The 57,671-nt window shown below is 70.8% G+C and carries 44 protein-coding genes, 1 tRNA gene and 1 pseudogene (1 of these 46 only partly in view); 11 read left to right on the forward strand and 35 right to left on the reverse strand.

Translation table 11 applies throughout. The features are described 5' to 3' along the window. The 11 genes from ABTX78_RS12605 to ABTX78_RS12655 all read right to left on the reverse strand — a co-directional run. A protein-coding gene (locus tag ABTX78_RS12605; RefSeq protein ID WP_352206776.1) for an aromatic ring-hydroxylating oxygenase subunit alpha crosses the window boundary here: on the reverse strand, positions 1-747 show its 5' portion. 420 nt of this gene lie to the left of the window's left edge; the window shows 747 of its 1,167 coding nt (coding positions 1-747); the start codon lies at positions 745-747; its stop codon lies beyond the left edge, outside the window. Positions 748-760: 13 nt separating this feature from the next. After that, positions 761-1,915, reverse strand: a complete 1,155-nt coding sequence (gene solA, locus ABTX78_RS12610; RefSeq protein ID WP_352206777.1) for an N-methyl-L-tryptophan oxidase — start codon at positions 1,913-1,915, stop codon at positions 761-763. An 11-nt stretch (positions 1,916-1,926) separates the two neighbouring features. After that, positions 1,927-4,326, reverse strand: a complete 2,400-nt coding sequence (locus tag ABTX78_RS12615) for a GcvT family protein (protein ID WP_352206778.1) — start codon at positions 4,324-4,326, stop codon at positions 1,927-1,929. A gap of 605 nt (positions 4,327-4,931) precedes the next feature. Next, positions 4,932-5,696 (reverse strand): IclR family transcriptional regulator, encoded by a 765-nt coding sequence (locus tag ABTX78_RS12620; protein ID WP_352206779.1) that lies wholly within the window; start codon positions 5,694-5,696, stop codon positions 4,932-4,934. Between the two features lie 84 nt (positions 5,697-5,780). After that, a complete protein-coding gene (locus tag ABTX78_RS12625; RefSeq protein WP_352206780.1) occupies positions 5,781-6,461 on the reverse strand; it encodes a DUF8010 domain-containing protein in 681 nt (226 codons plus the stop codon). Next, complete coding sequence (locus tag ABTX78_RS12630; protein ID WP_352206781.1) at positions 6,458-6,922, reverse strand: acyl-CoA thioesterase; 465 nt, start codon at positions 6,920-6,922, stop codon at positions 6,458-6,460. The genes ABTX78_RS12625 and ABTX78_RS12630 overlap by 4 nt, the downstream gene beginning before the upstream one ends. A gap of 8 nt (positions 6,923-6,930) precedes the next feature. Beyond that, the gene (gene ettA / locus ABTX78_RS12635) at positions 6,931-8,595 is read right to left on the reverse strand and encodes an energy-dependent translational throttle protein EttA (protein WP_352206782.1); all 1,665 of its coding nucleotides are present in this window, start codon (positions 8,593-8,595) and stop codon (positions 6,931-6,933) included. 378 nt (positions 8,596-8,973) lie between these two features. Then, entirely contained in the window at positions 8,974-10,452 is a 1,479-nt protein-coding gene (locus ABTX78_RS12640; RefSeq protein WP_502993855.1) for a Cys-Gln thioester bond-forming surface protein, read from the reverse strand. Positions 10,453-10,686: 234 nt separating this feature from the next. After that, complete coding sequence (locus ABTX78_RS12645) at positions 10,687-11,241, reverse strand: single-stranded DNA-binding protein (RefSeq protein ID WP_352206783.1); 555 nt, start codon at positions 11,239-11,241, stop codon at positions 10,687-10,689. A gap of 92 nt (positions 11,242-11,333) precedes the next feature. Further along, positions 11,334-13,247 carry a YfjP family GTPase gene (locus ABTX78_RS12650; protein ID WP_502993856.1) on the reverse strand — a complete coding sequence of 638 codons (1,914 nt, stop codon included), beginning with the start codon at positions 13,245-13,247 and terminating at the stop codon, positions 11,334-11,336. Further along, positions 13,247-14,851 carry a dynamin family protein gene (locus ABTX78_RS12655; protein ID WP_352206784.1) on the reverse strand — a complete coding sequence of 535 codons (1,605 nt, stop codon included), beginning with the start codon at positions 14,849-14,851 and terminating at the stop codon, positions 13,247-13,249. The genes ABTX78_RS12650 and ABTX78_RS12655 overlap by 1 nt, the downstream gene beginning before the upstream one ends. A gap of 309 nt (positions 14,852-15,160) precedes the next feature. On the opposite strand from ABTX78_RS12655, the gene ABTX78_RS12660 reads away from it, so the two are divergent. From ABTX78_RS12660 to ABTX78_RS12670, 3 genes are all read left to right on the forward strand, one after another. Further along, a tRNA-Arg gene (locus tag ABTX78_RS12660) sits at positions 15,161-15,233 on the forward strand. A 446-nt stretch (positions 15,234-15,679) separates the two neighbouring features. After that, the gene (locus ABTX78_RS12665) at positions 15,680-17,365 is read left to right on the forward strand and encodes an FAD-dependent monooxygenase (RefSeq protein ID WP_352206785.1); all 1,686 of its coding nucleotides are present in this window, start codon (positions 15,680-15,682) and stop codon (positions 17,363-17,365) included. Positions 17,366-17,514: 149 nt separating this feature from the next. Then, positions 17,515-18,390 (forward strand): LLM class flavin-dependent oxidoreductase, encoded by an 876-nt coding sequence (locus ABTX78_RS12670; RefSeq protein WP_352206786.1) that lies wholly within the window; start codon positions 17,515-17,517, stop codon positions 18,388-18,390. A gap of 43 nt (positions 18,391-18,433) precedes the next feature. Here ABTX78_RS12670 and ABTX78_RS12675 read toward each other — a convergent pair whose 3' ends face one another. From ABTX78_RS12675 to ABTX78_RS12690, 4 genes are all read right to left on the reverse strand, one after another. Then, a complete protein-coding gene (locus tag ABTX78_RS12675) occupies positions 18,434-19,015 on the reverse strand; it encodes a flavoprotein (RefSeq protein ID WP_352206787.1) in 582 nt (193 codons plus the stop codon). Positions 19,016-19,178: 163 nt separating this feature from the next. Beyond that, a complete protein-coding gene (locus ABTX78_RS12680) occupies positions 19,179-20,402 on the reverse strand; it encodes a lysylphosphatidylglycerol synthase transmembrane domain-containing protein (RefSeq protein WP_352206855.1) in 1,224 nt (407 codons plus the stop codon). Between the two features lie 365 nt (positions 20,403-20,767). After that, positions 20,768-21,238 (reverse strand): anthrone oxygenase family protein, encoded by a 471-nt coding sequence (locus ABTX78_RS12685; protein WP_352206788.1) that lies wholly within the window; start codon positions 21,236-21,238, stop codon positions 20,768-20,770. A gap of 158 nt (positions 21,239-21,396) precedes the next feature. Continuing rightward, positions 21,397-23,016: a vWA domain-containing protein gene (locus ABTX78_RS12690; protein WP_352206789.1), complete on the reverse strand. Its 1,620-nt coding sequence runs from the start codon at positions 23,014-23,016 to the stop codon at positions 21,397-21,399. Positions 23,017-23,698: 682 nt separating this feature from the next. On the opposite strand from ABTX78_RS12690, the gene ABTX78_RS12695 reads away from it, so the two are divergent. Next, the gene (locus ABTX78_RS12695; RefSeq protein WP_352206790.1) at positions 23,699-24,076 is read left to right on the forward strand and encodes a helix-turn-helix domain-containing protein; all 378 of its coding nucleotides are present in this window, start codon (positions 23,699-23,701) and stop codon (positions 24,074-24,076) included. 317 nt (positions 24,077-24,393) lie between these two features. Here the strand turns inward: ABTX78_RS12695 and ABTX78_RS12700 are convergent, their stop codons facing one another. The 3 genes from ABTX78_RS12700 to ABTX78_RS12710 all read right to left on the reverse strand — a co-directional run bounded on the left by ABTX78_RS12700 (position 24,394) and on the right by ABTX78_RS12710 (position 29,224). Then, positions 24,394-25,251, reverse strand: a complete 858-nt coding sequence (locus ABTX78_RS12700; RefSeq protein ID WP_352206791.1) for an ABC transporter permease — start codon at positions 25,249-25,251, stop codon at positions 24,394-24,396. Continuing rightward, positions 25,248-28,019 (reverse strand): alpha/beta fold hydrolase, encoded by a 2,772-nt coding sequence (locus ABTX78_RS12705; RefSeq protein WP_352206792.1) that lies wholly within the window; start codon positions 28,017-28,019, stop codon positions 25,248-25,250. Before ABTX78_RS12705 ends, ABTX78_RS12700 begins: the two co-directional genes overlap by 4 nt. 224 nt (positions 28,020-28,243) lie before the next feature. Beyond that, positions 28,244-29,224 (reverse strand): class I SAM-dependent methyltransferase, encoded by a 981-nt coding sequence (locus ABTX78_RS12710; RefSeq protein WP_352206793.1) that lies wholly within the window; start codon positions 29,222-29,224, stop codon positions 28,244-28,246. Between the two features lie 122 nt (positions 29,225-29,346). Here ABTX78_RS12710 and ABTX78_RS12715 point away from each other — a divergent pair, with 122 nt between their 5' ends. Beyond that, positions 29,347-30,534: a S8 family peptidase gene (locus ABTX78_RS12715; protein WP_352206794.1), complete on the forward strand. Its 1,188-nt coding sequence runs from the start codon at positions 29,347-29,349 to the stop codon at positions 30,532-30,534. A gap of 71 nt (positions 30,535-30,605) precedes the next feature. Here ABTX78_RS12715 and ABTX78_RS12720 read toward each other — a convergent pair whose 3' ends face one another. From ABTX78_RS12720 to iolC, 6 genes are all read right to left on the reverse strand, one after another. After that, positions 30,606-31,184, reverse strand: coding sequence for a DUF4291 domain-containing protein (locus ABTX78_RS12720; protein ID WP_352206795.1), 579 nt, complete (start codon positions 31,182-31,184; stop codon positions 30,606-30,608). A 219-nt stretch (positions 31,185-31,403) separates the two neighbouring features. Then, positions 31,404-32,903, reverse strand: a complete 1,500-nt coding sequence (mmsA, locus tag ABTX78_RS12725; RefSeq protein WP_352206796.1) for a CoA-acylating methylmalonate-semialdehyde dehydrogenase — start codon at positions 32,901-32,903, stop codon at positions 31,404-31,406. Positions 32,904-32,914: 11 nt separating this feature from the next. Next, positions 32,915-34,789, reverse strand: coding sequence for a 3D-(3,5/4)-trihydroxycyclohexane-1,2-dione acylhydrolase (decyclizing) (gene iolD, locus ABTX78_RS12730; RefSeq protein ID WP_352206797.1), 1,875 nt, complete (start codon positions 34,787-34,789; stop codon positions 32,915-32,917). Further along, positions 34,786-35,823, reverse strand: coding sequence for a 5-deoxy-glucuronate isomerase (iolB, locus tag ABTX78_RS12735; RefSeq protein WP_352206798.1), 1,038 nt, complete (start codon positions 35,821-35,823; stop codon positions 34,786-34,788). The genes iolD and iolB overlap by 4 nt, the downstream gene beginning before the upstream one ends. Before the next feature lie 16 nt (positions 35,824-35,839). After that, positions 35,840-36,724 carry a Cgl0159 family (beta/alpha)8-fold protein gene (locus ABTX78_RS12740; protein WP_352206799.1) on the reverse strand — a complete coding sequence of 295 codons (885 nt, stop codon included), beginning with the start codon at positions 36,722-36,724 and terminating at the stop codon, positions 35,840-35,842. Further along, positions 36,721-37,806 (reverse strand): 5-dehydro-2-deoxygluconokinase, encoded by a 1,086-nt coding sequence (gene iolC, locus ABTX78_RS12745; RefSeq protein WP_352206800.1) that lies wholly within the window; start codon positions 37,804-37,806, stop codon positions 36,721-36,723. The genes ABTX78_RS12740 and iolC overlap by 4 nt, the downstream gene beginning before the upstream one ends. Before the next feature lie 129 nt (positions 37,807-37,935). Between iolC and ABTX78_RS12750 the strand changes: the two genes are divergently transcribed. The 4 genes from ABTX78_RS12750 (at position 37,936) to ABTX78_RS12765 (ending at position 42,228) form a co-directional block, all read left to right on the forward strand. Beyond that, entirely contained in the window at positions 37,936-38,847 is a 912-nt protein-coding gene (locus ABTX78_RS12750) for a sugar phosphate isomerase/epimerase family protein (RefSeq protein WP_352206801.1), read from the forward strand. Between the two features lie 259 nt (positions 38,848-39,106). Beyond that, a complete protein-coding gene (locus ABTX78_RS12755) occupies positions 39,107-39,307 on the forward strand; it encodes a helix-turn-helix transcriptional regulator (RefSeq protein ID WP_340473180.1) in 201 nt (66 codons plus the stop codon). Positions 39,308-39,561: 254 nt separating this feature from the next. Next, positions 39,562-39,870 carry a heavy-metal-associated domain-containing protein gene (locus tag ABTX78_RS12760; RefSeq protein WP_352206802.1) on the forward strand — a complete coding sequence of 103 codons (309 nt, stop codon included), beginning with the start codon at positions 39,562-39,564 and terminating at the stop codon, positions 39,868-39,870. A 144-nt stretch (positions 39,871-40,014) separates the two neighbouring features. Continuing rightward, complete coding sequence (locus ABTX78_RS12765; RefSeq protein WP_352206856.1) at positions 40,015-42,228, forward strand: heavy metal translocating P-type ATPase; 2,214 nt, start codon at positions 40,015-40,017, stop codon at positions 42,226-42,228. A gap of 417 nt (positions 42,229-42,645) precedes the next feature. Here the strand turns inward: ABTX78_RS12765 and ABTX78_RS12770 are convergent, their stop codons facing one another. The 8 genes from ABTX78_RS12770 to ABTX78_RS12805 all read right to left on the reverse strand — a co-directional run bounded on the left by ABTX78_RS12770 (position 42,646) and on the right by ABTX78_RS12805 (position 51,869). Then, entirely contained in the window at positions 42,646-43,935 is a 1,290-nt protein-coding gene (locus ABTX78_RS12770) for a citrate synthase (RefSeq protein WP_352206803.1), read from the reverse strand. Between the two features lie 230 nt (positions 43,936-44,165). Further along, entirely contained in the window at positions 44,166-46,370 is a 2,205-nt protein-coding gene (gene recD2 / locus ABTX78_RS12775) for an SF1B family DNA helicase RecD2 (RefSeq protein WP_352206804.1), read from the reverse strand. A 296-nt stretch (positions 46,371-46,666) separates the two neighbouring features. Further along, a complete protein-coding gene (locus ABTX78_RS12780) occupies positions 46,667-47,341 on the reverse strand; it encodes a hypothetical protein (protein ID WP_352206805.1) in 675 nt (224 codons plus the stop codon). After that, complete coding sequence (locus tag ABTX78_RS12785; protein ID WP_352206806.1) at positions 47,338-47,892, reverse strand: SigE family RNA polymerase sigma factor; 555 nt, start codon at positions 47,890-47,892, stop codon at positions 47,338-47,340. Before ABTX78_RS12785 ends, ABTX78_RS12780 begins: the two co-directional genes overlap by 4 nt. Positions 47,893-47,982: 90 nt before the next feature. Continuing rightward, entirely contained in the window at positions 47,983-48,609 is a 627-nt protein-coding gene (locus ABTX78_RS12790; RefSeq protein ID WP_352206807.1) for a hypothetical protein, read from the reverse strand. 115 nt (positions 48,610-48,724) lie between these two features. Further along, positions 48,725-49,555, reverse strand: coding sequence for a sugar phosphate isomerase/epimerase family protein (locus ABTX78_RS12795; protein ID WP_352206808.1), 831 nt, complete (start codon positions 49,553-49,555; stop codon positions 48,725-48,727). Continuing rightward, a complete protein-coding gene (locus tag ABTX78_RS12800) occupies positions 49,552-50,721 on the reverse strand; it encodes a dihydrodipicolinate synthase family protein (RefSeq protein ID WP_352206809.1) in 1,170 nt (389 codons plus the stop codon). Before ABTX78_RS12800 ends, ABTX78_RS12795 begins: the two co-directional genes overlap by 4 nt. Continuing rightward, positions 50,718-51,869 (reverse strand): Gfo/Idh/MocA family protein, encoded by a 1,152-nt coding sequence (locus ABTX78_RS12805; RefSeq protein ID WP_352206810.1) that lies wholly within the window; start codon positions 51,867-51,869, stop codon positions 50,718-50,720. The genes ABTX78_RS12800 and ABTX78_RS12805 overlap by 4 nt, the downstream gene beginning before the upstream one ends. Before the next feature lie 157 nt (positions 51,870-52,026). Between ABTX78_RS12805 and ABTX78_RS12810 the strand changes: the two genes are divergently transcribed. Then, the gene (locus ABTX78_RS12810) at positions 52,027-53,088 is read left to right on the forward strand and encodes a LacI family DNA-binding transcriptional regulator (protein ID WP_352206811.1); all 1,062 of its coding nucleotides are present in this window, start codon (positions 52,027-52,029) and stop codon (positions 53,086-53,088) included. 762 nt (positions 53,089-53,850) lie between these two features. On the opposite strand, the gene ABTX78_RS12815 is transcribed toward ABTX78_RS12810, so the two are convergent. Continuing rightward, on the reverse strand, positions 53,851-54,744 hold the full coding sequence (locus ABTX78_RS12815) for a LysR family transcriptional regulator (RefSeq protein WP_352206812.1): 894 nt from the start codon (positions 54,742-54,744) through the stop codon (positions 53,851-53,853). A 90-nt stretch (positions 54,745-54,834) separates the two neighbouring features. On the opposite strand from ABTX78_RS12815, the gene ABTX78_RS12820 reads away from it, so the two are divergent. Next, on the forward strand, positions 54,835-55,791 hold the full coding sequence (locus ABTX78_RS12820; protein WP_352206813.1) for an EamA family transporter: 957 nt from the start codon (positions 54,835-54,837) through the stop codon (positions 55,789-55,791). Here the strand turns inward: ABTX78_RS12820 and ABTX78_RS12825 are convergent. Together ABTX78_RS12825 and ABTX78_RS12830 are read right to left on the reverse strand one after the other, a co-directional pair. Beyond that, positions 55,679-56,455 (reverse strand): annotated as a pseudogene (locus ABTX78_RS12825) (sugar phosphate isomerase/epimerase family protein); the annotation flags it as partial. The gene ABTX78_RS12820 and the pseudogene ABTX78_RS12825 sit on opposite strands and share 113 nt — an antisense overlap. Continuing rightward, the gene (locus tag ABTX78_RS12830) at positions 56,452-57,387 is read right to left on the reverse strand and encodes a bifunctional helix-turn-helix transcriptional regulator/GNAT family N-acetyltransferase (RefSeq protein WP_352206814.1); all 936 of its coding nucleotides are present in this window, start codon (positions 57,385-57,387) and stop codon (positions 56,452-56,454) included. The gene ABTX78_RS12830 and the pseudogene ABTX78_RS12825, both read right to left, overlap by 4 nt. Positions 57,388-57,671: the final 284 nt, after the last annotated feature.

Genomic DNA, 57,671 nt, shown 5'->3' on the forward strand with positions numbered 1-57,671 from the left:
GTGGCCGACGTAGTACTGGGCCGCGTAGCCGCGTGCGAACTCCGGCAGGACGTAGGTCAGTTCGGGATGGATGGTCGCGCAGTGGTAGCACTCCATGAAGTTCTCGACGATCAGCTTCCAGTTGGCCTTCACGTCGTAACGGACGCGCTTGCCGAGGGCGAGCTCGCCGGTGCGGTAGCGCTCGATGGCGGCGACCTCACCGAGGCGTTCGACGGCCGCGCCGACCACGCTGTCCTCGAACGACGGCGGCTCGTCGGCCAGACAGACCCAGGCGTAGCCGAGCCATTCCCGCAGGGCGACCGGACGCAGCCCGTACGCGCCGCGGTCCACGTCGGGCATCTTCACGAGGTTGGGTGCGGCGACGAGCGCGCCGTCGAGGTCGTAGCTCCATGCGTGGTACGGACAGCGCAGCGTACGCCGCACCTCGCCGGACTCCTCGGTGCACAGGCGTGCCCCGCGGTGCCGGCAGACGTTGAGGAACGCCCGTAGCTCACCTGCCCTGTTGCGGGTGACCAGGACGTTCTCGCGGCCGACCTGAGCCGTGCGGAAGGCGCCGGGGCGTGCGAGGTCCGCGGAGCGCACCGCGCAGAACCAGAGCGATTCGAAGATCCTCTCCTGCTCCCGGGCGAAGATCTCGGGGCTGGTGTAGTGGTGGCCGGGCAGGGTGGCGAGCAGGCTCGGCGGCTGCGATGCCCCGGTCTGCGGGTGCGGGGTGTGCGAGAGCGGCGTGGCCGGCGTCGTGGTCATCAGGTCGTCTCCATCAGGCGGGCGCGGTCGCGATGCGGCCGGGGTCGAAGAGCTCGATGGGGTGGTGCGTGGTGCCGTCCAGTGCCAGATCGGCCAGGATCTCGCCGACCACGGGCACGAACTTGAAGCCGTGCCCGGAGAATCCGCAGGCGACGGTGACGGCATCGGCGTGGGACGGATGCCGGGCGATGACGAAGTGCTCGTCGGGCGTGGTGGAGTACATGCACGTGACGCCCTTGAGGAAGGTGCCGGGCAGCGTCGGCAGCCGGGGTGCCAACTGGTCTGCCATGGCTCGTACTTCATGGTCGTGGACGGTGCGGTCGATGGTCTCGGGGGTGCACGGGGTGCCTTTGCGGAAGAAGGCGACCTTGGCCCCGCCGTCGGGTCCGTCGATGGCGGGGAAGCCGTAGACCTGGACCCCGGCGGTGTCCTCCCAGATGTAGACGGGATGGCGTTCGGGAGAAAAGGGGCCGGTGCCGCCGTCCGGCCGGAACCAGTACATGATCTGCCGCTCGATGCTGAACGGCACCCGCAGATCGGTGAGCAGTTGCGGTGCCCAGGCTCCCGGGCAGATGACGAGGTGGCCCGCGGTGTAGGTGTCCTCGGCGGTGTGGACGCGTACTCCGTCGCGGTACGGCTCCCAGCGGGTGACCGGCTCCTCGTACCGCAGCTCGGCGCCGTCGCGGGCGGCCAGCTGGAGGTGGGCCGCGACGGTGTTCTCGGGCCGCAGCAGTCCGGCGCGCACCTCGTACAAGGCGACCTCGTCGTCGGCGGGGGTCAGCGTCGGGAAACGGCGGTGCAGTTCCTTCGCGTCCAGCATCTCGTGCGGCAGGTCCCACTGCTGGGCCGAGCGCAGCGATCCGGCGACCGTACGCGACTCGGGCCGACCGACCATCACGCCGCCGCACAGCGTCGCCACGTCGCGGCCCGTGTCCCGTTCCAGTCGCTCGTAGAGCTCGTAGGCGCGCAGCAGCAGCGGGACATAGGCCGGGTCCTCGAAGTAGGACTGTCGGGTGACGCGGGATCCGCCGTGGCTGGACCCCCGGCTGTGCACCGGACCGAACTTCTCCAGTCCGAGAACACGGACCCCCCGGGCGGCGAGATGGGCGGCGGCCGCGCTGCCCATTCCTCCGAGGCCGAGGACGATCACGTCGTACGCGGGTGCCATGCGTGTCCCTTCTACCGGCGGATGCGGGTCATCTTGGGGTCGAACAGGGGCTCTTCGGCGACGGTGGCGGCGACCTTCTCACCGAAGTACTCCACATGGACCGCTGTGCCGGGTTCGAGAGGCGGCAGCCAGGCGTACGCGATGCAGCGGCCGACGGTGCAGCCGTAGCCGGCGCTGGTGACATGGCCGGCCGGGGCGCTTGGCGCCCCGTCGGTGTACACGGGCTCGCTGCCGAGGACGACCGCTGTCGGGTCGTCGAGCGTGAGGCAGGTGAGCCTGCGGCGGATCCGCTCCGGGGAGAGGGCGTCGCGGCCCGTGAAGTCGCCCTTGTCGGGGCGGACGGCGAAGTCGAGACCCGCTTCGTAGGGGGTGTCCTCGTCGGTCATGTCCTGGCCCCAGGCGCGGTATCCCTTCTCCAGCCGCAGGGAGTTGAAGGCGCTGCGGCCCGCGGCGACGACGCCGAGGTCCTGCCCCGCCGCCCACAGGGTGTCCCAGAGCCTGAGGCCGAGGTCGGCGGTCGTGTACAGCTCCCAGCCCAGCTCTCCGACGTAGCTCAGCCGCATCGCGGTGACCGGGACATGGCCGATGAAGGTCTGCCGGGCCTTGAAGTAGCCGAAGGCGCGGTGCGAGAAGTCGTCGCGGGTGAGCGGCTGTACGAGGTCGCGGGCGAGCGGCCCCCAGACCCCGACGCAGCAGGTGCCGGAGGTGATGTCGCGGATCTGTACGGTGGCGGGCGCGTGCCGCAGCAGCCAGTCCAGGTCGGCCGGCGAGTTGGCGCCGACCTGGAAACTCTCGTCGGCGAGGCGCGCCACGGTCAGATCGGAGCGGATGCCGCCCGTCGCGTCCAGCAGCAGGGTGTACGTGACCGAACCGACGGGCTTCGCCAGCTGGTTGGTGGTCATCCGCTGGAGGAACGCGAGCGAGCCGGGGCCGCTGACCTCCAGCCTGCGCAGCGGAGTCATGTCGTACAGCGCGACCCTCTCGCGGGTGGCCCGTGCCTCGGCCGCCGCGATGGGCGACCAGTAGCGGACCGCCCACGGGTCCCGCCCGGGAAGCTGCGTCCCTTCGGCGAGCGGTGCGTTGGCCTCGTACCAGTGCGGCCGCTCCCAGCCTCCGCCCTCCAGGAAGAATGCGCCGAGTTCCTGCTGACGGGCGTGGAAGGGGCTGGTCCGCAGTGGACGCGGCTGCTCCATGGGCTGGAGGGGGTGGATGACGTCGTACACCTCGACGAAGTTCTGCGCGCTCCGCTCCGCGATGTAGGCGGGTGAGCGCTGGACCTCCTCGAAGCGGGCGATGTCGCACTCGTGGACGTCGAGAGCGGGCCGGCCGTCGGTCATCCACTCGGCGACCGCTTGGGCGACACCGGCGCTGTGGGTGACCCAGACGGCTTCGGCGAGCCAGAAGCCGCGCAGTTCGCGGGATTCGCCGAGGACGGGCATGCCGTCCGGGGTGAAGGAGAAGACGCCGTTGAAGCCCTCCTCGACGGCGCTGTCCGCGAGGGCGGGCAGCAGGCGCGTGGCGTCGTTCCAGCTGGGGGCGAAGTCGTCGGCGGTGAAGTCGAGCCAGGACGGCATGACCGGCGCGTCGTCGTACGCGGGCACGGTGAACGGGTCGACCGGTATGACGCGGTGCGCGTACGAGCCAATGCCGATCCGGTCACCGTGCTGCCGGACGTACAGATCGCGGTCCTGGTGCCGCAGGACCGGCAGGTCCTCGCGCGGGATCCCGGGCAGCGGCGCGGTTTTCACGTACTGGTGGGCGAGCGGCAGCAGTGGTACCTGCACCCCGGCCATGGCGCCGATCACCGGGCCCCAGAAACCTGCGGCGGAGACGACGTGTTCGGCGGGGAAGGTGCCGCGGTCGGTGACGACCGCGGTCACCCGGCCGCCGTCGCGCTCGATGCCGGTGACGGTGTGCCGGTCGAGAAAGCGCGCGCCGCGGGCCACCGCCCGCTCCATCTGAAGGCGCCCGGCGTCCACGGCGCGGGCCAGACCGTCGTCCGGCGTGTGCAGGCCGCCGAGCACGAACTCCTCGTCCAGCAGCGGCCACAGCTCCTTGCAACGGCGCGGGCTGAGCACCTCGGCCCGTACTCCCCAGGAGGCGGCGAGACCGGCCTTGCGGTGCAGGTCGGCCAACCGGGCCGAGGTGGTGGCGACTTCCAGGCCGCCGACCGCGTCGAACGCGCCGAGCGCGCCGAACTTCTCGACGGTGCGGGCGGCGAAACGGGTCATCGTCCGCGACGGATTGGTCTGGAAGACGAGCCCGGGTGCGTGCGAGGTGGAACCACCGGGAGCGGGGAGCGGGCCCTGCTCGAGGACGGTCACATCGCTCCAGCCACGGGCGGTGAGTTCGTCGGCGAGCGAGCACCCGACGATGCCGGCCCCGATGATGACGACGGATGGACTGGGCATGCCTCAACCCCCAGCTGTTGCGCTGTGCACGACGGGTTGCGCGATGAGAGACATAGTGGGAACGCGCGGGGGCCACCGTCAAGGGCCCACGGGCACGGAACGCCGATGTAACACAGGGCCGCGGCGGAGCGTGGCCGGTGTGACGGGGTGTACTGGTCGGCCGGTCGGTCGGGAGAAGTCCTGGACAGGGGCGGGGCGACACGGGGTGCCGAGGGGCGGGTGGGGGTAGCGGGGCGTGTGGGGTGGCCGGGGATTGCGGGCCGGGGCCCGAGGAGGCGAGCTGGGGCAGCGGGGCCCCGGGGGGCCAGTGGGGCGAATGGGGCAGGGCCCGGCGGGCGGCCGGGGTTCGGGCGATGGGGCCCGTGACGCGGACGGGTCCGGGCGACGAGATCCGTGACGCGGGCGGGGCCCGCGTTGGGACCCGTGACGCGGACGGGCCCGGGCGACGAGATCCGTGACGCGGGCGGGTCCGGCGTTGGGACCCGTGACGCGGACGGGCCCGGGCGACGAGATCCGTGACACGGGTGGGGCCGGCGTTGGGACCCGTGACACGGGTGGGGCGGGCGAGGCAGGTCGGCGGTGGCCGGAAGCCGTCCGCCGGAAAGTCAGCCGCCGTAGCCCATCCGCCGGGAGAGCTCCTCCGCGACCGCCATCGTGCGCTTGGCCAACTTCGGCAACAGCTCCTCGCCGAGCCGGTAGGCCGGCCCGGAGGCGCTGATCGCGCCGATCACGGTTCCGTCGTGGGTGTACACGGGCGCCGCCACCGCGTTCAGGCCGATCTCCAACTCCTCGGCGGCGATGGCGAACCCCTGCTCGGCGGCCTCCGCCAGCTGGCTGTCGAGATCGGCGGGCAAGGTGACCGTGCGCTCGGTGTACCGCTCCAGACCGGCGGCGAACAGCCGCTCCCGCACCGCGCTCGGGGCGTGCGCCAGCAGCACCTTTCCGCTGGAGGTGGCGTGCAGCGGGGTCCGGCGGCCGAGCCAGTTGTACGTCGTCACGGAGGCCGCGCCACGGGCCTGCGCGACATTGACGGCCGCGTCGTCGTCGAGGATCGCGATGTTGACGGTCTCGCCCACCTCGTCGGCGAGTTCACGACACAGCGGTGTGCCCTCCTGCGAGATGTCGAGCCGTACGGCGGCCGCTCCCGCGAGCCGGAGCATGCCCGCGCCGAGGCAGTACTTGCCACGCTCCTTGGCCTGGGTGACCAGCCCCCGGTTCTCCAGCGCACCGAGCAGCCGGAACGCGGTGGACTTGTGCACACCCAGTTCGTCGGCGATCTCCGTGACGCCCGCTTCACCGTGCCTGGCAAGGCTTTCGAGCACGCTCACGGCACGGTCCACCGACTGTACGGCGCTGGCCTTTTCGGTCATCCGTCGAACCCCCGTGCTGCTGTGCGCGTTGCGCATCGCGCTACACGATGCATCGTGCGGCGCCCCTGCCCACTTGCGTGAACGTTAACCGGTTCTCGTAGGGATGACGCTCAGGCCGCCGAGACCGTTCGTCCGTACGGCGATCGACCCGAAAGGGGTACGCAGTCTGAGCCATGCGCCCGTGGACAGCAGCGCCACCGGGACGGCGGGGCGCAGAAATCCGAGCGAGTGGGCCGCATGTACCGCGCGCAGGGGCAGGGGGGTGTCGGCGAAGGTCCGCGACCAGATGTCCCGGCCGATCCGGTCCCGCTCGGTGCGGGTGCGGTGCTGGGCCGGCAGCCGCTCGTCGCGGGCGCGGAACTCGGCGATCGCGGCGGTGACCGCGGCGCGCATCTCGGCCACCGGCGGCAGCCCGGGCACCTCGCGCCAGCCGCCGCGCGGCGGGAGCACGCCGGTCCACGGGGGCCCGGTGACGGGGGCGGGCACGGTGAACCTCTCGCTCCCGAGGCTCTCCAGCAACTCACCGGCGGAGACGGTGACATCCAGCTCGGCGGGCTCACCGAGGCGGGCCGCACGGACCGCCAGCACCTCGAAGGACGGCGGACGTCCGAAGACCGCGAGGCTGGACAGCGGTCCGTCGGCGCCGCCGGCCTGGAGCCTGACGGCCGCGGCGCGGTCGTAGTGGATCAGCCGGGAGAGGAAGGCGGAGAGATCCTCCGCCTCCCTCTCATCGGCCAGGTGCAGGCTCTGCACGGGTACCGTCATGCCGCGAGAGCATCCTCGTCGGCGCCGTCGGCCGCGTTGCCGTCGGCACCGTCCAGATACTTCTGGAGGTAGGACTTCTCCTCGGCGGTGATCCGCCGCGGACGCTCGGCCTCCAGGTTGTACGGCACCACGACGGTCGAGGCCCGCACATACACCTGCGAGGCGCCCTCGGCGTCCTTGACCTCGTACGCGATGGTGAGCGAAGCCGCGCTGATCTTCGTCACCCACGACTCGACGACCACCGGCTCGTGCCGGTGGACGAGCGGCCGTACGTAGTCGATCTCGTGCCGTGCCACGACCGAACCGCCGGAGAACGACGGCGAGCCGTCCCCCGGCGCCAGCCGGAACATGAAGTCGATCCGCGCCTCTTCCAGATACCGGAGGAAGACGACGTTGTTGACGTGCCCGAAGGCGTCCATGTCCGACCAGCGGAGGGGGCAGCTGTAGATGTGCCGGGCCATCGTGAACCTCAGCCCCGGGTGAGCTTCTTGTAGGTGGCACGGTGCGGCCGGGCCGCGTCCGGGCCGAGGCGCTCGACCTTGTTCTTCTCGTACGACTCGAAGTTGCCCTCGAACCAGAACCACTTGGACTCACCCTCGTAGGCGAGGATGTGCGTCGCGACCCGGTCCAGGAACCAGCGGTCGTGGGAGACGACCACAGCCGCACCGGGGAACTCGAGCAGGGCGTTCTCCAGCGAGGAGAGGGTCTCGACGTCGAGGTCGTTGGTGGGCTCGTCGAGGAGCAGGAGGTTGCCACCCTGCTTGAGGGTGAGCGCGAGGTTCAGCCGGTTGCGCTCACCGCCGGACAGGACGCCCGCCGGCTTCTGCTGGTCCGGGCCCTTGAATCCGAAGGCGGAGACATAGGCGCGGGACGGCATCTCGACGTGGCCGACGTTGATGTAGTCGAGCTCGTCGGAGACCACGGCCCACAGGGTCTTCTTCGGGTCGATGTTGCCGCGGGTCTGGTCGACGTAGGAGATCTTGACGGTCTCGCCGACCTTGATCTCGCCGGCGTCGGGGGTCTCCAGGCCCTGGATCATCTTGAACAGCGTGGTCTTGCCCGCGCCGTTCGGACCGATGACACCGACGATGCCGTTGCGCGGCAGCGTGAAGCTCAGGTCGTCGATGAGGAGCTTCTCACCGAAGCCCTTGGAGAGGTTCGCGACCTCGACGACGACGCTGCCCAGACGCGGGCCCGGCGGGATCTGGATCTCCTCGAAGTCCAGCTTCCGCATCTTGTCGGCCTCGGCCGCCATCTCCTCGTAACGGGCCAGCCGGGCCTTGGACTTGGCCTGCCGCCCCTTCGCGTTGGAGCGGACCCACTCGAGCTCTTCCTTGAGCCGCTTGGCGCGCTTGGCGTCCTTCTGGCCCTCGACCTTCAGACGGGTCTGCTTGGTCTCGAGGTACGTCGAGTAGTTGCCCTCGTAGCCGATCGCGCGGCCGCGGTCGAGCTCCAGGATCCAGCCGGCGACGTTGTCCAGGAAGTACCGGTCGTGGGTCACGGCGACGACGGTGCCGGGGTACTTGGCGAGGTGCTGCTCCAGCCACTGCACGGACTCGGCGTCCAGGTGGTTGGTGGGCTCGTCGAGGAGGAGCAGGTCCGGGGCCTCGAGCAGCAGCTTGCACAGGGCCACGCGACGCTTCTCACCACCGGAGAGGTTGGTGACGGGCCAGTCACCGGGCGGGCAGCCCAGCGCGTCCATGGCCTGCTCCAGCTGGGCGTCGAGGTCCCAGGCGTTGGCGTGGTCCAGGTCCTCCTGGAGCTTGCCCATCTCATCCATCAGCGCTTCGGAGTAGTCGGTCGCCATCAGCTCGGCGACCTCGTTGAAGCGCTTCAGCTTGCCCATGGTCTCGGCGGCGCCGTCCTGGACGTTCTCCAGCACGGTCTTGGACTCGTCGAGCGGGGGCTCCTGGAGGAGCATGCCGACGGTGTACCCGGGCGAGAGGAACGCGTCGCCGTTGGACGGCTGCTCCAGACCGGCCATGATCTTCAGCACGGTGGACTTACCGGCGCCGTTGGGGCCGACCACACCGATCTTCGCACCGGGCAGGAAGCTCAGCGTCACGTCATCGAGGATGACCTTGTCGCCGTGCGCCTTGCGCGTCTTGCGCATCGTGTAGATGTACTCAGCCAAGAGAAACCGTCCGGCAAGAAGTGGGTGGGCAGAGGTACACCCCATCTTGCCGTACCGCCACCCCTGGGCGAAAACGGATAGGTGAGGGTGCCTGCCGGCCCCTTGTCCGCCCGCCTCCGCGGCGTCGGCCGAGCGGGGCAGCACGCGACCCGCGGGGCGCCTCCCGCCTCACCGTGCGCACACAGCTGCGCACGGCGGGTGTGACTCCTGGGTGGAATCTCCGGAATCGGACGGCGCCTCCCGATCCCGGTGTCCCGATTCCCCGCGTCCCGGCCTCCCGGCGTCCCGGCGTCCCGCGTCCCGGTGCCCCACGTCCCGGCGTTCCGGTGACGGGCGGGCTCGGGGGTGCCCAATCCGCACCCCCGACCCGGAGCGTCGTCACTCCGCGGTGGGGATCTTCTTCTTCCGGAGGAAGAAGATCGCGCCGCCGCCGATGACCACGAGCACGACCGCGACGCCCGCGATCTTCGGAGTGGCACTGGATCCGCCGGTCGCGGCGAGGTCGCCCTCCAGTCCGGCCGAGACGCCGCCCGCGGCGGCCGGGCTGGGCTCGGAGCCCAGGGTCTGGGTCTCCGGCGCCGACGCACCCTTGATCTTGCAGTCCAGGACGCCTCTGAAGTTCTTGCTGAAGCCGCCCGGCCCCGTGATCGTGAAGTCGTACGTCTGGTCCTCGGCGACCGGAATGGTGACCGTCCGCGACTCCCCCGCCGCGATCGTGTGGCTGAAGCCGGCCAGATCGAAGGTGAACGGGGCGTCCCCCTTGTTGGCCGCCGTGATGTCGACGCCGCCCTTTGCGCAGTTCTTCTTGGCCGAGAGCGCAGGGATCGCCCCCGCCGTGGCCCAGGTGGCCGCCGCGTTCGCCGAGACCGTGGACTCGCTGGACCCGGCGAGGATCTGCGTCTGGCTCCTGGTCGTACCGGCGAAGGCCCGGCCCACCGGGACCGAGGTTGTCGCCTGCGCGCTGAGCGTCGCCGAGCCGTCCACGGCGCCCGCCGGCACGTCGAAGAAGACCTTGGCGCCGTTCACGGCGGACGTAACCGGCTTTCCGGCCGCGTCCGTGATCCTGATACCGCTGGCCGCTGCGTCCACCGGCGGGGTCAGAGTGACCTGGGCCGCGTCCGTGCGCACGGTGACGGGCCCGAGCCGCCCGCCCGCCTTGCCGGAGACCGCGCTCGGTTCGAGGCTGAGCGAGGCCTTCGGCTCGGTGACGTTGCGCGCCTTGGCCTGGAGCCAGTCCGCGAGCTTCTCCGCCGCCGGGTCGCGGGCGTCGACGTCGGCGTTGTCGGAGTAGCGCCAGATGGCCACCTGCGTGCCGGCGGCGGCGGTCTTCTGGCTGAGCGGACCGGTACCGGCCGACGCGGCCAGCGCGGCCAGGTCGTCCACCTGCGGGTAGGAGTGCTGAAGGATCCAGCGGATCTTGCCCGCGTTCCTGTTGGTCGCCAGCGAGGTCTGGCTCCAGGGCGTCTCCAGGTACTTGGCCTGGTCCTGAGTCGGGTTGTGTATGTCGATGCAATAGGTCTTGAGGCGGCCGCCGCCGTCCACGGTCATCTCGAAGACACCGGCGGGTATTTCGTGGCTCTCGCCGTTCGCCCGGAGTACGGCGGTATCGAATGTCTTCAGTCCGTCGAGAGTGGCGACGGCGCCGCCCTGGTGCTGAACGTCGTCGTCTGCGACGGCGGAACCCGCGCCTGCCACGGATCCTGCGGTGATGAGCCCCGACATCACGACCGCGGCGGTAAGACGGCGGACAGCGTCCCGCCCGCGGGCGACCGACGCAGAGAACGTGCCGAACACAGAATTCCCCTCCGGGCGAGGCCTATTCGCGTGTGACACGTGGGGGGAGTGCCTCGCCAGCATGCTCAAGTGCCCCGTGAGTACTGGGAAATCCTAGGGAGGCCGCGGACCGCAGGTCCCCGTCATACCGTCAGACAAGCATTCCGACTCGCAATCGTTATCGCCGACCGTCCAACCCTCACCGCCCTGCGCTTCTCAATCGGCAAATCTCCACAACTCCCGGTCAGGGTGCGGGCACTGGCGGTCAGAGGACCCGCGCGCACGGTCGAGGCACAGGCACCGGCACGGCACCGGCCCTCAGGCCAGAGCCGCTGCGACCTGCGGCTGCACCCCCTCCCCCGCCTCCGCCCGGGGTGGACCCGCCGGCTCCGGCCGTGCCAAGCCCGCCGGAAGAACCTCGCGCTGCGCCGGCCCCTCCCGCATCGGTTCCGTCACTTTCGGTGCCGCTTTCACCACACGCCGGAATGCCGACGTACCCCGCGTCAGGTCATGACCGACGGCCACCGCCTCGATGTCCACGAATGTCCTGCGCTGCCCCTCTCGCTGCCCGTTCCGCGAACCGCCGGGATCGGTCGCCCGGTATCCCTCCCGGTCCTCCTCGCGGACCCGCAACCGGCCATGGACAAGAAGCGGGTCGCCGACAGAAACGGAACCGGCCAGATTTATGGCGAGAGTGCGCCAGGCGATAACCGTGTAGAAGCTGGTGTATCCATCCGTCCAACTCGCACTCTGCCGGTCCCAGCGCCGGGGTGTGACCGCGATACGGAATCGCGCCACACCGCCCGAGGCCGTTTCCCGGTAGTCCACATTCGTGGCGACATTGCCCACCACCGTCACCATGGTGTCGTTCACGGCGACCACCCTCCCCGTCCGGTTCACGGTCGGCTTTTGCCGACCGGTTTCCATGCTGAACCGGCCCGGAGTATCCCGCTGCGCCCTGTGGACTAACGCCCCGCTGTGGAAAACCCCGTCACCCCGGAGCCCCGCCCGCCGCCGAGCCCCGTGCCCGGCCGCGAACCTCCCCCGTGCCCGGCCATCCCCGTCCTGCCGGACACCTCGGAGTACTGCTCCCGCACCTCCCGGTACCGCATCAGCTCGCCCGCGATCGGATCCAGCACCTTCGCCCGCCCGCACCCGGCCGCCGCCTCGTGCAGCCGGCGCCGAGCGTCCTGCCCGTACCGCCGCGCCGGCCCCCGCACCGCCGCCGTGCACGCCCACTCCACCAGTGGTCCACCCACGATCCCCGCCACCATCAGCAGCGCGGGGACGATCAGGCCGGGCTCGAAGATCCCGATGATCTGACCCACCAGCCACAGCCCGCCGTAGACCTGAAGGAGCGTCATCGACGCCTGCGCCAGTACCGCGGCGGGCCACCACGCCGGCCGCAGCGGCTTCTTGCTCGTCGTCACCGCCTCACGCGCCGCGAGTTCGTCCAGCGCCTCCGGCAGCCCGTCCGCCCCGCGGACAGCCGCCTCACGCACCGCCTGCGCCCAGGGGACCGGCAGCCCGGCGGCCGCCTCGTCGGCGACCGTACGCACCGCCTGCTCGACCCGCTGACGCGCCGTGAGCTCCTCCTCCACCGGCGTCGTGGCCTGCGGCGCGGCGCCCCCCGGCGTACGCGAACGCTCGTACCAGCGCCACAGTCGCAGCCAGGGCGTACCGCACGCCCGCCCGGCATGCCTGCGCCACTCGCGCTCCGCCGCCTCGCCCGCGGCGTTCGCACCCACGGCCTCCGCGAGCCGTGCCGCGAAGTCCTCACGCGCCCGCTCGTTCAGACCGGTGCGCCCGACCGCGACGTACACCGAACGCAGCTTCCCGGCCGCCGCGTCGACATCGGCGGAGAGCCGACGGGCCGCGGCACTGCGCTCCTGCACGAACTTCCCGAGCATGTCCCGCAGTTCGTCGACGCCCTGTCCGGTCAGCGCCGAGAGCGGCAGGACCGTCGCGCCCGGCTCGCCGTGTTCGCCGAGGGCCATGCCGTCCTCGTCCAGGAGCCGCCTCAGATCGTCGAGCACCTGGTCGGCGGCTTCTCCCGGCAGCCGGTCCACCTGATTGAGCACCACGAACGTGATCTCCGCGTGGCCCGCGAGCGGTCGCAGATACCTCTCGTGCAGTGCGGCGTCCGCGTACTTCTCCGGGTCGACGACCCAGATCACCGCGTCCACGAGGGCCAGCACCCGGTCCACCTGCTCGCGGTGTTTGACCACCGCCGAGTCGTGGTCGGGCAGATCGACCAGCACCAGACCGGACAGCTCCTCGTCGCCGCCCGCGAGCGGCCTGCGCCGCAGCCGCGGCGGGATGGCGAGCCGGTCGAGCAGCCCCGCGGCACCCTCCGACCAGCTGCACGCGATCGGCGCCGCGGTGGTGGGCCTGCGCAGCCCGGTCTCGGACAGGGGTACCTGGGCCAGGGCGTTGAAGAGCGTCGACTTTCCGCTGCCGGTGGCGCCGGCGATCGCCACGACGGTGTGCCGCGCGGACAGCCGCTGCCGGGCCGCGGCCTCGTCGAGGACGCGCCCGGCCTCCGCCAGGGTGCTTCCCTCCAGACGGGTGCGGGACAGGCCCACCAGCTCGCGCAGGGCGTCCAGACGGGCCCGCAGCGGGCCGCCGTACGCCCCTCCGATCTCCACGTGCTCCTCGCCGGGGTCCTCCTCGAACAGCTCCAGCTCCTCCTCCCCCTTGGCCCGCCGGGCGATCAGCCCGTCGTCCCAGCGCCCTTCGGCCGGCTGCTGCTCGTCGGCTCCGTCCAGAGGCTCGGCCGGCCCGTGCACATGCTCATGGCTCTCGCGCACCCGTCCATCGCTCTCCTGCACACGGTCATCGGTCTCGTTCTCGTCGCCCGTGATGGCGGTCAACGCCATCACCTCACCTTCTGCAGTAGGGACAGCGCGGCGATCAGTTCGGCCTGCGGTTCGGGCGTCACTTCGAGCGCGTCGAGGGGTGCGAGGCGGCGGTCGCGTTCGCTGTTCAGTACGCCGTCGAGGTACGTGTTCATCAGCTCGCCGCCCTTGTCGCGCAGCCGCAGAGCACCCTGCGCTCCGATCCGCTCGGCGAGCCGCTCACCGGCGCCACGGGCCCGCCGGCCGCCGAGCAGGGCGGCAGCGACCAGCGCGGCCAGGGTCTCGGAGTCGGGCGTGGTGCTCAGCTCCATGCTCCGCACCTCCTCCTCGGCGAGCTCCTCCAGTTCCCGCCGCCAGCGGCGCACGGCCATCCCGATCCGCTCCGCAGCCTCCAGGTCCATCCGTCCCCGGAACACGACGGCCGCGGCGCCCGGCTCCCGCCGCCAGGCTTCCTGGATGTGCTCGTCGGCGGCGGCGACGGCACACTGCACCAGCGCGCACAGGCTTCCGACCAGGGAATCCAGCAGTTCACCGGCCGTGCTGTCCCGGGGGAAGCCGCGCCAGCGCGTGCGCGCGTCACCGGCGAGCACCGCGCCGGCCCGCACCTGCCGCGTCACCCGCTCGCGCTCCTTCTCGTAGGCCTCCTCGACCACGCCGGTGAGCCGAACGACCGTCGCGTACTGCGCGGCGACGGCCGCGGCCAGCTCGGGCATCCGCGCCTTGAGCGAGTCGATCACCCCGGTCGCCGTACGCCCGAGTGCCTGCTGCCGCGCGGCCGGGTCCTGCACCCTGTGGGCGAGCCAGGCGAACAGCGGCGCCACGGCGGTGGTGGGCAGCAGACCGCTGCCGCCACCGGCCGATTCGGGCAGCTCGGGGATGGTGAACCGGGGCACGTCGCCGAGCCCGGCCTTGGTCAGCAGGGCCGCGTACTGCCGCGAGACGTCCGCGATCACCTGGTGCGGCACCCGGTCGAGCACGGTGATCAACGTGGCGTCGTACTCCTTGGCGGTACGCAGCAGGTGCCAGGGCACGGCGTCCGCGTACCGGGAGGCGGTCGTGACCATCACCCACACGTCGGCGGCGCAGATCAACTCGGCGGCCAGCAGCCGGTTCTCCACGACGAGCGAGTCGATGTCGGGCGCGTCGAGGAGGGCGAGCCCGCGGGGCAGGGACGAGGCCTTCTCGATCCGCAGCGCATTCGCCTCGCCCGCGTCCCGGCCGCTGCCGGCCTCGTCCTCGTCGGTCTCGTCCTGATGGGGCAGCCATACACGGGTGAGCTGGGGCAGCACCCGCATCTCGGCGAACCAGTGGTGATCGTCGGGGTGGCAGACGAGCACGGGTGTACGGGTGGTGGGCCGGAGCACCCCGGCCTCGCTCACGCGCCGCCCCACAAGGGAGTTGACGAGGGTGGACTTACCGGTTCCGGTGGACCCCCCGACGACCGCGAGGAGCGGCGCTTCGGGGTCCTTCAGGCGGGGCACCAAATAGTCGTCGAGCTGCGCGAGCAATTCCGTTCGCGTCTGGCGGGCACGCGGTGCACCGGGCAGGGGAAGGGGAAGACGCACGGCGGCGACACGGTCGCGGAGGGCGGTAAGTGCGTCGATCAGCTGAGGCCGTGCATCCAAGGTCACCACATGCGAAGAATGCCTAATTTTGGTGGCTTTTTGAAGCGTATGAGCATGTCTGCGCGCCGGTCGGACACATGGGACACACGGGACGAGTGGGACGCAGGCATAACGAGTGCACAACACCAGCGACGAGAGACGGAAAAAGCGATGCAGGAATCGCACCTGCCTGCGATTATCGGTTCGCTTCACTGAACCTCCACATCGTGCCACGCAGGTGAAGCAACCGGGACAAGGCGATCGGAGCCCTATCCTTGTCCCCGGCAAGGTCACGGATCCCCGGGCTCCGGTAGCCGCGGCCACCATCCGGCCCCCGTAGCTCAGTGGATAGAGCAGGCGCCTTCTAAGCGCTTGGCCGCAGGTTCGAGTCCTGCCGGGGGCGCGCTCGCAGGCCCTCCCTTTAGGGAGGGCCTTTTTGCTGGTCAGGGGCGCTTTGTGCGTGCAGTCCGCAGCGCGGGGAGCTGTCGCGTCGGCGGTCGGGCGCAACAGCTCAGCTACATGATGCGGGTGGTCCAACTGGCGGCACAGGAAGGGCCGGGCCCCTCTGGAGCGCGGCGGTCGGCAGCTGTCGGCACAGCCCCGTAAAACCGCACGGGCCCGCGCAGGCTGTGGATCGCGGCGGGCGTGGGCCCTCATGATCGCCTCTCCCGTTGGATGCGAGCCCTCAGGAACACCTCTCCCGGTAGGCACGGCCTTGACGCGCAGATGCGCCGTACCGCCCCCGATCCCAGCTCTCCGTAAGCCCGTACCGCCCGGATCGCCACTCGTGCCGGGCCGGGTGACCATGGAATTCGGGACAGGCTCGGGGCCAGGCACTGGGAGACGCCCGTGGCGCACACTCACGACACCGACGTACTGATCGCCGGCGCAGGCCCGGTCGGGCTGAGCGCCGCCGCCGAACTCCGCCGCAACGGGCTGCGCTGCCGTCTCATCGACCGGTTGCCGGCCCGTCTCCCGTACGCCAAGGCGGTCGGTATCCAGCCGCGCACCCTGGAGATCTGGGACCGGATGGGCCTGGCCCGCGCCATGCTGGAGGCCGCCACTCCGATGCGCGGTCAGCTGATCTACGGCAACGGCGAGGAGCAGGCACGGATCGATCTCGTGCTGCCGCCCGAAGTGCCCTACGGATTCGCCGCGCTGCCGCAGTACGAGACCGAACGCCTGCTGGAGGAGTACGTCGCGGGCCTCGGCACGGCCATCGAACGCGGCACCGAGCTGCTGTCGTTCACCCAGGACGCGGACGGGGTCACCGCGCAGCTGACCACCGCCTCCGGCGTTGCCGAGGAGGTACGGGCGCGCTGCCTGATCGGGTGCGACGGCGCGCACAGCACCGTCCGCAAGGGACTGGGGCTCAGCTTCGAGGGCGGAGCGTTCGCCGAGGAGTACATGCTCGCCGATGTCGTGGCCGACTGGGACCTCCCGAAGGGGTACGGAATACGGTCCATGCACCGCGCCGACGACGGCACCACCGACGACCTGCTGGTCTGCATCCCACTGCCGGGCGCCGGTCGTTACCGCATGTCGATGCTGGTACCGCCCGAACTCTCCACCCAGGGGCCGAACTCCGCATCAGCGGGCAACGGCGTCGCGCACGGCATGGAGGGCGGGCGCGCCCCGGAGCTGTCCCACATCCAGGCCGTCGTCGACCGCCTGGCTCCCACTCCGACTCTCGTCTCCGACATGCGCTGGTCCTCCGTCTTCCGCATCAGTCACCGGATCGTCGACCGTTACGGCGAGGGCCGGGTGTTCGTCGCGGGCGACGCCGCCCACATCCACCCGCCCACCGGCGCCCAGGGCATGAACACCGGCATCCAGGATGCCTGCAACCTGGCCTGGAAGATCGCCCTCGTCGTCCGCGGGGAGGCCCGGCCCGAGCTGCTTGCCACCTACGACGCCGAACGCCGCCCCATCGGCGAGGAAGTCGTTGGCCGAACGGTCCGCCACGCCACCCAGGGAATGGAGACCGACCCCGACGACCCGCGGATGCTGATGCTCCGCGAAGCCCAACTGCTCGTCGGCTACCGGGACGGCCCGCTCGCCGGCCCCCCGTACGGCCCGATCGACGCGCCCCAGCCGGGCGACCGGGCCCCGGACTGCGCGGGCTTGATGGGCCACATCGCCGCCCACCCCCTGCGCCTTCTCGACATCCTGCGCGGGCGTTCGGAGCATGTACTGATCCTCTACGCGTCCGACACCGCAGACCTGGCCCAGGCGGCCGAGGCCGCCTGGGTGACGCGGAGGACCGAGGACAGCGCCTCCGACGGCCCGGGTCCCCGGATGGGGCTGGAGACGATCGCCGTCCTCGACCGCGACGCCGAATCCACCGACGACTCTCCGACGGTCCCGCTGTACCGCGACGATGCCGGGCAGTTCGCCGGCCTCTACCGTCCCGACGGCCCGACGGGTTTCGTGGTCCGCCCGGACGGGCAGCTCGGCGCGCGCTTCGCCCTGGCGGACACGAAGCAGGCCCTGTCGGCCTACTGGGGATCCTTGTCCGCGTCCGGGGCGGCGTGAACACAGCGGTCGGCCGTCGAACCTCGGAGGCTGTCCGGGCCAACTCCCGTGAGCCACCTTGCCGATGGCCTGCTGTCGCCGGGGCACGGTGGTACCGGCCCTACAAGTTGTTGTCGTTGCCCGTGTTGCAGACGGGTAGAAAGAGCCTCATGACTGCTCTCGGTGCCGTGTTCCGTCCCCAACTACCTCCCGAGCGGCTGCGCGGTATCGCGCGTGCGGCGGATGAGGCGGGGCTCGAGGAGTTGTGGCTCTGGGAGGACTGCTTCATGGAGAGCGGGATCGCCACCGCGTCCGCCGCCCTCGCCTGGACCGAGCGGCTGCGGGTCGGGGTCGGACTGCTGCCGGTGCCGTTGCGGAACGTCGCGCTGACGGCCATGGAGGCGGCCACCCTCGACCGGCTGTTCCCCGGGCGCATCGTCCTGGGCGTGGGACACGGCGTGCAGGAGTGGATGGGACAGGTCGGTGCGCGAGCCGAGTCGCCGGTCACGCTGTTGCGCGAGTACCTCGAGGCGCTGCGGGCGCTCTTGCGGCGGGAGCGGGTGACGATGGACGGTCGCTATGTGAAGCTCGACGGCGTTGCGCTCGACTGGCCGCCGAACACCTCACTCCCCGTACTCGCAGGGGCGGTCGGGCCGCGCTCTCTACGCCTGACCGGTGAGGCCGCCGACGGAACGATCCTCGATGCCAGCATGTCGCCCGACGACGTACGCAACGCCCGTCGGCTCATCGACGAGGGACGTGAGGCCGCGGGGCGCACCGGAGCGCACAAGATCGTCGTCTATCTGCACACCGCGACCGGCCCCGGCGCCGCCGAACGGCTCAAGGCCGAACTCGCGGACGGGGACGGGGACGGGAACTCGACGGAGCTCGGTGTGGCCGGGGACGCGGGCACGGTCGCGCAGTTCGTCCAACGGTTGGCGGCTGCCGGTGCCGATACGATCGTCCTCCAGCCCACGCCCGACGAACCGGATCCCGAAGGCTTCGTACGTTTCGTGGCCGAGGAGGTCCGTCCTCTGGTCCCGTGACCGGTCTTGCGGCTGGTTGTGCGAGAGGTCCCCGGAGGCCGCCTCACAGCGTGCGCCGGGCGGCCGCCGTCTCTTCCTCGACCGCTGCCAGAATCGCCTGCCACGGCACCGTGAGCCCCTCCGGCTCCTGTCGAGGCTCGTGCAGCGGCCAGACGTCGGGGCCCTGGATCAGCCGTACGTCGCCCGAGCGCAGGGTCTCGATGTGGCGCGTCCACGCCGGGTGTCGGGCGTGTGCGGCGTTGACGCGCGGGAACACGATCACCGGGACGCCGCGCGTTCCGATCGCCTCGCCGACCTGCGTGAGGGCTTGGTTGTCGGCGATGCCGGTGGCGAGCTTCGCGACGTAGTTCGCGCTCGCCGGGGCGACGACGTAGCAGTCGGCTGTGGGATGCGGCCGGGGCTCGTCGGGCAACCGGGGCGTGTCGCGTACGGGGAGTCCGGTCGCGGCCTCCAGCAGCGGCAGTTCGCCGGCCGCCCGGAGCCAGTGGGCGGCCGTCGGAGTCAAGGTGACGGCGACCTGCCAGCCCAAGGCGATGGCCGGCTCCACCAGTCCCGTACGTACGGCTTCGACCCCGTCCGTCGCCGAGCCGACCACTCCGAGAACGCCTCGCCTGCCTGTTGTCACCGTGTGCCCACCTCGTACGGTCGCCGGTCTGCGGTTGTCGTCGGTCGTCGGCCGTGCTCGCGGCGAGTCTGGTCGGTCTATGCGATCAAGGGCAAGGCGAGGTTCGTGCGGTTCATGCCTTTTGTGCGGTTCTGCGTTTGTACGGGTCTGCGGTTCGTGTGCCTCAGAGGATCCGCCACCGGACGAGTGCCGCGAGAACCGCCACCCCTGGCAGGAGCGGCAGCCACACGGTGAGAAGGCGGAAGCCGAGAACGGTCGCGGTCGCCACCACCAGCGGAGCTCCGACCATGACCAGCGCAACGGCCAGGGCAGGTTCGACGGAGCCGATGCCTCCCGGTGCGGGGATCATGCCGGCCGCGATGCTCGCCGCCAGGTAGGCCACGACGATGTGGTACCAGGGGACGGAGATCCCGAGGGCGAGCGCCACGCAGACCAGCACACCGGCCTGGAGCAGGGGGAAGGCCACCGCGCCGCCCCACAGGGCCAGTGTCCGCGAAGGCTTCTTGTGGAGCGCCCGCGCATCGGTCAGGGCGGTGCGCAGGAAGTCGAAGACGATCCGACGCAGCCGCCGGGCCACGAGCAGCACGACGGTCACCGCCGCGCTCAGTACGAGCGCGACGAGGACCACGGTAAAGACGGCACGCCCCGGCGGCACCAGTTCGTCCAGCCGCAGCGCGCCCGGGAACGCCAGCACGAGCGTCACCAGCAGCCCGACCCTGACGATCGCCTCGACCAGCGAATAGAGGGCAAGGGCGGCCGTCGAACGGTCCAGCGGAATGCCGCAACCGCGCAGAAAGCGCAGGGTGACCACGTGTGCGCCGAGTCCCGCGGGGAGGAGATGGTTCGCGGCGCCGGCCGCGAACTGCGAGGCCAGGAGCTTGCCGATGGGCAGCCGCTCGACGATCGTTCCCTGCCGAACGCACGAGGCCGCCACCCAGCACAGTCCGGTGACGACGCCGCCCATGATCAGCCAGCCGGTGTGGGCACCGCCGAGCCGGCTGACTCCGGAGGCGACGAGAGACCAGTTGCTGACGGCCCAGGCGGCAACGAGGGCGAACGGAACGAGGCAGATGATCTGCCGCACGGGAAGCCGACGGAGGCGCTCGAGCGGCCGCCGGTGCGGGGCCGCCGTCGTCGGGGCGAGCACCTGCGTCCCGTCGGGGGCAAGGCCCTCCGTCCTGTCCGGGGCAAGGCCCTCCGTCCTGTCCGGGGCAAGGCCCTCCGTCCTGTCCGGGGCAAGGCCCTCCGTCCTGTCCGGGGCAGGGGCGTCGGCAGGGGCGGGTACTACTTCGCTCTCAAGGGAGGGTGCGGCCTGAATGTCGGGCGCGGCCGGAGCGGAGGTCTCGGGCTGGGGCGGGGTCTCGGGCGGGGTGAGGGTCTCGGGCATGGCCACGCTCTCGGCCGTCCTTCTTCGTCGGGCGCGTCACGCTTCGCGAGCGCGATGGGGCGGGAGTGGCTTTCCGGAACCTGCCCTCCGCTCCCGACATCCCGGTGTCCTGAAGCCGACATCCGGTGGATACGTCGGTGGCGGACACACGTCGACCGACCGGAACGCGTCGGTCGACGGGTACGCGTCCGCGCACTCAGGAGCACGCCGGGCGCCGGCCATGCCTGTGCAGAGCGAGCATCTCGTACGTCTACGGCAACGCGCTCGATCCCTCCCCGTCGGCCGCGCCCGGATGTGATCGTCGTGCGCCGACCGACGGGGGCGAGAGGCGGAGGCCGTGGGGTTTGTGGGGCTGTTCCCCGTCACTACAGTGCGGCGCTGGCCATCAGCGCGAACGCGGCGATCGTGAACAGCGTGCGGATGATGTGCAGCTGGTTCCACCGCGGTTCGAAAGCCTTACGGACCTCGGCAGCGGGAGCGGTGGGCGTGGCCTTCTCCGAGGCGGCGAGCGCGTTGTTCAATGGGATATTGCCGATGATGGTGATCAGGTGGTTGATCACCGCACAGGCCAGCCCGGCGACGAGCAGCCACTGCTGGGTGTCGGTGCGGTCGTCCACGGAAATCGCCAGGGCGAGAGCCGGGAAGACGATGATCCCGGCGAACGTCAGCAGAAACAGCGGGCGCGGCACGACTTCGTTGATGCGGCGCATGACCGACAGGAATTGATCGTCGGTCAGCTTGGCGAGCGATGGCATGATCGCCGTCTGGAACGTCAGCATGAAGCCCGCGTACAAACCGTTGAAGATGATCGCGAGCGCAAGGAAAAGGGTGGCCATGGCGGACATCATGGCCCGGCAGGGCAGGCGGCGCAGCAGTCATGTCGTTCCCCTCGACCATGCGTCGCCTCCCTTCCGCCCTTCCCCCGTCGGCCAGTTCCTTACGACCGTCGCTCGCCCGCTCCCTCTGTCCGTCGCGCCTTCAGCCCTCCCGGACCTCAGTCCTTGATTCGCTGCGCCTGGGTGATCGACTCGGCAAGCTGACGCACCGCGCTGTCCTCGGTGGTGTCCGCCAGCTTCCTCGCACGCTGCGCCAGTTCGCCCAGGCCGGGTGCGCCGGGCATCGAACCGCCGCGCAGGGACTCGGCGAAGTACGCCGCGACCGCGGTGACCTGGAACCTGCTGGAGGCAGCGCCCCACAACGCCCCGTCCACCGCCTTTGTCTCGACCGAGCCTGTCTGCTCGTGCGGTGCCCGCGTCTTCGGGTCGAGCCAGCGGACCGTTGCCGTGGCGACGTGGCCGCTCGCCCCCTCACGCAGCCGCACCGCGTAGAGGGCCGTGACCGTGTGGCCCGGGCCGACCTCGCCGCCGTCCACCCGGTCGTTGCGGAAGTCCTCGTCCGCAACGGCCCTGTTCTCGTACCCGATGAGGCGGAACTGCTGCACCGTTTCGGGGTCGAAGGCCACCTGCGCCTTGGCGTCACGTGCGCGCAGTTCGACGTGGCTGGGCAGCTGGTCCACGAACACCTTCCGGGCCTGCTCACTGGTGGAGACGTAGGTGGTGTGACCGTCACCCTTGTCCGCGAGCCGCTCCATGAGGTCGTCCCCGTACTCACTGCCGACTCCGACGCCGAACAGCGTGATGCCGTGTTCCCGCCGGGCATCGTCGATCCGGTCGAGGATCGCTTCGGCATCCGTCTCGCCGGTGTTGGCCAGGGCGTCGGAGAGCAGAACGACACGGTTGGTGGCACCGCGCCGACGGCCTTCCACAGCCTCCGCGTAGCCGGCCCGCACGCCCGCCTCGACATTGGTGGAGTCGGTCGGTTCCAGGCCGTCGATCACCTTGTGGATCCGGGAGCGATTGCCGTCGAGGCGGGTCATGGGCAGCCGGGTCTCGGCTTCGTCGCTGAAGGTGACGACGGCGATGGAGTCGTCGTCGCGCAGCTGGTCGGTGAGGATTCCCAGCGACTCCTGGACGAGATCGAGCCGGCCCGGTTCCGCCATGGATCCGGAGATGTCGATGACGAAGGTGAGGGCGGCGGGCGGCCGTTCACCCTTGCGGTCGGACGGGCGGGTGGAGAGCCCGACACGCACCAGCGACCAGCCGTCGCCTTCCACCTCGCCGCCGACCTCTCCGCGGGCCTCGCCCTCCGAGCCACGAGGACGAGCTCCGTCGACGCTCACAGCGAAGCCGTCGCCCTTGGGCCGCGGATAGTCCTGCCGGAAGCTGTTGATGAACTCTTCCGGCCGGATGTTCTCCGCGAGCGGCTGCTGTCCGTCCTTCAGCGTGCGACGGGCGTAGCCGTAAGAGGCGGTGTCCACGTCGAGCGCGAACGTCGAAAGGTAGTCGGCCGGCGGCAGGGACTTGTCGTACGCACCGTCGCCCTGCCGCTCCCCTTCTGTGCCGCCGTCCACGCCGGTCGCAGGCGCACCTCCTCCGCCGTCCGGAGCGATGGGAGCGGGTGCCGGCTCGGCACCGTCGTTCCCTCGCTGCTGGGAACCGTCGTAGGAGGAGCTTCGGTCGCTCTGGCCTCCGGCGCCGCAGCCGGTGGTCAGCAGCATCCCTCCGGCCAGCACCGCAGCGAGTAGTCCCCTGTACGTCCTTGCGCAGAGCTTCATCCGGACCCCCTGGTCGTCAGCACTTGTGAATGTGACGTCCGAGACGGTTCAAAAGAGCAGTCGAAGGAGTTGCGGATGAATCTCGATGCGGCAACGGGCGGACGGAGTCAATCCGGTCCCCGCGGCGCCTGAGGCGCCGGAGCACACTGTCGTTCGGTCATGGTCCCCGTTCCTTCCCTCGCGTTCGTGCCTCCAGCCTGCCCACGCCAGGTGTCGAACAGAAGGGGGTGGCAAGGACTCGCCAGTCCCTGACCAGGCTCTTGTCACGATGAGCAGCGCTGTGCGTACATGGAGTTGCCAACACGGATCCGGGGGGACGGACCGTGGGGCGGCGGGAACGGCAGGGGGATGGTGTGCCATGTCGGTGGCAGTGGTTCCGGGCTCCGTGCTCGGCCAGGAGATGACGAGGTCTGTCCTGCGGGAGACGCCAGGACAGCCGATCACAGGAGTGGCGAACGTCAGAGCGGCCTTGACGGGCCTGGTCCGCTCGGCACGTCGTGAGCTCCTCAGCTTCGACGACCCGGCCGGGGCACCCGGTCTCGGGATCGCGGAGCCCTTCCTGGAATTGGCCTGTGCGGGCGTCCGTGCGAGCGGCGAGCGGACCGCCACGGTACGGCGGATCGCACCCCGCCACAGTCTGGTGCACATCCGCGATCGTGCTCGCTTTCCCGGTGACTCCCGGGTGACCGACACCATTCCGTTCAAGATAATCGTCGCCGACCGTGCGGTCGCCGCCGTTCCTCTTGACCTGGAACTGCATGACAACGGCGTGCTGCTGATTCGGGATCCCGTTGTTGTCCAGACCCTGGTCCGCACCCATCGCGCCTGGTGGGACACCGGCGAGGAACTGACACATCATCCGGCGTCCGATGAGGCGCCGGCTCATCTACGGCCGGTGCTCAAGGCCTTGCTGGCGGGACTCACGGACGAAGCGGCCGCGCATCGGCTGGGAATGTCCGGGCGCACCTACAGCCGACGCGTGGGTGAGCTGATGACGGCACTCGGTACGACGAGCCGCTTCCGGGCGGGAGCGGAAGCGGCCCGTCGTGGCTGGGTCTAGGCCCGCCGCGAGATCCGGGCCGGTCGTGGACATGGATGCAGGCACGGCCCGACTCAGCCAGGTCGGATCCGGGCCCGGCGAGACCTAACCAGGTCCGGGCCCGGGGCCGGGACTGGCAACCGGGCCCGGTGGGACGAGACCTGGCGGGCCAAGAGGTCACGTCGGATCACGTCCGGCGGGACGACACCAGGCCCGGTGCGACCATGCCGGCCAAGCCGACGCGCGGCCACCCACGCTGACGCCCCGTCTCGTCTCGGCTCGGCTCGGCTCGTCTCGGCTCGGCTCGGCTCGGCTCGGCTCGGCTCGGCTCGGCTCGGCTACGACACGATGTCCTTCCGGGAGAAGTTCCGGAAGGCAAGCGCGAACAGCACCAGCGCATAGGTCACCGATACCGCTGCCCCCTTGACCATGCCGCCCCACTCCAGCTGCGGCTGGAGAGCGTCGATCCAGGCGAACTGCCAGTGCGCCGGCAGCACATCGCGCCACGAGCCGAGCGCGGTGACCGCGTCCAGCACATTTCCGACGATTGTCAGACCGACCGCTCCGCCGACCGCGCCCAGAGGGGCGTCAGTCTTGGTGGACAGCCAGAAGGCAAGCCCCGCAGTGACGAGTTGGGAGACAAAGATGAAGGCGACGACGAGGGCCAGCCGGGGCACGGTGTCGCCCGTGGCGAGGGATCCCCCCGTGGGCAGTGCCAGCGGACCCCAGCCGTAGGCGATCGTGCCCGCGATCAGGGCGACGAGCGGCAGCAGCACCATCGCTGCCGCGCTGAAGCCGAGCGCCACCGCCAGTTTCGACCACAGCAATCGGGAGCGCGGCACGGGCGCGGCCAGCAGGTAGCGCAGGGACGACCAGCTCGCCTCCGACGCCACGGTGTCGCCGTGGAAGAGCGCGACCGGTACCACCAGCAGGAAGCCGGCCGAGACGAAGAGACAGGTGGCGGCAAAGTTCGCGGCCGAGGCGGTGGCCGTGTCGATGAGGGTGATCCGACCACCCTCATCGCCGTCCGGGGTGCCGCCAATGGCGAAGGCGATGATCAGTACGAGGGGCAGTGCCCCCAGGATCGCGGCCATCACCATGGTCCGCCTGCGCTTCAGCTGCCGCACAGCCTCGACGCGCAGCGGCAGGGTGTGCCGCGCCCGGTATCCGGGGGCCGAGTCGACCAGCGTGCTCATGCGGAACCTCCGATCAGGGTGAGGAAGGCATCCTCCAGGCGGCGGTGCGGGCCCACTCCGGTCAACGGCACATCCAGCCGGACGAGTTCGCTGATCATCGACGTGGCGCTTGCTCCGTCCAGTCGGACGAGCAGTCCTTCGTCCACACGAACGGCGGAGTCGATCCCTGCCAGGGCGCCGATCTTCTCGATCACCGGATCGGACACCTCGGTGCTGGTGGTGACCAGCAGGGTGTCGCCCTCGCCCGTGATCTCCGCGACCTGTCCTGCCTGCACCAGCCGGCCGCGGTCCATGACCACCAGATGGGTGCAGGTCTGCTCGACCTCGGAAAGGAGGTGACTGGAGACGATGACCGTGCGGCCTCCGGCGGCGTACCGGATCATCACGTCCCGCATTTCGCGGATCTGCGGCGGGTCGAGCCCGTTGGTCGGCTCGTCGAGGATCAGCAGATCCGGCAGACCGAGCATGGCCTGGGCGATGGCGAGACGCTGCCGCATGCCTTGCGAGTAGGTGCGTACCGCACGGGCGAGGGCGTCACCGAGTCCGGCGATCTTGAGGGCGTCCTCGATGTGCGCGTCCTCGGAGGGGCGGCCGGTGGCCCGCCAGTAGAGCTCCAGGTTGTCGCGGCCCGACAGATGCGGAAGGAAGCCCGCCCCTTCGACGAACGCGCCGACCCGGGAGAGGACGGGCGCGCCCGGGCGGATGGCTTGGCCGAAGACGCGGATCTCACCGGCATCGGGACGGATGAGCCCCATGAGCATGCGCAGCGTGGTCGTCTTGCCCGCGCCGTTCGGTCCGAGGAGGCCGAGTACCTGCCCCTTCTCGACACGGAAGGAGAGGTCCTGCACGGCGTAGCGGTCGGAGGACTTGGAGTAACGCTTGGTGAGCCCGGTGATCTCCAGCGGGACGGCGGCGAGGTCGGGGTCCGGTGCCGGGGCGGCGACGCGGCGGCGGGCGGTGAACAGCAGCGCGGCTGCCACGAGTGCGCTGGCGGCCGGGAGGCCCCAGGTCCACCACGGCAGACCCGCGGCCTGGGTCTTCACGGCCGGAGCGGTGGGTACCGAGAGCGCCGTGCCGTCGGCGAGGGCGACGGTGTAGGTCGCGGGTTTCGGCGGAGACGCGTACGCGAGGTCGGTGGCGGAGAGCACGAGACGCAGCCGATGTCCGGCGTCGACCTCGTGGTCCACGGCAGGCAGGGTCAGGGAGACGTTCTTGCCCTGCTGGGCGCCGTCGATACGGACAGGGGCGACGAGCTGGGAGGGCAGAACCTGTTCGCGGCCGTCTGGGCCTACGTCGTAGACCTTCCCGAACAGCACCGCGTCGCCGTTGGAGGAGGTGACGTTGACGCGGACCGTCGGGGAGCCGGTGATCCGCAGGGACTGCTCGAGGGGGCGTGATTCGAAGCGTGCGAACTGGCCGGGGAAGTCGAGGGAGAGTCCGACTCCGAGGGAGGAGAGCTGGTTGATGCCACCACTGATACCGGGGACGGCGGAGATGGCGGGCGGAGTGGCGCCGGCCGGGTTGGAGAAGGTCTGCTCGCGGCCTGTGAGCGGGATCGGCCGGACGCCGCTCTCCAGGCCCGGATAGCGGTTGCCGGTCGCGCCGCGCAGCAGAGCCTGGCCGTCGGTGGAATCGACACCTCCGGTGCGGCTGACGCGGAAGGCGGGTCCGGTGTCGGCGTTCTTGTCCTGGCCGAGGTAGCGGTCGAACCAGGAGCTGATGCGGCTCTCGATCCGGGCAGTCTCGCGGTCGCCGCCGTCGTGTCCGCCGGCGATCCAGTCGACGGAGACGGGCGCACCGTTGGCCTTGATCTGCTGAGCCATGGCGTCGGCGTGACCGAGCGGGAAGAGCGAGTCGGACTGGCCCTGGAAGATCAGGGTGGGCACCTTGATGCGGTGGCCGACAGCAGAGGGGCTGCGGCGTTCGAGGAGCTGCTCGGCGGCGGCGTCGGGCTTGCCGGCGACGGCGACGCGCTCGTACATCGCGCAGAGGGCGGGCTGGAAGCGCCCACAGGCGCCGGGGTTCGCCGGGCCTGCCGCGGTTCCGGGGGCGCTGTTGCCGCCCGATCCTGCGGGGCCGGATCCGGCCCCGGCCGGCGCGTCACCGGCGGGGGTGTCGGCCGGTGCGTCGCTGGAGGGGCCGGCGGGGTTGCCGCCTGCCGAGCCGGTGGAGAAGAAGATGCCTGCCCAGAGCTTCTTGAAGACGCCGTTCGGGAAGAGGGCGTCGGAGAGGTTCCAGTAGGAGATCGCCGGGGCGATGGCGTCGACGCGCTTGTCGTATCCGGCGGCGAGGAGGGAGATGGCACCGCCGTAGGAGGCGCCGGCGACTCCGACGCGCGGGTCGCCGTCGGCGTCCAGCTGCACCTCAGGGCGGGCGGCGAGGTCGTCGATCAGCCGGGAGACGTCCTTGACCTCGTGGTCGGGGTCGTTGAGGCCGATCTGTCCGGTGGATTCGCCGAATCCCCGGGCCGACCAGGTCATCACGGCGTAGCCGTCGCGGGCGAGCTTCTCCGCCTGGGCGCGGACGTCGTCCTTGCTGCCGCCGAAGCCGTGTCCGAGGAGAACGGCAGGACGTCGTTCGCTGCCACCGGTGGTGAAGTAGGAGGTGTCGATCTTCGCCCCGGGCATGGCCTGCACCTTGTCCTGCCGGTGCACGGGCGGGGTGCTGTCGTCCGCGACCGCGGTCCAGGTGCCCGCGCCGGCGAGGACGGCCAGGGCAGCGCCGCCTGCGAGCCATCGGCCGCGCGGCCGGGGAAGTCGGATCTGCATGGTTGAAACCCTAAACGGAATGGCTATGGGCTCTCTGCTGCCGCCAGGGGGAAGTGGTTGGCATCCCCGAGTAGTAGGTGGAGCGTTACGCGTACACCAGCCGCGGTATGCGTGGGCCGTGCGGGTAAGGGTCGGCCTGTCGCCCGGGACCGCCACCCGCGCTCGCACCGCCACCCGCATCAACACCAGCCCTCTCCCTCCGGACCTCCTCCCGCCGGCTCCGCTCAGCCGGGCCAGGTGGCCTTCACCAGCCACAGGCGCGCCGTGAGCACGACACCGCTCTCGCTCTCCCTCTTGTTCTGCCTCGTGTTCTCCCTCCCGCCCTCGCCTTCTCCCTTGCTCCAGCCATCGCCATCGCCATCGCCTTCCTCCTTGCTCCAGCCATTGCCATCGCCATCGCCGTTGCCCTCGCCCCCCTTGGTCTCGAACGGGCGGAACGCCTCGGTGGCGGCCGCGCGGGCCCGCGCCACCGCGTCGGGATCGGCGTCGCGCAGCCAGTGGCGCATCGGGCCCCAGCCGAAGAGGAAGGCGGTGGCGTCCTCGGCGTCCTTGCCCCACCGCTGAGGGACCTCGAGTTCCGTCGCGGTGGCGTTCTCGTAACCGGCGTCGCGCAGGATGCCGGTCGTGCGGGTGGGGTCGGCGAAGGAGGCGGGCCCGGTTCGGTCGTCACCGGACAGGTCGGGCAGGGTCACCTGGGTCGCTACCGCTGTGAAGATCTTGTACTGGCCCATGTGCCGGAATGCCTGTGGACAGACGAAGGCGAGCCGCCCACCGGGGCGCAGAGCACGTCCGACGTTGGCGAAAGCGGCGACGGGATCGGCGAAGAACATGACGCCGAAGCGGCTGAGGGCGACGTCGAATGAGGCGTTTTGGAAGGGGTGCACCTGGGCGTCGGCGCGGAGGAAGGAGACGTTGTCGATGCCCTCTTCGGCGGCTTTGGCGCGGGCGGTTTCCAGCATGGGTCCGGAGAGGTCGACACCGAGAGCATGTGCGGCGTGGCCTGCGGCGATACGGGTGAGTTGGCCGTTGCCGCAGCCGATGTCGAGGACGGAGTCGGAGGCGGTGATCCGGGCCGCTTCGAGGAGCGGGGAGTTGGCGGAGTCGTTGAGGCTGTCGTAGCGGGACGGGTTGTCCGCCCAGTGCCGACCCTCGTAGCCGTTCCACGCCTCTGCCTGATGGGTGTTCACAATGTGTGCGTCCGTCATACGAACCATGGTGACGCTCTCTTGTGTCGTACGTCACGTCACGAGACGCTGGTCAGCGCGTCCGCATCCCCTGGCACCATGCACACCCGTACTTGCCCGTCTCCCGGTCAACGAAAGGTCAGGTGCACGAGATGAGAACCCCCACCCGCCGTTACGGTGCGCTGATACCCGCAGTCGCACTTGCGGCCGGTCTCCAGTTCGCCGCCTCCCCCACCGCGCAGAGCGCGACGATAGGCGACCTCCGTCTCGCTCCTTCCTCAACTGCCGTCGCCAATAGCTGGATCGTCGTCCTGAAGGACGGTTCGACGCGTGCCGCGGACTTCGGCGTCACGCCCCAGCACACCTATCGCAGCGCCCTCGCGGGCTTCTCCACGACGATGTCCGACGCGAAGGCTGCGAAGCTCGCCGCCGACCCGCGGGTGAAGTACGTCGAGCAGAACGAAACGATTCGCCTCAACGAAACCCAGACGAACCCGACCTGGGGCCTCGACCGCATCGACCAGCGGGATCTGCCGCTGTCGAAGTCGTACACCCACAACACGCCGGCGTCGAACGTGAACGCCTACATCATCGACACCGGAATCCGTACGTCCCACAGCGAGTTCGGCGGCCGGGCGAGCGTCGGCACGGACACGGTGGGCGGCGGTCAGAACGGTCAAGACTGTCAGGGACATGGCACTCATGTCGCGGGCACGGTCGGTGGCAAGACCTACGGCGTCGCCAAGGGCGTCAAGCTCATCGCCGTACGCGTCCTGGACTGCAACGGCTCCGGCACCACGGCCGGTGTCATCGCGGGCGTCGACTGGGTGACCGCCAACGCCACGAAACCGGCGGTGGCCAACATGAGCCTGGGTGGCGGGGCCAACACCTCGCTGGACAACGCGGTGAAGAAGTCCATCGCCTCCGGCGTGAGCTTCGCCGTAGCCGCGGGCAACGGCAACTTCCTCGGCATTCCGCAGAACGCGTGCAACTCCTCCCCCGCCCGCGTTCCCGAGGCGATCACGGTCGGCGCGACGGACAACACGGACCGCCGGGCCTCGTTCTCCAACTTCGGCACCTGCCTGGACCTGTTCGCGCCGGGTGTGAACATCACATCGGCGTGGCGGACGAACGACACCGCCACCAGCACGATCTCGGGCACCTCGATGGCCGCGCCGCACACGGCGGGCGTCGCGGCGCTCTATCTGGCGACCCACACCACAGCGACCCCGGCGCAGGTGCGGGACGCCCTGGTGAACAACGCCACGAACAACAAGGTCCAGGACCCGAGGACCGGTTCGCCGAACAAGCTGCTGTACTCGCTGTTCTAGTCCGTTCACGGACGCCGAGCAGATGAAGGCCCCCGGGACGCGGCAGGTGCCGCCACGCCCCGGGGGCTTCCTCATGCCGCGTCGCCCGGATGGGAATAGGGACGCTCGTCGGGCAGCAGGCTGCGGGCGGTGTCCAGGTCACCCTGGCGGACCAGGGCGTGGATCCGATGGGCGATCGGAGTGACGTCGGTGATGGAGGCGGTCCACTCGTCCGCGTAACGGCGCGACGCCTCCCCCGCGAGTCCCAGCTGGAGCGAACGGCACGGCAGCGGCCGCTGGTGCAGATCGCGCTCGGGATCCCACTGCACCCTGGCCGGTGAGCTCTTCAACTCCCGCTTCCAGGAGGGGCGGTCGGCGTGCACATCTCTGTCGTAGTGCGAGAGGCAGGAGTTCTCCAGGGCCCAGTCGAAACCGTCACGAACGATCTCGACGGCGAGGACGATCTCCTGACCTTCTTTCAGGCCCCAGCCGCAGCGGTACATCATCCACAGGAACGACGGCTTGATCCATGTCATGCGGTCGCGCTTCCAGGTCGCCGGAAAGCGCCCGTCCCGTGCCGCGGGAACGCCGATGGTGGGTGAGTAGGCCTGGTAGACGGTGATCGTCGAGGCGGTGTGGAGCGCTCGGATGCGGCGCGCGGGCTCGTGCATGCACATCAGCGTGCGGCCGGCTCCGACCACGGACCACTGATTTACGGCTCCGCCCACGCGACGGTCACGCCAACGCCAACGCCCGCCCCGCGCGACGCCAACGCCCGGCCAAGGCCAACGCCCGCGTCCCGGTCATGGCTCCGGCCCGTACGGAAGAGGTTCCGTACGGGCCGGGGAGCACCTGCCGCCGGCCGGGGAGACACCCTGCCGTGAGCGAAATCAGTGGTTGCGCGGGAAGCCCAGGTCCACGCCCACCGGCGCCTCCGACGGGTCCGGCCAGCGGGTCGTGACCACCTTGCCGCGGGTGTAGAAGTGCACGCCGTCGTTGCCGTAGATGTGGTGGTCGCCGAAGAGCGAGTCCTTCCAGCCGCCGAAGGAGTGGTAGCCGACGGGGACCGGGATCGGGACGTTCACGCCGACCATGCCCGCCTGGATCTCCAGCTGGAAGCGGCGGGCCGCTCCGCCGTCGCGGGTGAAGATCGCGGTGCCGTTGCCGTAGGGAGAGGCGTTGATGAGGTCCACACCGTCCTCGTACGTCTCCGCGCGCAGCACGCACAGCACCGGGCCGAAGATCTCGTCGCGGTAGGCGTCGGAGTCCGTGGAGACCTTGTCGAGCAGCGACAGGCCGATCCAGTGCCCGTCCTCGAAGCCGTCGACGGAGTAGCCCGTGCCGTCGAGCACCACCTCGGCGCCCTGGGCGGCCGCGCCCTCGACGTAGGAAGCCACCTTGTCCCGGTGGGTCTTGGTGATCAGCGGGCCCATCTCGGACGTGGGGTCGTTGCCCGGGCCGATCTTGATCTTCTCGGCGCGCTCGCGGATCTTGTCCACCAGTTCGTCCGCGATGGAGCTGACCGCCACGACCGCGGAGATCGCCATGCAGCGCTCGCCCGCCGAGCCGTACGCGGCCGAGACGGCGGCGTCCGCCGCCGCGTCCAGGTCGGCGTCCGGCAGGACCAGCATGTGGTTCTTCGCGCCGCCCAGCGCCTGAACCCGCTTGCCGTTGGCGGAGGCCGTGGTGTGGATGTAGCGGGCGATGGGGGTCGAGCCGACGAAGGAGACCGCGCTGACGTCCGGGTGCTCCAGCAGCGCGTCGACCGCGACCTTGTCGCCGTGGACGACGTTGAGCACGCCGTCGGGCAGTCCGGCCTCCGCGGCGAGCTCGGCCAGCAGCATGGCGGCCGAGGGGTCCTTCTCGCTCGGCTTGAGGACGAAGGTGTTTCCGCAGGCGATCGCCAGCGGGAACATCCACATCGGCACCATCGCCGGGAAGTTGAACGGCGTGATGCCCGCTACGACGCCGAGGGGCTGGCGGATCGCGGCGACGTCGACCCGGTTGGACACCTGGGTGGACAGTTCGCCCTTGAGCTGGGTGGTGATGCCGCAGGCGAGTTCCACGATCTCCAGACCGCGGGCGACCTCGCCCAGCGCGTCGGAGTGGACCTTGCCGTGCTCCGCGGTGATCAGCGCGGCGATGTCGTCGCGGCGGGCGTCCAGGAGCGCGCGGTAACGGAACAGGATCGCGGTGCGCTGCGACAGTGAGGCCGTGCCCCAGGTCGCGAAGGCCTCCTTCGCCGCCGACACGGCCGCGCCGACCTCCTCGGCGGAGGCCAGTGCCACCTGGGTGGTGACGGCGCCGGTCGCCGGGTCGGTGACCGGTCCCCAGTTGCCGGACGCGCCCTCGACGGTCTTGCCACCGATCCAGTGGTTGACGGTCTTCATTTCGAGCTCCTTCACAGATGGCGGCGTCGGGCTGCGACTTGCCGGTCGTACTCCTCCCGGGCCTTGACCGCCGACGGGCGGGTCGCGGTCGCGGCCACCGGAACATCCCACCACGCCTGCGCCGGAGGCGCGCCCGACACAGTGTCTGCCGTTTCGGTCTCGATGTAGACACCTGTGGGGACGTCGGCCGCCCGCGCCTCCGCCAGCGCTTCACGCAGGTCACGCACGGTCTTGGCGCGGATGACGCGCAGCCCGAGCGCGGCGGCGTTGGCGGCCAGGTCGACCGGCAGAGGGTCGCCGGTGTACGTGCCGTCCGGCGCGCGGTGGCGGTAGGCCGTGCCGAACCGCTCGGAGCCGACCGACTCGGAGAGACCGCCGATGGAGGCGTATCCGTGGTTCTGCAGGATGATCACCTTGATCGGGATGTTCTCCTGGACCGCCGTGACGATTTCAGTGGGATTCATCAGATACGTACCGTCGCCTACCAGCGCCCAGACGGGACGCCCGGGCGCGGCCATGCCGACGCCGATGGCCGCGGGGATCTCGTATCCCATGCAGGAGTAGCCGTACTCGACGTGGTACTGGTCGGCCGAGCGGGTGCGCCAGAGTTTGTGCAGGTCGCCGGGGAGCGAACCGGCCGCGTTGATCACGATGTCGTCCTCGGTGACCAGCGCGTCGAGCACGCCGAGCACCTGGGGCTGGGTGGGCCGGGTGTCGTCGTCGCCCTCGTAGGAGGCGTCGACGCGGTGCTCCCACCGCTCCTTGTCGTCGGCGTACTCCGTCTCGTACGCGGGCTCGACGCGGAAGGCCGGGCCCAGCGCGCCGGCGAGTTCCTCCAGCGCGGCCCGCGCGTCGGCGACCAGGGACAGGCCCGCCATCTTGTGGGCGTCGAACGAGGTGATGTTGATGTTCAGGAAGCGGACGGACGGGTTCTGGAACAGGGTCGATGAGGCGGTGGTGAAGTCCGACCACCGGGTGCCGACGCCGATCACCAGGTCGGCGGTGCAGGCGAGTTCGTCCGCCGTCGCCGTCCCGGTGTGACCGATGCCGCCGACGTCGGCGGGGTGGTCGTACGGCAGCGAGCCCTTGCCGGCCTGCGTGGAGGCGACCGGGATACGGGTCGCGTCGGCGAAGGCGCGCAGCGCGCCCTCCGCCTCGCTGTGACGGACACCGCCACCGACGACCAGCAGCGGACGCCGGGCCGAGGCGACGGCCCGCCGGGCGGCGTCGAGCGCCGTCAGGTCGGGCCGCGGGCGGCTCACCTGCCAGACGCGCTCGGCGAAGAAGTCCTCTGGCCAGTCGTACGCCTCGGCCTGCACGTCCTGGGGCAGGGCCAGCGTCACCGCGCCCGTCTCTGCGGGGTCGGCGAGGACGCGCATGGCCTGCAGCGCCGCGGGGATCAGCGCCTCGGGCCGCATGACGCGGTCGAAGAAGCGGGAGACGGGCCGCAGCGCGTCGTTGACCGACACATCGCCGGCGTAGGGGACTTCGAGCTGTTGCAGGACCGGGTCGGCCGGGCGGGTCGCGAAGACGTCGCCGGGCAGCAGGAGGACCGGCAGCCGGTTGATGGTGGCGAGCGCCGCGCCGGTGACGAGGTTGGTGGCGCCCGGACCGATGGAGGTCGTGACCGCCTGTGCGGACAACCGCCGGGACTGGCGGGCGTAGCCGACGGCGGCGTGCACCATGGCCTGTTCGTTGCGGCCCTGGATGTAGGGCATCTCCGGGCCGGACTCCAGGAGCGCCTGCCCCAGGCCGGCCACGTTGCCGTGACCGAAGATGCCCCAGGTCGCGTTGATCAGACGCGTACGGCGGCCGTCCCGCTCGGTGTACTGGCGGGACAGGAAGGCGACGAGCGCCTGGGCGACGGTGAGGCGGCGGGTGCTCATCGGTGGCCTCCCTCGGGTCCGGCTCCGGGTCCCGGTCCGGTTCCGGGCTCGGTTCCTGTCGCTGCTCCGGTTCCGGGTCCGGTTCCTGTCGCTGCTCCGGTTCCGGTCCCGGTTCCGGTCCCGGTTCCTGTGCCTGCCGCACCGGGTTCGGTTCCCGCCCGGGTCCCCGTTCCGTACAGCGGCAGCCGGGAATCCACCGGCTGCGTCGGCCAGGTGTCGCGGATCCAGCTGTGGTCCGGATGGTCGCGGATCAGCCATTCGCGGTCCGCGCCGGGCCCCGCCATCACATTCAAGTAGTACATGTGCCGCCCGGGCGCGGCGATGGACGGACCGTGCCAGCCGTCCGGGATGAGGACGGCGTCCCCGGTGCGCACCTCGGCGAGTACGTCGGCCCCGCCGGGCCGGGACGGCGAGACACGGTGGTAGCCGACGCCGCCCTGTTCGATCTCGAAGTAGTAGATCTCCTCCAGCTCGGACTCGGCTCCGGGCCGGTGCTCGTCGTGCTTGTGCGGCGGGTAGGAGGACCAGTTTCCGCCGGGCGTGAGCACCTCGACGGCGATCAGCTTGTCGCACCCGAACGTGTCGGCGGCGGCGAAGTTGTTGACCTGCCGCGAGCACGTGCCGGAGCCGCGCAGCTCGACCGGTACCTCCGGCGCGGGGCCGTAGCGAGCGGGGAGTCGTCGCTCGCACTTCGCTCCTGCCAGGGCGAAGCGGCCTCCCGCACCGGAGGCGATCTGGGCATGGGCATCGCGCGGCACATAGGCGAAGTCGCTCACTCCGCCGAAGACGCTCTCTCTGCCCTGCAGTTCGAAGAACTCGCCTTGTGTGTACACCGTGCAGCCACCGCTGAGCGGCAGCACGATCCACTCGCTGTCCCCGGTGTCGAGCGTGTGCGAGCCGCCCGGCTCCAGCTCCAGCACCCGCAGGCCGGAATACCCCCAGCCGGCCTGCTCGGGGTCGACGCGGAGGGCGTACGGCCCACTGGCCGCGCTGCCCGCCGGTACGTGAAGCTCCTGCAACTTGTCGGCGCTCATGACCTCTCCGTACCCCCTACAGCAGTCCTACGGCCGTATCGACCGCTCCGGCGACGTCCCCGTCGACCGGGTAGAGCAGCGAGCGTCCCACCACCAGACCCTGCACGGTGGGCAGTTGCAGCGCACCACGCCATTTCTCGTAGGCGCCGTGCTGATCGTCGCCGATCTCCCCTCCGAGGAGGACCGCCGGAAGCGTGGAGGTTTCCATCACCGACGCCATGTCGTCGGGGTTGTCGGTGACGGGGACCTTCAGCCAGGTGTACGCGGAGGTGCCGGCGAGTCCCGAGGCGATGGCGATCGACCGGGTGACCGCGTCGGCGCTGAGATCGTTGCGGAGTTGTCCGTCGGTCCGGTGACATATGAACGGCTCGACGAAGACGGGAAGCTGACGCTCGGCCATCTCGTCCACGGTGCGCGCGGTGGCGTGCAGCGTGTCGAGGGAGGCCGGGTCCCGGTAGTCGATGCGCAGCAGCAGCTTGCCCGCGTCGAAGCCGAGCCGGTCCAGGTCCTGGGCGCGGTAGCCGGTGAAGCGGTCGTCGAGTTCGAAGGAGGCGCCGGCGAGTCCCCCGCGGTTCATGGACCCGATGACCACCTTCTCGTCGAGCGCGCCGAGCAGCAGGAGGTCGTCGAGTATGTCGGCGGTGGCGAGGACTCCGTCGACACCGGGCCGGGAGAGGGCGAGGCAGAGCCGTTCCAGCAGTTCGAGGCGGTTGGCCATGGCGAGACGGCTGTCACCGACGGCGAGCGCGCCGCGGGCCGGGTGGTCGGCGGCGATGATCATCAGCCGTCCGCTGTCACCGATGAGCCGTGGCCGTCTGCGCCGGCGCGCGGCGGCCTCGGCGACGGCCTCCGGATGCCGGGTGCGGATCCCGACGAGCTCGGCGATGTCGACACGGCTCACGAAGCGGCTCCGGGCGAGTGAGGGGCCGGCGGGGGCGGTGGCGGCGTCCGCGGCGCGGTGTCGGAGGGCGGCGCGGTGAGCGTGCCCGGCGGGTTCTCCGGCGCGCTCGGCGGCGGTGTGGGCGACGGCGGTACGGAGCCTCCGGCCAGGACCTGGTCGACCTCGGAGGCGTACGGCATCGCGCTGGAGCAGGCGAGCCGGGCCGCGACGATCGCCCCGGCGGCGTTCGCGTACCGCATGATCTGCTCCAACGGCCGGTCGGAGAGCAGCCCGTGGCACAGCGCCCCGCCGAAGGCGTCGCCCGCGCCCAGCCCGTTGACCACCTCCACCGGGACGGGCGGGACCTCGGCGCGGGTACCGTCGCGGTGCAGGGCGAGGACCCCCTTGGGGCCCTGTTTGACGACGGCCAGTTCCACCCCGGCGGCGAGCAGGGCGCGGGCTGCCGCGTCCGGTTCGCGCTCGCCGGTCGCGATCTCGCACTCGTCGAGATTGCCGACGGCGACGGTGGCGTGGGTCAGGGCCTCGCGGTAGTACGGCCGGGCCTCGTCCGGGTCCGTCCAGAACATCGGCCGCCAGTCCAGGTCGAAGACCGTGATGCCGGCCCGGTCGCGGTGGGCGAGGGCGGCGAGTGTGGCGCCCCGGCTGGGCTCCGTGCACAGGCCGGTGCCGGTCATCCAGAACACGCGCGCCTCGCGGATCGCCGCCAGGTCGAGTTCGCTCTCGTGGATCTCCAGGTCGGGCGCTGTGGGCTGCCGGTAGAAGTAGAGGGGGAAGTGGTCCGGCGGGAAGATCTCGCAGAAGGTCACCGGTGTCGGGTGGGCGGCCACCGGCGTCACCCAGCGGTCGTCGACGCCGAACTCGCGGAGGGCCTGGTGCAGATAGTCCCCGAACGCGTCCTGGCCGGTTCGCGTGATCACCGCCGTCCTCCGGCCGAGCCGGGCCGCGCCGACGGCGACATTGCTCGCCGAGCCCCCGAGGAACTTCCCGAACGTGTCGACCTGTGCCAGCGGGACCCCGGTTTGCAGCGGATAGAGGTCCACCCCGATCCGTCCCATCGTGATCACGTCGTACGGCTGAGGCATGCGCGTCCCTTCACTTCGACGCCGGCTGTCCCCAGGTCTAATGCTCCCTCCTGAGCCCTGTCAACATTTTGTCCTGACATTCGGACGAAGGCTTGACACTCTTCCGAGGCGGCCGGAAAGCTCGGCCGCATGACCTCCTCCGTACCCTCCCTGAACCGCATCCGGGTCGGATCGGCCCCCGATTCCTGGGGGGTGTGGTTCCCCGACGATCCCCAGCAGGTCCCCTGGCAGCGCTTCCTCGACGAGGTGGCCGACGCCGGCTACGAGTGGATCGAGCTCGGGCCCTACGGCTATCTGCCCAGCGACCCCGCCCGTCTCGCCGAGGAGACCACCCGCCGGGGTCTGAAGGTCTCGGCGGGCACGGTCTTCACCGGGCTGCACCGCGGGCCGTCCGTCTGGGAGAAGACCTGGGCACACGTCTCGGACATCGCCGCACTCACCCGCGCCATGGGCGCCGAACACCTGGTCGTCATCCCCTCGTTCTGGCGGGACGACAAGACCGGCGAGGTGCTGGAGGACCGCACGCTCACTCCGGAGCAATGGCGCGATCTGACCGCCCAGACCGAACGGCTGGGCCACGAGGTGCGCGAGCGCTACGGACTGAAGATCGTCGTCCATCCGCACGCGGACACCCATGTCGACAGCGAGGAGAACGTCGGCCGCTTCCTCGACGCGACCGACCCCGCCCTCGTCTCGCTCTGTCTGGACACCGGGCACTACGCCTACTGCGGCGGTGACAGTGTGAAGCTGATCGAGACCTACGGCGAGCGGATCGGTTACCTCCATCTGAAGCAGGTGGATCCGGACATCCTCGCCGAAGTGGTCGCCGACGAGGTTCCGTTCGGCCCCGCCGTCGGCCGGGGGGTGATGTGCGAACCGCCGTCCGGCGTCCCCGCACTGGAGCCCGTACTGGCCGCGGCACAAGCCCTGGACGTGGAGCTCTTCGCCATCGTCGAGCAGGACATGTACCCGTGCCCGCCGGACAAGCCCTTCCCGATCGCCCGGCGCACGCGCCGGTTCCTGCGCTCGTGCGGGGCCTGAAGGGCAGGGCCTGCCCCGTGGTTCCGGCCTGATCCGCACGACAGGCCCTGGGGCGTCGCTTCTGTCACCGTTGTCGCACGGTCATCACGCATGTCTCCATTACGCGGGTTTTCCGTCACAGGCGCTCAACAGCCCCACTCTTCCCTCCAGTCACCGTCGTTCATCGGGCACAGGCTCAGTGATCACCAGCGCCCGCGCGGCAGCTCCCCCGACGGCCCCCCGGCCGCCGCTGTCGCGCACACAGGGAGGTGCCCCTCAGATGACGGACAGAAGACTCTGGTCATACAAGGAGATCGCCGCACACATCAAGGTGCAGCCGGACACGGTCCGCTCCTATCGCAAGCACGGTCTTCTCCCTCCGCCCGACCATGTGGAGACCGGCAAGCCCTACTGGTACGCGGACACGATCCGCGTCTGGGTGGCCAACCGCCCCGGAAACAGGAGCCGCAGAACCGACTGACCGCGCGCCGGTCAGGCGCCCCGACCCCCCGATATCGACTGCCACCCCCGTCCCGCACCCCGCCCGGGTGCGGGACTTCGTCGTACGCGCCGATGGAGGCGGACGCGGGCCGCGGAGGGGCGCGCCGACGGTGCGGGCAACGCGTCCTCAGTACCCCCTAGGGGTATAGTATGGTGAAGGTGCCATCGCCTCCGCAGCCCCGGGGGCCTCTGGTACACCTTGAGCACGCCTCTCAAGCCCCCGAGGAGAACCACATGACCGCGGAGACCGAGACTTCCCCGACCGCCCCCGCGTCCGGCTGCTGCGGCGGCGGCGCCTGCGGCAGCGGTGCGGCCGATGTGCAGATCGGCGGCGTCACCGCGGTCTATCAGGTCACCGGCATGACCTGCGGCCACTGCGAAGGTGCCGTCTCCGGCGAGATCTCCGCCCTCCCGGGCGTCACCTCCGTCAAGGCCGTCGCCGCGACCGGCCAGGTGACCGTCGCCTCCGACGCGCCCCTGGACGAGGCCGCCGTGCGCGACGCCGTCGACGAGGCCGGGTACGAGTTCGTCGGCCCCGCCTGAACACGCAGGCCGCTCGATCAGTCTTCCGCCGGGCCGGCCCGACCAGTCGCACACTGGTCCGGGCGCGGCCCGGCGCCGTTGTCTGGAGTCCCCACCGTGGAAACGTCCGTGCACACGACCCAGGTCGAACTCACCATCGGCGGGATGACCTGTGCCTCCTGCGCTGCTCGCGTGGAGAAGAAGCTCAACCGCATGGAGGGGGTCGAGGCCACGGTCAACTACGCGACGGAGAAGGCCCGGATCTCCTGCCCGCCGGACCTGGAGGTGAGCGACCTCATCGCCACCGTCGTGAAGACCGGGTACACAGCCGAGGAGCCGCCGCCCCCGGCACCGGAACCCGAGAGCTCGTCCGACGCCGACACCCCGGGCAGCGGCGAGAGCCTCCGGAGCGACCCCGAGTCGGCCGCGCTCCGGCAGCGCCTCGTCGTCTCCGCCGCGCTGTCCGTGCCGGTGGTCCTGATGGCGATGGTTCCGGCCCTTCAGTTCGACAACTGGCAGTGGCTCTCGCTCACGCTCGCGGCGCCGGTCGCCGTCTGGGGCGCGCTGCCCTTCCACCGGGCCACCTGGACGAATCTGCGGCACGGCGCCGCCAGCATGGACACCCTGGTCTCCCTCGGCACGCTGGCCGCCTTCGGCTGGTCATTGTGGGCCCTGTTCCTCGGTCACGCCGGGATGCCGGGCATGCGGCACGGCTTCGACCTCACCGCCTCGCGCACCGACGGCGCGTCCACCATCTATCTCGAAGTCACCGCCGGTGTGGTGACGTTCCTCCTGCTCGGCCGCTATCTGGAGGCCCGCTCCAAGCGGAAGGCCGGCGCGGCACTGCGTGCCCTGATGGAACTGGGCGCCAAGGACGTGGCCGTGCTGCGCGACGGCACGGAGACACGGATACCGATCGGCCGGCTGGCGACCGGTGACCGTTTCCTCGTGCGCCCGGGCGAGAAGATCGCCACCGACGGCACGGTCGTGGAGGGCGCGTCCGCCATCGACGCCTCCCTGCTGACCGGTGAGTCGGTGCCGGCGGACGTGGCGGCCGGCGACCCCGTCACCGGTGGCTGCGTGAACGTCGGGGGCCGCCTCGTCGTCGAGGCCACCCGGGTCGGCGCGGACACCCGGCTGGCCCGCTTGGCCAAGCTCGTGGAGGACGCCCAGAGCGGCAAGGCGGACGTGCAGCGGCTGGCCGACCGGATCTCGGCCGTCTTCGTTCCCGTCGTCATCGTCCTCGCACTGCTCACCCTCGGGTTCTGGCTCGGCAGCGGAGCGGGCCCGACCGCCGCGTTCACCGCGGCCGTGGCCGTGCTGATCATCGCCTGTCCCTGTGCGCTCGGGCTGGCCACGCCGACCGCGCTGATGGTCGGCATCGGGCGGGGTGCGCAGCTCGGCATCCTCATCAAGGGCCCCGAGGTCCTGGAGGCCACCCGCACCGTCGACACCGTCGTCCTCGACAAGACGGGCACGGTGACCACCGGCCGGATGAGCCTCCAGGGCGTCCACCCCGCCGAACCGGGTGACGAGGGGGCCGAGGACGAGCTGCTGCGCCTCGCGGGGGCCCTGGAGCACGCCTCCGAACACCCCGTCGCCCGGGCGATCGCGGCGGGCGCCGCGGAACGCGTGGGCACTCTGCCCGTCCCGTCGTCCTTCGAGAACCTTCCCGGTCTCGGCGTACGCGGCACGGTCGACGGACACGACGTCCTGGTGGGCCGCGCCCGCCTGCTGGAGGACGCCGGCGTGGAAGTGCCGCCCGCGCTGTGCGCCGTGGCGGCGGACGGCCGTACAACGGTCTTCGCGGCCCGCGACGGCAAGGTGCTCGGGGCCCTCACGGTCGCCGACACGGTCCGGGACACGAGCGCCGAGGCCGTCGCCCGCCTGCGGGACCTCGGCCTCAGGCCGGTGCTGCTGACGGGCGACAGCCGGGCGGTCGCCGAGGCGGTCGCGGCCGAGGTCGGCATCGACGAGGTGCACGCCGAGGTCATGCCCGAGGAGAAGGTGGAGGTGGTCCGGCGCCTCCAGGCGCAGGGACGCCGGGTGGCCATGGTCGGCGACGGGGTGAACGACGCGGCCGCCCTCGCCGCGGCGGACCTCGGGCTGGCCATGGGCACCGGTACGGACGCCGCCATCGAGGCAGGTGACCTGACGCTCGTACGGGGCGATCTGAGGACCGCGGCCGACGCCATCCGTCTCGCCCGTCGGACTCTTGCCACCATCATCGGCAATCTTTTCTGGGCCTTCGGCTACAACCTCGCCGCGCTGCCTCTCGCGGCGTTTGGCCTGCTCAACCCCATGATCGCTGGTCTGACCATGGCCTTTTCGTCCGTATTTGTGGTGACCAACAGCCTGCGGCTACGCTCTTTCCGGTGACTACAGGTGGGTCACAAGACCTTCACAAAGAGACCTAGATCACAGATATTTAGGGGTAACCATTGAGGCTCCTCGCGAGTCTGAATGGGCGATGCCGAGAACGTCTTGGGGGACGTTCATGGGATGTCTTGGGGGACGTCTCAGGCAAGCGTTGGCCGGGGCACGTGCCCGGGGAGCTTTGAGCGGCCCTCCCGTGCGTACGTACCCCGGCAGACCGCGAAGAACTTCTGCTCACCCGGCAGAGACGCCCGGCCGGATCCCGTGGGGGGAATCCGCTCCGGGGATATGGGAAGCGCCCCGCCCGCCGACCCGTGGGGGGATCGGCAGCGGGGCGCTTTCCGTTACGTACGGGGCCTCGACGGGGCCGGCCGGATCACCTTCTCAGGAGTGACCGGTCCCCTGGTCGGGACTGTCGCTTCAGCGAGCCTCGACCGGGACGAAGTCGCGCAGGACCTCGCCGGTGTAGATCTGGCGCGGGCGGCCGATGCGGGAACCCGGCTCCTTGATCATCTCGTGCCACTGGGCGATCCAGCCGGGCAGCCGGCCGATCGCGAAGAGCACGGTGAACATCTCGGTCGGGAAGCCCATGGCCCGGTAGATGAGACCGGTGTAGAAGTCCACGTTGGGGTAGAGGTTCCGCGAGACGAAGTAGTCGTCGGAGAGCGCGTGCTCCTCGAGCTTCAGCGCGATGTCCAGCAGTTCGTCGGACTTGCCGAGGGCCGAGAGGACGTCGTGCGCCGCCGCCTTGATGATCTTCGCCCGGGGGTCGAAGCTCTTGTAGACGCGGTGGCCGAAGCCCATCAGCCGGACGCCGTCCTCCTTGTTCTTCACCTTGCGGATGAAGGAGTCGACGTCGCCGCCGTTGGCCTTGATGCCTTCGAGCATCTCCAGCACCGACTGGTTGGCGCCGCCGTGCAGCGGGCCCCACAGGGCGCTGATGCCGGCGGAGATCGACGCGAACATGTTCGCCTGCGAGGAGCCGACCAGACGCACGGTGGACGTCGAACAGTTCTGCTCGTGGTCCGCGTGCAGGATGAGCAGCTTGTCGAGCGCCGAGACCACGACCGGGTCCAGGTCGTACTCCTGGGCGGGGACCGAGAAGGTCATCCGCAGGAAGTTCTCCACGTACCCGAGGTCGTTGCGCGGGTAGACGAAGGGGTGGCCGATCGACTTCTTGTAGGCGTACGCCGCGATCGTCGGAAGCTTGGCGAGCAGCCGGATCGTCGAGAGGTGGCGCTGGGTCTCGTCGAACGGGTTGTGGCTGTCCTGGTAGAACGTCGACAGCGCGCTGACCACGGAGGACAGCATCGCCATCGGGTGTGCGTCGCGCGGGAAGCCGTCGAAGAACCGCTTGACGTCCTCGTGCAGCAGCGTGTGCTGGGTGATCTCGCCCTTGAAGGCGGACAGCTCGTCGACCGTCGGCAGCTCACCGTTGATCAGCAGGTACGCCACCTCGAGGAAGGTGGAGCGCTCGGCCAGCTGCTCGATGGGGTAACCGCGGTACCGCAGAATCCCCTGCTCACCGTCGAGATAGGTGATCGCGGATTTATAGGCGGCGGTGTTGCCGTAGCCGCTGTCCAGGGTCACCAGACCGGTCTGGGCTCGGAGCTTCCCGATGTCGAAGCCCTTGTCACCGACGGTGCTGTCGACCACCGGGTAGGTGTATTCACCGTCCGCGTACCGCAGTACTACAGAGTTGTCGCTCACGTCATCCCTCACCGACGTAGTGCCTCTTCTTCGAGGTGCCCTGACTGTCTCTACCATCCCCCATTTGGCTCAGGAGAGTGCACTCGGGGTCGACCAATGGGCCTATCGGCGGCACTCAGTGCCGCCAACCTGCTCATCTTGCCCCGTTCGCCCTGGTTCCGGAAGCCGGGGTGGGATTTCCCACCCCGCAGGGCCGGAGCGCTCGCCCGGCCGGCCGAAACCCGCACGGTTCAGCCGCCGGTCAGCCGGTGGTCGAGCGCGGTGAAGCGTCTGCCTGCGGAAACGGTGCGCACTGCCTGTCCTATCGCCTTGCGGGAGCCGACGAGCACGACGAGCTTCTTGGCCCTGGTGACCGCCGTATAGAGGAGGTTCCGCTGAAGCATCATCCATGCTCCGGTGGTGACCGGGATCACCACCGCCGGGTATTCGCTGCCCTGGGAACGGTGAATGGTCACGGCATACGCGTGGGCCAGCTCGTCCAGCTCGTCGAAGTCGTACGGAACCTCCTCGTCCTCGTCCGTCAGCACGGTCAGCCGCTGATCATCCGGCTGGAGCGAGGTGACCACGCCGACCGTGCCGTTGAAGACGCCGTTCTTTCCCTTCTCGTAATTGTTGCGAATCTGGGTGACCTTGTCGCCGACCCGGAAGACCCGTCCGCCGAAGCGCTTCTCGGGGAGATCGGGCCGCGCGGGTGTAATGGCTTGTTGGAGCAGGCCGTTGAGGGTGCCCGCACCCGCCGGGCCTCGGTGCATGGGCGCCAGAACCTGCACATCCCGCCGTGGATCGAGACCGAATTTGGCCGGAATTCGTCGGGCCGCCACGTCCACGGCGACCCGTCCCGCGTCCTCCGTCTCGTCCTCGACGAAGAGGAAGAAATCGGAGAGACCCGAAGTGATGGGCGGAACACCGGAGTTGATGCGGTGGGCGTTGGTCACCACACCGGACTGCTGGGCCTGGCGGAAGATCCGGGTGAGGCGGACATGGGGCACCGGGCCGCCGTCCGCGAGCAGGTCCCGCAGCACCTCGCCCGCGCCCACGCTCGGCAACTGGTCGACGTCCCCGACGAGCAGCAGATGTGCCCCCGGTGCGACGGCCTTGACCAGCTTGTTGGCCAGCAGCAGATCGAGCATGGACGCCTCGTCCACGACGATGAGATCGGCGTCGAGCGGGCGGTCGCGGTCGTAGGCCGCGTCACCGCCCGGTCTGAGCTCCAGCAGCCGGTGGACGGTGGACGCCTCCGCCCCGGTCAGCTCCGAGAGCCGCTTGGCCGCGCGGCCGGTGGGGGCGGCCAGCACCACCTTCGCCTTCTTGGCGCGGGCCAGCTCCACCACCGACCGCACGGTGAAGGACTTTCCGCAGCCGGGGCCGCCGGTGAGGACGGCGACCTTGTTGGTGAGCGCGAGTCGCACCGCGGCCTCCTGCTCGGGGGCCAGCGCGGCGCCCGTGCGGTCGGCGAGCCAGGCCAGCGCCTTGTCCCACACGACCTCCCGGAAGCCCGGCATCCGGTCCTCGTCGGTGCGCAGCAGCCGGTTCACCTGAGCGGCCAGGGAGATCTCGGCGCGGTGGAAGGGCACCAGATAGACGGCGGTGACCGCCTCGCCGCCGTCCGGCCCGGGCACGCTCTCCCGCACGACCCCCTCCTCGTCGGCCGCGAGCTCGGCGAGGCACTCGATGACCAGGCCGGTGTCCACCTGAAGGAGCTTCACGGCGTCCGCGATCAGCTGCTCCTCGGGCAGGAAGCAGTGGCCCTGGTCGGTGGACTGCGACAGGGCGTACTGAAGGCCGGCCTTGACCCGCTCCGGGCTGTCGTGGGGGATGCCGACGGCCTGGGCGATCCGGTCTGCGGTGAGGAAGCCGATGCCCCACACGTCGGCCGCGAGGCGGTAGGGCTGGTTCCTCACGACCGAGATCGAGGCGTCCCCGTACTTCTTGTAGATGCGCACGGCGATGGAGGTGGAGACACCGACACCCTGGAGGAAGATCATGACCTCCTTGATGGCCTTCTGTTCCTCCCAGGCGGCGCCGATCAACGTGGTCCGCTTCGGGCCGAGTCCCGGGACCTCGATGAGCTTCTTCGGCTCCCGCTCGATGATGTCGAGGGTCTCGACGCCGAAGTGGTCGACGATGCGCTCGGCGATCCGCGGGCCGATGCCCTTGATCAGGCCGGAGCCGAGATAGCGGCGTATGCCCTGGACGGTGGCCGGGAGGACGGTGGTGTAGTTCTCCACGGTGAACTGCTTGCCGTACTGCGGGTGGGAGCCCCAGCGGCCCTCCATGCGCAGGGACTCGCCCGGCTGCGCGCCGAGCAGCGAGCCGACGACCGTGAGGAGATCGGCGCCGCGTCCGGTGTCGACGCGGGCGACCGTGTACCCGTTCTCCTCGTTGGCGTAGGTGATCCGCTCGAGGACCCCTTCGACCACTGCCAGATTGGACATGATCCGACGCTACCGCCGGGGTCGGACAACGCGGGCGGCCTGTGGACAACTCGCGTCCGCGCAGCGGCGGTAGCGATTCCGGCACGTCGAGGGGGCCCGGCCGTACGGCCGGGCCCCTCCATTTCCCCTCCCTCAAGGACTCCCCGGATCCCCCCAGATCCCCCCCGGGAGCCTTGATGACAGGTATGACCGGCGTGACTGGTAAAGGGTTGTACGACTGCGGCCGGTAATTTTTCCGGAACTCCCGGATCCAGTCGGTTGCCGCATCCGAGCGCCGTTCCCGGCTGCTCGCGCGCTCAGTTGATGTTGAACCCGTCCTGGGCCAGGACGCTGCCGTCGGACGCGTAGACCGTCACCGCGTAGCCGGTCCGCATCACCTCCGGGCCGGGAAAGGCGTAGTACGTACCCCAGTCGGGCTCCGCGCCCAGGCGCAGGACTCCCGCCTCGTACTCCTTGTCGGCCACGCGGATCACGATGCGGGCGGGCGGTCTGTCCGTGCGGAAGGCGCCGTGGACGAGGCCCTCGCTGCTCGACAGGCCACCGCTCACGCTGTCGGGGCGGATGTTGTTGCCCGGCAACTGCCGGGCCGCCGTGACCGCCTGCTGGATGTCGTCTCGCTGGACGACGTAGTTCTGTTCGCCCTCGGGCAGCAGCACCACCTTCAGGCCGTGGCCGATACCGGCCACTTCGTACGGCTGGAGGGTCCGGACGCCCGGCCGGCCGGTGGATGCCGACGGAGTGGGGGCGGTGGCCGGCGGTGCCGGGGAGGGAGACACGCGGGCGCCGTCGACCCCCGCGTACGCGAGGACGGCGAGTGCCGCCGTGACCGTCGCCGCACCGGCCACGGCCGCCCGTCGCCTGCTGCGCGCGGTGCGGCCCCGGCGCAGCACGTCGTCGACCGGGGCGGGCCCCACGGGGTGGGAGTCCGCCTCGCGTCGCAGGGCGTCGCCGATGCGCAGGTCGTCGTTCACGGGCGCGGCTCCTTCGGCGTCCCACGGGCCGCCCTGCCGCTCGCGGACGCGCCCGCAGGCTCACGGGCCACTCCCGGCTCGCCGCGGAGGCGGCGCAGGGCCCGCGCGCTGTGGCTGCGGACCGTGCCGATGCGGGTGCCGAGCAGCCGGGCCACCTCCGACTCGGTGCGGTCCTCCAGATACCGCAGCACGATCACGGCCCGCTGCCGGGGCGGCAGCCGGTCGAGCGCCTGGAGAAGCGCGCTCCGTTCGGCGATGCCCTCGGTGCGGTCCGGGGCGGCCGTCTCCGGGAAGCGGGTGGTGAGCCACTCGCGTGCCCGCGTCCGCCGGAGCCGGTCCACATTGGCGTTGATCATGATGCGCCAGACGTAGGCGTCGGGGTCGTCGGTGCGCTGGATGCGCTCCCACTTCACATACGCCTTGGCCAGGGCTGCCTGCACCAGGTCCTCCGCGTCGTGGTGATGTCCGGTCAGGAGCCGGGCCGTCCGGAGCATCCGTGGCCAGCGGCTGACCACGAATGCCCGGAAGTCCGCCTCCGCGCTCGTCTTCAATCAGGGTCCTCTGTCGGGGCCGCTGTTCGCCGTCGGGGGCCGCGCCGGCGTGCCCGACCCCTGTACGGGCCCGGCGGCGCGGCTCCGGTCCTACCTGGGGCCGAAGGTCAGGGTCGCCAGCACCGCGCCGCCGCCGTCGTACGCGGTGACCGTGACGGGCTCCCGCCACGGTCCGGCTCCGGGCCGGTCGAGGTAGTACGTGCCCCAGCCGGGCCTGCCCGGCAGCCGCAGCATCGCGGCCTCGGTCTCCGGGCCCCTGCCGATGCGCACGGTCATCCGCGCCGGCGGCGTGTCCGTACGGTAGGCGCCGGTGAAGAGGATGTCGTCGCCCCCGGTGCCGATGCCGCCGCTGAGGCTGTTGGGACGGATGCTGCTGCCGGGGTACTTCCTGGCCTCCTCGACATCGGCCGCGAAGTCGTCGTAGCCGACCACATAGTTCTGCCGGCCCTCGGGCAGGAGGGCCATCTTCGCGCCGCGGCCGATGTCGACGGGCTCGTAGGGGCGTACGACGCGCGGCCCGGTCGCGGACGGGGACTTCGCCCGGGGCTGCGCCGGAGCGGCCCCGTTCTGCGCGGGAGCGGCGGCCGGAGACAGCCCGTTCCGCGTCGTCGCCGGGGCCGCGGGCGATGCCGCGCGGTCGACCGCGATGGCCGTCCCGCCGCCGGCCGCCAGAACCAGCGCCACCGCTCCCGCTACGGCAAGCCGCCTTCTGCTCATGCTTCCTCCAGATGATCGGACGCGATCCGTGAACGTCTACATCTGTCAGACGGCGTCCGGCCCCGGCGGCTATGTCATGGCAGCGGAAGTTTCTCGGCGGACTTCCCGGGTGGTGTCAGAGCACGTGCTCGACGAAGCGGCGCACGGTCTCCGTCAGCACCTCCTCTCCGTCGCGTGCCCACAGCCGCTCGTTGAACAGCTCGACCTCGATCGGGCCGCTGTAGCCCGCCGCGTCCACCCGGCTGCGCCACGCGCGCATGTCGATCGATCCGTCGCCGATCTGTCCCCGGCCGTTGAGCACTCCGGCGGGCAACGGTGTGGTCCAGTCGGCGAGTTGGAAGGCATGGATGCGGCCTTCCGCTCCCGCCCTCGCGACCGCGTCCGGCGCCGTGTCGTCCCACCAGATGTGGTAGGTGTCCACCACTACGCCCACCTGCGACGACGGGAACCGTCCGGCGAGCGCGAGGGCCTGGGTCAGGGTGGAGACGACACAGCGGTCCGCGGCGTACATCGGGTGCAGCGGTTCGATCGCCAGCCGTACGCCCCGCTCCCCCGCGTAGGGCGCGAGGACCGACAGCGCGTCCGCGATCCGCTCGCGGGCTCCTGCCAAGTCGGCGCTGCCCGGCGGCAGTCCGCCGGAGACGAGGACCAGGGTGTCCGTGCCCAGGGTCGCGGCCTCGTCGATCGCCGCGCGGTTGTCGTCGAGCGCACGTGCCCGCTCCCCGGGGTCGATCGCGGTGAAGAAGCCGCCGCGGCACAGGCTCGTGACCGCGAGACCCGCGTCGCGGACGAGCGCGGCCGTCGCCGCGACGCCGTACGACCGGACGGGCTCACGCCACAGTCCGACCCCGGAAACGCCCAGCCGCAGGCAGGCCTTGGTCAGTTCGGGCAGGGACAGCTGCTTCACGGTCATCTGGTTGATGCTGAAGCGGCTCGGACCGGTCATGCGCTGACTCCGTACACATCGAGCAGGGACCGCATGCGCCTCTCGGCCAGGGCCGGGTCGGGGAACAGGCCGAGGCCGTCGGCCAGTTCGTAGGCCCGCGCGAGATGGGGCAGCGAGCGCGCCGACTGGAGGCCGCCGACCATCGAGAAGTGCGACTGATGCCCGGCGAGCCAGGCCAGGAACACCACACCGGTCTTGTAGAAGCGCGTGGGCGCCTCGAAGAGATGGCGGGAGAGGCCGACCGTGGGGTCGAGGAGCTTGCGGAAGCCCTCCGTGTCCCCGGTGTCCAGCACCCGTACCGCCTCCGCCGCCAGCGGTCCCAGCGGATCGAAGATGCCGAGCAGCGCGTGGCTGAAGAAGCCGCGTTCGTCGCTGGCGATCAGCTCCGGGTAGTGGAAGTCGTCGCCCGTGTAACAGCGCACGCCCTGCGGGAGGCGCCGACGCAGCTCCACCTCCCGGCGCGCGTCCAGCAGCGACACCTTGATGCCGTCCACCTTGTCGGGGTGGGCCGCGACGACCTCCAGGAAGGTCTCCGTGGCGGTGTCGAGGTCGGCGCTTCCCCAGTAACCCTCCAGTGCCGGGTCGAACATCGGCCCGAGCCAGTGCAGGATCACCGGTTCGGAGGCCTGGCGCAGCAGATGGCCGTAGACGGTGAGGTAGTCGTCCGCCGAGGTCGCTGTCGCCGCCAGCGCACGGGATGCCATCAGGATCGCGCCCGCGCCGGTGGACTCGACGAGAGCGAGCTGTTCCTCGTACGCCGCCCGTACCGCCGCGAGGTCCGCGGATCCGGTCAGCTGGTCGGTCCCCGCACCGCAGGCGATCCGGCCACCCACCGCCCCGGCCTCGGCGGCCGAGCGCCGGATCAGCTCCGCCGCGCCCGCCCAGTCCAGACCCATCCCCCGCTGGGCGGTGTCCATCGCCTCGGCGACACCGAGGCCGTGCGACCACAGATGGCGGCGGAAGGCGAGGGTGGCGTCCCAGTCGACCGCGGCGGGTGAACCGGGGGCGGTGTCGGCGTACGGGTCGGCGACGACATGCGCGGCGGAGAAGACCGTACGGGAGGCGGGCGGGGCACCACCCGCGCCCCCGGAGACGGTGAAGTCCGCGGGTTCGGCCCGCGGGGTGTGGGCGCGCAACCGGCCGTCGGCGCTCGGGAGTCGGATCACAGGGTCAGCTCCGGAACGTCGAGGCGACGGCCCTCGGCCGACGATCTGAGAGCGAGTTCGGCGAGCTGCACACCGCGCGCACCGGCGAGCAGATCCCAGTGGTAGGGCTCGCCGAGCGCCACATGGCGCAGAAACAGCTCCCACTGCGCCTTGAACCCGTTCTCGAACTCCGTGTTGTCCGGGATCTCCTGCCACTGGTCGCGGAAGGGCTCGGTGGCCGGCAGATCGGGGTTCCACACCGGCTTCGGGGTGGCCGAGCGGTGCTGGACGCGGCACCGGCGCAGCCCGGCGACCGCTGAGCCGTGGGTGCCGTCGACCTGGAACTCCACGAGCTCGTCGCGCATGACCCGCACCGCCCAGGAGGAGTTGATCTGGGCGACGGCCCCGCCCTCCAGCTGGAAGATCGCGTACGCCGCGTCGTCCGCGGTCGCCTCGTACGGCTTGCCGCGCTCGTCCCAGCGCTGCGGGATGTGTGTGGAGACCTGCGCGCTCACGCTGGTGACGCGGCCGAAGAGACCGTGCAGTACGTACTCCCAGTGCGGGAACATGTCGACGGCGATGCCGCCGCCGTCCTCGGAGCGGTAGTTCCAGGACGGGCGCTGGGCCTCCTGCCAGTCGCCCTCGAAGACCCAGTAGCCGAACTCGCCCCGTACGGACAGGATCTCGCCGAAGAAGCCGCCCTCCACGAGGCGCTTCAGCTTCAACAGACCCGGCAGGAAGATCTTGTCCTGGACGACGCCGTGCCGGATGCCGGCGGCGGCGGCGAGACGTGCCAGCTCCAGGGCGCCGGCGAGATCGGTCGCGGTCGGCTTCTCGGTGTAGACGTGCTTGCCCGCCGCGATGGCCTGTTTGATCGCGGGGACGCGGGCGGAGGAGACCTGCGCGTCGAAGTAGATGTCCACGCTGCCGTCGGCCAGCACGGCGTCCAGGTCGGTCGTCCAGTGCTCCAGTCCGTGCTGTTCGGCGATGTCGCGCAGCGCGTGCTCGCGGCGCCCGACGAGAACGGGCTCCGGCCACAGCGTCTCGCCGTCCCCCAGATCGAGACCACCCTGATCGCGGATGGCCAGCAGGGAGCGCACCAGATGCTGGCGGTATCCCATCCGTCCGGTCACGCCGTTCATGGCGATCCGCACTGTCCTGCGTGTCACGAAGATGCCTCCATGTCCCTCGATCCCCGGACGGTTCCCTCTTTATGGCCTTGTTGCCTCGATACCGCGGTAGCAAGCGCTTTCTACGCGGTATGACGCTAGCCTGCCGACAGTGACCCGGACAAGGGCTCTGTTCCATCTCCCGCGGAGGAAAGCGATGACAGTCACCCTGTCGGACGTCGCGGCGCGCGCTCGGGTGTCCCCGGCCACCGTGTCGCGTGTGCTCAACGGCAACTACCCGGTCGCGGCGTCGACGCGGGAGCGGGTCCTTCGCGCCGTCGACGAACTCGACTACGTCCTGAACGGGCCCGCCAGCTCACTCGCCGCCGCCACCTCCGACCTCGTCGGCATCCTCGTCAACGACATCGCCGACCCCTTCTTCGGGATCATGGCCGGAGCCGCGCAGACGGAGATCGGCGGGCAGGAGGGCACCGGGCGCGCGGGCGGCGAGAAACTCGCCGTCGTCTGCAACACCAACGGCTCACCGGACCGGGAGCTCACCTACCTCACCCTGCTCCAGCGGCAGCGGGCGGCGGCCGTCGTCCTCACCGGCGGCGCGCTGGAGGACCCCGCGCACATCGCGGCCATGTCCTCGAAGCTGGCGAAACTCGCGGACGCGGGGACCCGGGTCGTGCTGTGCGGGCGCCCGCCCCTGCCGGGCAGCGACTCGATCGTGGCCGCGCTCACCTTCGACAACCGGGGCGGCGGACGGCGGCTGACGGAGCATCTGCTGTCCCTCGGCCACCGGCGCATCGGGTACGTCGCCGGGCCGACGGAGCGCACCACGACCCGTCACCGGCTGGAGGGCCACCGGGCCGCGCTGACCGCCGCGGGCATAACCGAGAACCAGGACCGGCTCACCGTGCACGGCCCGTACGCGCGGCAGTCCGGCTACGACGCGACCCTCGAACTCCTGCGGCGCGACCCGGCCCTGACGGCGATCGTCGCCGCGAACGACACCGTGGCGCTGGGCGCGTGCGCGGCCCTGCGCGACCAGGGCCTGCGCATCCCCGAGGACATCTCGGTCGCCGGCTTCGACGACCTGCCGTTCTCGGTGGACGCGGTACCGGCGCTGACGACGGTACGACTGCCGCTGTACGAGGCGGGGGCGCGGGCGGGGCGGCTGGCGATGGGGCGGGAGGCGGCGCCGCCGGGGGGCATCGCGACGATCGGAGCGGAGCTGATGGCGAGGGAGTCGACGGGCCGGCCGAAGTCCTGAGCGGCTGATTCGGCCGGGCTCTTGCGGCTGAGCGGCTTGTCCGGCTCGGGTTCTCGCGGCTGAGCGGCTTGTTCGGCTCGGGTTCTCGTGGCTGAGCGGCTTGTTCGGCTCGGGTTCTCGCGGCTGAGCGGCTTGTTCGGCTCGGGTTCTCGCGGCTGAGCGGCTTGTTCGGCTCGGGTTCTCGCGGCTGAGCGGCTTGTGCGGCTCGGGTTCTCGTGGCTGAGCGGCTTGTGCGGTGCGGGTTCTTGTGGATTGGGTCCGGGTTCTTGGGGCGCGGCGGGTTGTGGGGTTGCTGTCCCGGTGCCGTTCCGGGGTCATGTCCGGGACTGCGGTCCTCACCGCGATTCGCGCGAGTTGCGGGCGCTTTGACGTCCCGGACACGACCCCTGCACGTCCCCGTCCCTGAACCCGAGCCCTCGCTCCGGCCGGAGGCGTATCCGCCCCCTCGCGTCGCGATCGGTCCACGAAACCTTGGTATGGGACGGACGGGGGGTCGCTGACGGGCGGGAGGGGGACGGGGGCGCAGGAGGGGGGTGTCCGGACGTCAAAGCTTCAGCAACTCGCGCGAAGCGCGGTGAGAAAGCAGTCCGGACACCCCCCTCCGGAGAACCCGGCACCCGCACCCACCCACCAACCGGGCGCGTGCCCGCACCACAGCGACCCGCACATCAAGGCACCCGCACATCAGGCACCCGCACCACAAGCGACCGCACCCGCACCACAAGCCACGCGCCCCGGACGAGGACCCCAACCACCACACCCTCAGGCAACCCCCGCCCGCAACGCCCCCACCGTCGCCGCGATCGACGGGCGTCTCGCCGCCCCCTCCCGCCACAGCGCGTACAGCCTCCGCCTCGGCACCGGCGTCAGCGGCACCTCCCGTACCCCCTCCGGCAACGCCCCCCGCCCCAGGCGCGGCATCACCGCGATCCCCAGCCCCGCCGCCACCAGCGCCAGTTGGGTGTGGTTCTCCTCCGCCTGGTGGACGAGGTCCGGTTCGCTCCCCGTCGCCCGCAGCATCCGGATCAGCCAGTCGTGGCAGACCGTGCCCGGCGGCTGGCAGATCCAGCGCTGACCGGCCAGGTCCTCGCGCCGTACCGATGCCAGGGACGCCAGCGGATGCCCCTCCGGCACCAGCAGGTCGCACAGGTCGTCGCCGAGGTGTGCCTGTTCGACGCCGTCCGGTGCGGGCAGCGGCGCGATGTCCCAGTCGTGGGCGACCGCGAGGTCGGTCATCCCCCGGGCCACGAGGTCGACGGACAGATGCGGGTCGACCTCGGTGAGGCGGGCGTCGAGGGTGGGGTGCAGACGGGCCAGTTCGGCGAGGACGCCCGGCATGAGTCCGCGCGCGGCGGACGGGAACGCGGCGATCGTCAGGCGGCCGGTGGGCTGCCCCCGCCGTTCCTCCAGCGTGGTCTCCGCGCGTTCCACGATCGCGAGCAGTTCCTCGGCCGTCCCGGCGAGGTGCTGTGCCGCGTCGGTGAGCGCCACGCCCCGTCCCCGCCGCTCCAGCAGCGTCGTCCGCGTCTCCCGCTCCAGCTTGGTGATCTGCTGCGACACCGCGGACGGGGTGTACCCGAGCGCGGTCGCCGCGGCGGCCACCGAACCGTGCACCGCGACCGCGTGCAGCGCCCGCAGGCGTCCCAGATCGAGCACGGCCCACCCCCCATTCGTAAGCAACGCTCAATTCCACCATGAAGAAACCCGCGCTGGTGCTACATGGTCCGGGCCGGTGATCCTCGACGCATGCGTCCCGTACACATGGCACTCGCCGTGACCGTCGCCGCGGTCTGGGGAGTCAACTTCGTCGTCATCGAACTCGGCCTCGGGCACTTCCCGCCGCTGCTGTTCTCCGCGTTGCGCTTCCTGGTGGCCGCACTGCCCGCCGTCTTCTTCGTGGGCCGCCCCAAGGTCGCCTGGAAGTGGCTGATCGGCGTCGGACTGGCCCTCGGGGTCGCGAAGTTCGGGCTGCTGTTCATCGGCATGGACCGGGGTATGCCGGCCGGACTGTCCTCGCTCGTGCTCCAGATCCAGGCGGTGTTCACGGCCGTTCTGGCCGCGGTCGTGCTCGCCGAACGGCCGGGCAGGGCGCGGGTCCTGGGCATGGCCGTGGCGCTGGGCGGCATCGCCCTCGCCGCCGTCGACGAAGGGACGTCGGGGCCGCTGCTCGGCTTTGTGCTCGTCGTCGCGGCCGCCGCCTGCTGGGGCGTGTCCAATGTGCTGACCCGCAAGGCGTCCCCGCCGGACGCGCTGAACTTCATGGTCTGGGTGTCCGTGGTCCCCGTGCTGCCGCTCCTCGCGCTCTCGTTGCTCTTCGAGGGACCTTCGGCGGATCTGCACGCCCTGCGGTCCCTCGACTGGAGCGGCGCCGGGACCGTCGTCTACGTCGCCTGGGGCGCGACGGTGTTCGGCTTCGGGGCCTGGGGGTTCCTGCTGCGGCGCTACCCCGCCTCCGCCGTCGCGCCCTTCTCGCTGCTCGTGCCCGTCTTCGGCATGACGTCCGCCGCTCTGCTGCTGGACGAGTCGGTGAGCCCGCTGCGCTGGGGCGCCGCGGTGCTCCTCGTCGGTGGTGTCGCGCTCACCTCGCTGTCGCGAGCAGTTGCTCCAGGTGCATCCGGCCCGGCGCCAGCAGTGCCGGCAGGTCCGCTGCCTCCGGGTGCCAGCGCTTCTCGTACTCCCAGCTCAGCCACGTCTCGTCGGTGAGCTGGGCCAGGCACGCGGCGAGCGGCAGCACCCCGGTACCGAGCGCCAGCGGGGCGAGGTCGTCGGCCGAGGCGACGTCCTTGACCTGGACGTAGCCGAGGAACGGGGAGAGCGCGGCATGGGCGATCGCCGGTTCCTCACCCTCCAGCCAGGGGTGCACCACGTCCCAGATCGCGCCCGCGTACAGATGGCCGACCGGTCCGAGGATGCGGGAGACGCCGGCGCCGGTCCGGTGCGAGTCGTGGGTCTCGACCAGAATCCGTACGTCCAGTCCGGCCGCGGTCTCGGCGGCCGCCCCGAGCCGGCGGGCGGCGACGGCCTCCGCCTCCGCCGGGTCCTGGCCCTCGCCGCCGGGGAAGACGCGCACATGCGGCGCGCCGACGTCCTTGGCGAGCCGCAGCAGGTCCTCGACCTCCTGGATCACGGCCGCGTCCTCGCCGGGGGCCGCGAGGCCGGTGTATCCGCAGACCGCGAGGATCTCGACACCGGCCCGCGCGAACTCGTCGGCGACGGCGGCCCGTTCGGCAGCCCCGATCCCCGGGTGCACCGGCTCCTCGGGGTCGGCCCGCAGCTCCACCCCCTGGTACCCGGTGTCGGCGGCCAGCTGGACCACGTCCCGGATGGGCATGCCCGGCACTCCGAGCGTCGAGAAGGCGAACTTCACTTGACCGTTCCTTCCTGCAGGGGCAGCCGCCAGTCCTGGCCGACCAGATCCACTCCGTACGAGCGGTGCGGTTTCTCGGCGACGAGGGTGAACCCGGCCCGCTGGTAGATCCGGCGGGCTCCGGTCAGTACGTCGTTGGTCCACAGCACCAGTTCCCGGTACCCCACTTCGCGGGCGAAATCCACCACCGAGCGCACGAGTCCGTCGCCGAGCCCGTGGCCGCGCGCCTCGGGTTCCACCAGGAGCAGCCGCAGGCGCGCGGTGGCGGGGGCGTCGTCCCGTACGCACATCACCGACCCCACCGGTTGTCCGTCCAGCTCGGCGATCCACACCCGTTCCAGATGGGGATCGTGGTCCTGGGCGAAGTCGGCGACGATACGGGCGACGAGGCCCTCGAAGTCGGCGTTCCACCCGTACTCCGCCGCGTACAGCGCCCCGTGCCGCTGGACGACCCAGCCGAGGTCGCCGGGGCGCGGGTCGCGCAGCACCGGGCCGTCGCGGTGCGCGGGCCGGCCGGGCGTGAGGATCTCGCGCACGGTCCGCATCGAGGCGACCAGCCGTGTCCGGTCCTCCGCGGTGACCCCGCCGAGCAGTCTCGCCACGGCCTCGCGCGAGCGTTCGTCGAGCAGGGCGGCGGCTTCCCGTCCCTGGGCGGTGAGGGTGATGCGCTGCCGCCGCGGGTCCCTCTCGGAGGGCGCGCGCGCCACGAGGCCGTCCCGCTCGAACTTGGCGAGGAGCCGGCTCAGATACCCGGCGTCGAGGGACAGCTCGGCGCGCAGGTCGGCGGCGTCGGTCCGCGGGCTGTGGGCGAGTTCGTAGAGGACGCGGGACTCGGTGAGGGTGTACGGGGTGTAGAGGTGTTTGCTGTAGTCGAGCGCGCCGATGAGGTTGGTGTAGAAGCGGTTGAACGCGCGGATCTCCTGGATCGGCATGAAGGCTCCCAGCATTTTCCTTGACTGAGTCAACGCTAGGCCCGGGCGGCTGTCGGGGCAAGAGCAGCGGACCCCCGGCGGCGCACGAGGGGCGGACCGAGGTCGGACGTCACAGGAACCTCATCTCTCCCTCCCGCACCGGTTCCGGCCGGCGAGGCAACCCGCCCTTCCCGTTTTCCGTCTAACCCGCCACTCCGTCGGATGCGACCCGCAGCACGGTGTCGGCCCTCGCTGCTCCACCCGCGAGCGCCGATCCCTCCCTCTCCCGCCGTCTGCGGCCGGCG

Source organism: Streptomyces sp. NPDC096193 (genome assembly GCF_040302905.1).
GTDB lineage: Bacteria > Actinomycetota > Actinomycetes > Streptomycetales > Streptomycetaceae > Streptomyces.

Bases quoted from the DNA above. Each gene is read 5' to 3' on its own strand.
- solA (WP_352206777.1), bottom strand. From the start codon at position 1,915: ATGGCACCCGCGTACGACGTGATCGTCCTCGGCCTCGGAGGAATGGGC.
- ABTX78_RS12615 (WP_352206778.1), bottom strand. From the start codon at position 4,326: ATGCCCAGTCCATCCGTCGTCATCATCGGGGCCGGCATCGTCGGGTGC.
- ABTX78_RS12620 (WP_352206779.1), bottom strand. From the start codon at position 5,696: ATGACCGAAAAGGCCAGCGCCGTACAGTCGGTGGACCGTGCCGTGAGC.
- ABTX78_RS12625 (WP_352206780.1), bottom strand. From the start codon at position 6,461: ATGACGGTACCCGTGCAGAGCCTGCACCTGGCCGATGAGAGGGAGGCG.
- ABTX78_RS12630 (WP_352206781.1), bottom strand. From the start codon at position 6,922: ATGGCCCGGCACATCTACAGCTGCCCCCTCCGCTGGTCGGACATGGAC.
- ABTX78_RS12640 (WP_502993855.1), bottom strand. From the start codon at position 10,452: ATGCTGGCGAGGCACTCCCCCCACGTGTCACACGCGAATAGGCCTCGC.
- ABTX78_RS12650 (WP_502993856.1), bottom strand. From the start codon at position 13,247: ATGGCGTTGACCGCCATCACGGGCGACGAGAACGAGACCGATGACCGT.
- ABTX78_RS12670 (WP_352206786.1), top strand. From the start codon at position 17,515: ATGACTGCTCTCGGTGCCGTGTTCCGTCCCCAACTACCTCCCGAGCGG.
- ABTX78_RS12680 (WP_352206855.1), bottom strand. From the start codon at position 20,402: ATGCCCGAGACCCTCACCCCGCCCGAGACCCCGCCCCAGCCCGAGACC.
- ABTX78_RS12685 (WP_352206788.1), bottom strand. From the start codon at position 21,238: ATGGCCACCCTTTTCCTTGCGCTCGCGATCATCTTCAACGGTTTGTAC.
- ABTX78_RS12690 (WP_352206789.1), bottom strand. From the start codon at position 23,016: ATGAAGCTCTGCGCAAGGACGTACAGGGGACTACTCGCTGCGGTGCTG.
- ABTX78_RS12700 (WP_352206791.1), bottom strand. From the start codon at position 25,251: ATGAGCACGCTGGTCGACTCGGCCCCCGGATACCGGGCGCGGCACACC.
- ABTX78_RS12705 (WP_352206792.1), bottom strand. From the start codon at position 28,019: ATGCAGATCCGACTTCCCCGGCCGCGCGGCCGATGGCTCGCAGGCGGC.
- ABTX78_RS12710 (WP_352206793.1), bottom strand. From the start codon at position 29,224: ATGACGGACGCACACATTGTGAACACCCATCAGGCAGAGGCGTGGAAC.
- ABTX78_RS12720 (WP_352206795.1), bottom strand. From the start codon at position 31,184: ATGCACGAGCCCGCGCGCCGCATCCGAGCGCTCCACACCGCCTCGACG.
- mmsA (WP_352206796.1), bottom strand. From the start codon at position 32,903: ATGAAGACCGTCAACCACTGGATCGGTGGCAAGACCGTCGAGGGCGCG.
- iolD (WP_352206797.1), bottom strand. From the start codon at position 34,789: ATGAGCACCCGCCGCCTCACCGTCGCCCAGGCGCTCGTCGCCTTCCTG.
- iolB (WP_352206798.1), bottom strand. From the start codon at position 35,823: ATGAGCGCCGACAAGTTGCAGGAGCTTCACGTACCGGCGGGCAGCGCG.
- iolC (WP_352206800.1), bottom strand. From the start codon at position 37,806: ATGCCTCAGCCGTACGACGTGATCACGATGGGACGGATCGGGGTGGAC.
- ABTX78_RS12750 (WP_352206801.1), top strand. From the start codon at position 37,936: ATGACCTCCTCCGTACCCTCCCTGAACCGCATCCGGGTCGGATCGGCC.
- ABTX78_RS12755 (WP_340473180.1), top strand. From the start codon at position 39,107: ATGACGGACAGAAGACTCTGGTCATACAAGGAGATCGCCGCACACATC.
- ABTX78_RS12760 (WP_352206802.1), top strand. From the start codon at position 39,562: ATGACCGCGGAGACCGAGACTTCCCCGACCGCCCCCGCGTCCGGCTGC.
- ABTX78_RS12765 (WP_352206856.1), top strand. From the start codon at position 40,015: ATGACCTGTGCCTCCTGCGCTGCTCGCGTGGAGAAGAAGCTCAACCGC.
- recD2 (WP_352206804.1), bottom strand. From the start codon at position 46,370: ATGTCCAATCTGGCAGTGGTCGAAGGGGTCCTCGAGCGGATCACCTAC.
- ABTX78_RS12790 (WP_352206807.1), bottom strand. From the start codon at position 48,609: ATGAGCAGAAGGCGGCTTGCCGTAGCGGGAGCGGTGGCGCTGGTTCTG.
- ABTX78_RS12795 (WP_352206808.1), bottom strand. From the start codon at position 49,555: ATGACCGGTCCGAGCCGCTTCAGCATCAACCAGATGACCGTGAAGCAG.
- ABTX78_RS12810 (WP_352206811.1), top strand. From the start codon at position 52,027: ATGACAGTCACCCTGTCGGACGTCGCGGCGCGCGCTCGGGTGTCCCCG.
- ABTX78_RS12820 (WP_352206813.1), top strand. From the start codon at position 54,835: ATGCGTCCCGTACACATGGCACTCGCCGTGACCGTCGCCGCGGTCTGG.
- ABTX78_RS12830 (WP_352206814.1), bottom strand. From the start codon at position 57,387: ATGCCGATCCAGGAGATCCGCGCGTTCAACCGCTTCTACACCAACCTC.